The 53,101-nt window shown below is 61.3% G+C and carries 37 protein-coding genes; 31 read left to right on the forward strand and 6 right to left on the reverse strand.

What is annotated here, in order from left to right:
• From ABE456_RS17185 to ABE456_RS17200, 4 genes are all read left to right on the forward strand, one after another.
• A partial coding sequence (locus ABE456_RS17185; RefSeq protein WP_346644978.1) for a thiamine pyrophosphate-dependent enzyme occupies nt 1-253 on the forward strand: 253 nt, incomplete at its 5' end.
• Between the two features lie 10 nt (nt 254-263).
• Nucleotides 264-1,706 carry an NADP-dependent succinate-semialdehyde dehydrogenase gene (gene gabD / locus ABE456_RS17190; protein ID WP_346644979.1) on the forward strand — a complete coding sequence of 481 codons (1,443 nt, stop codon included), beginning with the start codon at nt 264-266 and terminating at the stop codon, nt 1,704-1,706.
• A gap of 57 nt (nt 1,707-1,763) precedes the next feature.
• A complete protein-coding gene (locus ABE456_RS17195) occupies nt 1,764-2,786 on the forward strand; it encodes an aldo/keto reductase (RefSeq protein ID WP_346644980.1) in 1,023 nt (340 codons plus the stop codon).
• 454 nt (nt 2,787-3,240) lie between these two features.
• On the forward strand, nt 3,241-4,569 hold the full coding sequence (locus ABE456_RS17200; protein WP_346644981.1) for an MFS transporter: 1,329 nt from the start codon (nt 3,241-3,243) through the stop codon (nt 4,567-4,569).
• Nucleotides 4,570-5,162: 593 nt separating this feature from the next.
• On the opposite strand, the gene ABE456_RS17205 is transcribed toward ABE456_RS17200, so the two are convergent.
• Together ABE456_RS17205 and fdhA are read right to left on the reverse strand one after the other, a co-directional pair.
• Nucleotides 5,163-6,482, reverse strand: a complete 1,320-nt coding sequence (locus ABE456_RS17205) for an FAD-binding oxidoreductase (RefSeq protein WP_346644982.1) — start codon at nt 6,480-6,482, stop codon at nt 5,163-5,165.
• 207 nt (nt 6,483-6,689) lie between these two features.
• Complete coding sequence (fdhA, locus tag ABE456_RS17210) at nt 6,690-7,892, reverse strand: formaldehyde dehydrogenase, glutathione-independent (protein WP_346644983.1); 1,203 nt, start codon at nt 7,890-7,892, stop codon at nt 6,690-6,692.
• Between the two features lie 1,304 nt (nt 7,893-9,196).
• On the opposite strand from fdhA, the gene ABE456_RS17215 reads away from it, so the two are divergent.
• The 9 genes from ABE456_RS17215 to ABE456_RS17255 all read left to right on the forward strand — a co-directional run bounded on the left by ABE456_RS17215 (nt 9,197) and on the right by ABE456_RS17255 (nt 29,929).
• Nucleotides 9,197-9,616 carry a hypothetical protein gene (locus ABE456_RS17215; protein WP_346644984.1) on the forward strand — a complete coding sequence of 140 codons (420 nt, stop codon included), beginning with the start codon at nt 9,197-9,199 and terminating at the stop codon, nt 9,614-9,616.
• 535 nt (nt 9,617-10,151) lie between these two features.
• Nucleotides 10,152-11,450, forward strand: coding sequence for an OmpP1/FadL family transporter (locus ABE456_RS17220; RefSeq protein ID WP_346644985.1), 1,299 nt, complete (start codon nt 10,152-10,154; stop codon nt 11,448-11,450).
• 68 nt (nt 11,451-11,518) lie between these two features.
• Entirely contained in the window at nt 11,519-12,523 is a 1,005-nt protein-coding gene (locus tag ABE456_RS17225) for an AraC family transcriptional regulator ligand-binding domain-containing protein (RefSeq protein ID WP_346644986.1), read from the forward strand.
• Nucleotides 12,524-12,594: 71 nt separating this feature from the next.
• Entirely contained in the window at nt 12,595-13,356 is a 762-nt protein-coding gene (locus tag ABE456_RS17230) for an efflux RND transporter periplasmic adaptor subunit (protein ID WP_346644987.1), read from the forward strand.
• Entirely contained in the window at nt 13,343-14,689 is a 1,347-nt protein-coding gene (locus ABE456_RS17235) for an HlyD family efflux transporter periplasmic adaptor subunit (protein WP_346644988.1), read from the forward strand. The genes ABE456_RS17230 and ABE456_RS17235 overlap by 14 nt, the downstream gene beginning before the upstream one ends.
• Nucleotides 14,689-16,779 carry an HlyD family efflux transporter periplasmic adaptor subunit gene (locus tag ABE456_RS17240; RefSeq protein ID WP_346644989.1) on the forward strand — a complete coding sequence of 697 codons (2,091 nt, stop codon included), beginning with the start codon at nt 14,689-14,691 and terminating at the stop codon, nt 16,777-16,779. The genes ABE456_RS17235 and ABE456_RS17240 overlap by 1 nt, the downstream gene beginning before the upstream one ends.
• Nucleotides 16,780-16,877: 98 nt before the next feature.
• Nucleotides 16,878-27,416, forward strand: a complete 10,539-nt coding sequence (locus ABE456_RS17245; protein ID WP_346644990.1) for a VCBS domain-containing protein — start codon at nt 16,878-16,880, stop codon at nt 27,414-27,416.
• Nucleotides 27,417-27,451: 35 nt separating this feature from the next.
• The gene (locus ABE456_RS17250; RefSeq protein ID WP_346644991.1) at nt 27,452-28,960 is read left to right on the forward strand and encodes a TolC family protein; all 1,509 of its coding nucleotides are present in this window, start codon (nt 27,452-27,454) and stop codon (nt 28,958-28,960) included.
• Nucleotides 28,961-29,071: 111 nt separating this feature from the next.
• Nucleotides 29,072-29,929 (forward strand): patatin-like phospholipase family protein, encoded by an 858-nt coding sequence (locus tag ABE456_RS17255; RefSeq protein ID WP_346645011.1) that lies wholly within the window; start codon nt 29,072-29,074, stop codon nt 29,927-29,929.
• A 22-nt stretch (nt 29,930-29,951) separates the two neighbouring features.
• Here ABE456_RS17255 and paaX read toward each other — a convergent pair whose 3' ends face one another.
• Nucleotides 29,952-30,875, reverse strand: coding sequence for a phenylacetic acid degradation operon negative regulatory protein PaaX (paaX, locus tag ABE456_RS17260; protein WP_346644992.1), 924 nt, complete (start codon nt 30,873-30,875; stop codon nt 29,952-29,954).
• 77 nt (nt 30,876-30,952) lie between these two features.
• Nucleotides 30,953-31,552: a phenylacetic acid degradation protein PaaY gene (gene paaY / locus ABE456_RS17265; protein WP_346644993.1), complete on the reverse strand. Its 600-nt coding sequence runs from the start codon at nt 31,550-31,552 to the stop codon at nt 30,953-30,955.
• A gap of 355 nt (nt 31,553-31,907) precedes the next feature.
• Between paaY and paaF the strand changes: the two genes are divergently transcribed.
• From paaF to ABE456_RS17345, 16 genes are all read left to right on the forward strand, one after another.
• Nucleotides 31,908-32,681: a 2,3-dehydroadipyl-CoA hydratase PaaF gene (gene paaF / locus ABE456_RS17270; RefSeq protein ID WP_346644994.1), complete on the forward strand. Its 774-nt coding sequence runs from the start codon at nt 31,908-31,910 to the stop codon at nt 32,679-32,681.
• A gap of 34 nt (nt 32,682-32,715) precedes the next feature.
• On the forward strand, nt 32,716-33,507 hold the full coding sequence (gene paaG, locus ABE456_RS17275) for a 2-(1,2-epoxy-1,2-dihydrophenyl)acetyl-CoA isomerase PaaG (RefSeq protein ID WP_346644995.1): 792 nt from the start codon (nt 32,716-32,718) through the stop codon (nt 33,505-33,507).
• 2 nt (nt 33,508-33,509) lie between these two features.
• Nucleotides 33,510-35,027 (forward strand): 3-hydroxyacyl-CoA dehydrogenase PaaH, encoded by a 1,518-nt coding sequence (gene paaH, locus ABE456_RS17280; RefSeq protein ID WP_346644996.1) that lies wholly within the window; start codon nt 33,510-33,512, stop codon nt 35,025-35,027.
• A complete protein-coding gene (gene paaI, locus ABE456_RS17285; protein ID WP_346644997.1) occupies nt 35,020-35,460 on the forward strand; it encodes a hydroxyphenylacetyl-CoA thioesterase PaaI in 441 nt (146 codons plus the stop codon). Before paaH ends, paaI begins: the two co-directional genes overlap by 8 nt.
• Nucleotides 35,453-36,673, forward strand: coding sequence for a 3-oxoadipyl-CoA thiolase (gene pcaF, locus ABE456_RS17290; protein WP_346644998.1), 1,221 nt, complete (start codon nt 35,453-35,455; stop codon nt 36,671-36,673). Before paaI ends, pcaF begins: the two co-directional genes overlap by 8 nt.
• Nucleotides 36,674-36,794: 121 nt before the next feature.
• Nucleotides 36,795-38,114, forward strand: coding sequence for a phenylacetate--CoA ligase PaaK (gene paaK / locus ABE456_RS17295; RefSeq protein WP_346644999.1), 1,320 nt, complete (start codon nt 36,795-36,797; stop codon nt 38,112-38,114).
• Between the two features lie 231 nt (nt 38,115-38,345).
• Nucleotides 38,346-39,335, forward strand: a complete 990-nt coding sequence (gene paaA, locus ABE456_RS17300; protein WP_346645000.1) for a 1,2-phenylacetyl-CoA epoxidase subunit PaaA — start codon at nt 38,346-38,348, stop codon at nt 39,333-39,335.
• A 25-nt stretch (nt 39,336-39,360) separates the two neighbouring features.
• Nucleotides 39,361-39,642 carry a 1,2-phenylacetyl-CoA epoxidase subunit PaaB gene (gene paaB, locus ABE456_RS17305; protein WP_013972614.1) on the forward strand — a complete coding sequence of 94 codons (282 nt, stop codon included), beginning with the start codon at nt 39,361-39,363 and terminating at the stop codon, nt 39,640-39,642.
• 8 nt (nt 39,643-39,650) lie between these two features.
• Entirely contained in the window at nt 39,651-40,409 is a 759-nt protein-coding gene (gene paaC, locus ABE456_RS17310; RefSeq protein ID WP_346645001.1) for a 1,2-phenylacetyl-CoA epoxidase subunit PaaC, read from the forward strand.
• A complete protein-coding gene (paaD, locus tag ABE456_RS17315; protein ID WP_346645002.1) occupies nt 40,396-40,929 on the forward strand; it encodes a 1,2-phenylacetyl-CoA epoxidase subunit PaaD in 534 nt (177 codons plus the stop codon). The genes paaC and paaD overlap by 14 nt, the downstream gene beginning before the upstream one ends.
• Before the next feature lie 15 nt (nt 40,930-40,944).
• Nucleotides 40,945-42,021 carry a 1,2-phenylacetyl-CoA epoxidase subunit PaaE gene (gene paaE, locus ABE456_RS17320; RefSeq protein ID WP_346645003.1) on the forward strand — a complete coding sequence of 359 codons (1,077 nt, stop codon included), beginning with the start codon at nt 40,945-40,947 and terminating at the stop codon, nt 42,019-42,021.
• Nucleotides 42,022-42,128: 107 nt separating this feature from the next.
• Nucleotides 42,129-42,437 carry a DUF485 domain-containing protein gene (locus ABE456_RS17325; protein WP_012272262.1) on the forward strand — a complete coding sequence of 103 codons (309 nt, stop codon included), beginning with the start codon at nt 42,129-42,131 and terminating at the stop codon, nt 42,435-42,437.
• The gene (locus ABE456_RS17330) at nt 42,434-43,996 is read left to right on the forward strand and encodes a cation acetate symporter (protein WP_346645004.1); all 1,563 of its coding nucleotides are present in this window, start codon (nt 42,434-42,436) and stop codon (nt 43,994-43,996) included. The genes ABE456_RS17325 and ABE456_RS17330 overlap by 4 nt, the downstream gene beginning before the upstream one ends.
• A 39-nt stretch (nt 43,997-44,035) precedes the next feature.
• A complete protein-coding gene (locus ABE456_RS17335; RefSeq protein ID WP_346645005.1) occupies nt 44,036-45,268 on the forward strand; it encodes an OprD family porin in 1,233 nt (410 codons plus the stop codon).
• A 38-nt stretch (nt 45,269-45,306) separates the two neighbouring features.
• Nucleotides 45,307-47,361 carry a phenylacetic acid degradation bifunctional protein PaaZ gene (gene paaZ, locus ABE456_RS17340; RefSeq protein WP_346645006.1) on the forward strand — a complete coding sequence of 685 codons (2,055 nt, stop codon included), beginning with the start codon at nt 45,307-45,309 and terminating at the stop codon, nt 47,359-47,361.
• 147 nt (nt 47,362-47,508) lie between these two features.
• On the forward strand, nt 47,509-47,679 hold the full coding sequence (locus tag ABE456_RS17345) for a hypothetical protein (RefSeq protein WP_346645007.1): 171 nt from the start codon (nt 47,509-47,511) through the stop codon (nt 47,677-47,679).
• A 199-nt stretch (nt 47,680-47,878) separates the two neighbouring features.
• Here the strand turns inward: ABE456_RS17345 and ABE456_RS17350 are convergent, their stop codons facing one another.
• Together ABE456_RS17350 and ABE456_RS17355 are read right to left on the reverse strand one after the other, a co-directional pair.
• Nucleotides 47,879-48,148 carry a DUF6555 family protein gene (locus tag ABE456_RS17350; protein WP_346645008.1) on the reverse strand — a complete coding sequence of 90 codons (270 nt, stop codon included), beginning with the start codon at nt 48,146-48,148 and terminating at the stop codon, nt 47,879-47,881.
• A 146-nt stretch (nt 48,149-48,294) separates the two neighbouring features.
• Complete coding sequence (locus tag ABE456_RS17355; protein WP_051100024.1) at nt 48,295-48,504, reverse strand: general stress protein; 210 nt, start codon at nt 48,502-48,504, stop codon at nt 48,295-48,297.
• 280 nt (nt 48,505-48,784) lie between these two features.
• Between ABE456_RS17355 and ABE456_RS17360 the strand changes: the two genes are divergently transcribed.
• Complete coding sequence (locus ABE456_RS17360) at nt 48,785-52,567, forward strand: CheR family methyltransferase (protein WP_346645009.1); 3,783 nt, start codon at nt 48,785-48,787, stop codon at nt 52,565-52,567.
• An 81-nt stretch (nt 52,568-52,648) separates the two neighbouring features.
• Nucleotides 52,649-53,047: an NUDIX hydrolase gene (locus ABE456_RS17365; RefSeq protein WP_346645010.1), complete on the forward strand. Its 399-nt coding sequence runs from the start codon at nt 52,649-52,651 to the stop codon at nt 53,045-53,047.
• Nucleotides 53,048-53,101: the final 54 nt, after the last annotated feature.

Genomic DNA, 53,101 nt, shown 5'->3' on the forward strand with positions numbered 1-53,101 from the left:
CATGATCCGCTGGAAGCAGGCCAACATGGGCTTCACCGATTTCGGCCTGGACTACGGCAACCCGGACTTCGTCAAGTACGCCGAAGCCTACGGTGCCAATGGCCACCGCGTAGAAAGCGCCGAAGGCCTGCTGCCGCTGCTGGAGCACTGCATCAACACCCCAGGCGTGCACGTGATCGACTGCCCGGTCGATTACAGCGAGAACGACCGCATTCTGAACATGGATCTGCGCGAGCGTAGCGCGGCCATCTAAGGAGTTGGACATGCAACTGAAAGACCCACAATTGTTCCGCCAGCAAGCATTCATCAATGGCCAATGGCTTGATGCTGATAGTGGCTTGGTAATCCGAGTGACGAATCCGGCTACCGGTGAACCTATCGGTACCGTGCCGAAGATGGGCACCGCGGAAACCCGCCGCGCCATCGAAGCCGCCGACAAGGCCCTGCCGGCCTGGCGTGCCCTGACCGCCAAGGAGCGTTCGACCAAGCTGCGTCGCTGGTTCGAACTGATGATCGAGAACCAGGACGACCTGGCTCGCCTGATGACCACCGAACAAGGCAAGCCACTGGCCGAAGCCAAGGGCGAAATCGCCTACGCTGCCTCGTTCATCGAGTGGTTCGCCGAAGAAGCCAAGCGCGTCTACGGTGACACTATCCCTGGCCACCAGCCAGACAAGCGCCTGATCGTCATCAAGCAGCCAATCGGCGTTACCGCGGCCATCACCCCGTGGAACTTCCCGGCCGCGATGATCACCCGTAAAGCCGGCCCGGCCCTGGCCGCTGGCTGCACCATGGTGCTCAAGCCTGCCTCGCAGACCCCATACTCCGCCCTGGCCCTGGTAGAGCTGGCCCACCGTGCCGGTATCCCGGCTGGCGTGCTGAGCGTGGTTACCGGCAGCGCTGGTGAAGTTGGCGGCGAACTGACCGGCAACTCCCTGGTACGCAAGCTGTCCTTCACCGGCTCGACCGAAATCGGCCGCCAGCTGATGGAAGAATGCGCCAAGGACATCAAGAAGGTTTCCCTGGAGCTGGGTGGCAACGCCCCGTTCATCGTGTTCGACGACGCCGACCTGGACAAGGCGGTCGAGGGCGCGATCATCTCCAAGTACCGCAACAACGGCCAGACCTGCGTCTGCGCCAACCGTATCTACGTGCAGGACGGCGTCTACGACGCGTTCGCCGAGAAGCTGGCCGCTGCAGTTGCCAAGCTGAAGATCGGTAACGGCCTGGAAGACGGCACCACCACTGGCCCGCTGATCGACGGCAAAGCTGTCGCCAAGGTCCAGGAGCACATTGAAGACGCCGTTTCCAAAGGCGCCAAAGTGCTGGCCGGTGGCAAGATCATCGAAGGCAACTTCTTCGAGCCGACCATCCTGGTCGACGTACCGAAGAGCGCTGCCGTGGCCAAGGAAGAGACCTTCGGCCCACTGGCGCCGCTGTTCCGCTTCAAAGACGAAGCCGAAGTCATCGCCATGTCCAACGACACCGAGTTCGGCCTGGCCTCGTACTTCTACGCCCGCGACATGAGCCGTGTGTTCCGTGTTGCCGAAGCCCTGGAATACGGCATGGTGGGTATCAACACCGGCCTGATCTCCAACGAAGTGGCACCGTTCGGTGGCATCAAGGCTTCGGGCCTGGGCCGCGAAGGTTCCAAGTACGGTATCGAGGATTACCTCGAAATCAAGTATCTGTGCTTGAGCATCTGAAGACGCAGTTTCACTAACGCCCGGCTTCGGCCGGGCCTCTTGAAAGGAACGTCATCCATGCAAGCTTCACAACAACGAAAGTGGTCTCGTTCTGGCATTCAGACCAGCGTGATGGGTTTTGGGGCAGCTCAGTTGGGCAATTTCATGGCCCCCATCAGTGAAGAAGTCGCAGCGGAACTGGTCCAGGCTACATGGGACGCTGGCATCCGATTTTTCGATACCGCGCCGAGCTATGGCCACGGTCTGAGTGAGGCGAGACTGGGGCAGGGCCTGCGTTGGAAACCCCGCGACCAGTTTGTGTTGGCTACCAAAGTAGGGCGATTACTCACCCCTCGTCGACGGGAAGAGATCGACTACGGTTGCTGGATAAAAGGTCTGCCATTCGAGTGGCGATTTGATTATTCGTACGACGGCACCCTGCGCTCTATCGAAGATAGTCTTCAGCGTACGGGCCTTGAGCACATCGACGTTGCGCTCATTCATGAAGTCGATGCCTACACTCATGGCACCCAGCAGCCTGAGGTATTTGATTACGCGATGAAGGGGGCGGGTAGGGCGCTGCTTGAGCTTCGTGATCAAGGCGTTGTGAAGTCAATTGGGGTCGGCGTCAACGAGAGTGATGTGGCCCATGAGGCTATCCGCCGCGTCGACTTTGACTGTCTTCTGTTGGCCGGGCGGTACACGCTTATTGAGCAAGACGCCTTGAACGAATTTCTTCCTCAGTGTGAGGCACAGGGTGTCTCACTCATCGTGGGTGGAGGCTACAACAGCGGGATTCTGGCCACGGGGGCAGTTCGTGGTGCGCGTTACAACTATGCGCCCGCTGAGGCTGACGTGCTCGAGCACGTCCGTCGCATTGAGGCTGTGTGCCGTGACTTCGATGTCGCACTTAAATCGGCAGCGTTGCAGTTTATCGCTGCGCACCCGGCGGTGGCGAACATCATTCCTGGCGTACGCAGCGTCCAGCAGCTCAACGAAAACATCCTGACCTTCGAGCGCCACATTCCTGACGAATTTTGGCATGAGCTGAAACGCAGATCGCTCATCCGAGCGGATGCGCCCACGCCAGCTTCACGCTGACCACAGTTTTGATCCGCATGGGTCCAGCGAGCATTTGCCTCACCGGTTCGGTGCTCGCTTTTTTCTTCTAGGGCAGGGCAAAAATATCGTAATTCGGACACAGAAAAATAGCCGAGATTTCGCATTCTTTGAGGTAATCCTTCTATTTCTTAAACTCATGCCAGCTTAATCTGAGCATGTTTTAGGATTGTGCTCGGCAAGCGCAGCGACCGCTCGTTTAATCACGAAAGTACGATGTACTAAGGGTCGTCAGAAAGCCGATGGGCATGGATTGCTGAATTCATACGCATAAATGGAGTGCGGTCTAAGAGTGCCCGCGTCATTTGTTCGGATAGCCAGGTCATACAAAAACAATACGATAACTCGCCAGGTTTCGGGATTGCGTGCCAGTGTGCAGAAATGCCAGATTCAGGTGGGTTGTTTAGCATCGAGCAGCAAAAGAGACAGAAGAATAATGTCAAATAAACAAAAAATTTCGTTAGAAGATGCCCCTCTCAACAGTTTCCACAAGAAACTGGCGGTCTACTCCTCAGGCGCGCCATTCTTGGATGGTTACATTCTTAGTATTATTGGTGTCGTCCTGGTTCAGTTAAGCCAATCACTTCAGCTAAGTGTCTTTGAAGAAGGCATGGTTGCAGCAGCGTCACTGATCGGCATGTTCTTCGGTGGGTTCGTAGGTGGTCTTTTCACCGACAAGCTGGGCCGGAAAACGCTCTACGTGTTAGTGCTGGTTGCTTTGGCTGCGTTCTCCTTGGGTCAGTTTTGGGTGAACTCCGCTGCAGCCCTGATTGTGCTGCGCCTGATGCTCGGTGTGGCTATTGGTGCGGACCACCCACTGGCGACTTCTTTGCTCGCTGAGTTCTTGCCGAAAAAGCAACGCGGCTCAATTTTGGCCAGTTTGGTGATGATGTGGTTTGTCGGTGCGGCAGTTGCTTACGTCGCGGGCGAGTTCATCCTTCGCACCATGGGGCCGGAGGCTTGGCGTTGGGCTTTGGCCAGTGCAGTCGTACCGGCGGTTCTATTCCTGATTATGCGTGCCGGTACGCCCGAGTCCGCGCGTTGGCTGCTGAGTAAAGGCCGAGTCGCTGAGGCAGATCAGGTGATCAAGAGAGTTTATGGCAACAAGTTCTCTGTTGCAGATTTGCCAGAACCCGTCAGTGAGCGTCGCGTATCGGTCTCGTCACTGTTCCACTCGCACTATGGCAAGCGCATCTTCTTCGTAAGTATCTTCTGGACGTGTTCGATTATCCCGCAATTCGCAATCTATGCATTTGCACCTAAAATCCTCTCTGCCATGGGCCTCACTGGAGACTTGGCAGCTTGGGGGGCGGTAGCTATCACCATTATCTTCGTCTTTGGCTGTCTGCTTGGGGTGAAGCTGATCAACCCGATGGGTCGTCGCAATATGCTCATCCACAGCTTCCTCTGGTCTGGCCTGGCACTGCTGCTACTCGGCCTTTACCCGGATGGTGCTGGCTTGGTAACGCTCGCCCTGTTTGGTAGCTACGCGTTGTTCATCGGTGGCGCGCAGGTGCTCCAGTACGTCTATCCCAATGAACTGTTCCCTACTGAGGTTCGTGGTTCCGCAGTTGGGTTGGCAACATCGCTGTCGCGTATTGGTGCGGCGATCGGAACTTACCTGGTGCCAATGTCTCTATCCTCGATCGGTATCGCTAACACTATGATTGCTGCTTTCGGGATCTCGATGGTCGGTCTGTTCTTTACCTGGCTGATGGCTCCGGAAACACGCTCCCTTGACCTTGCTCAGGCAAGTGCAGCCTAACGCCTAAATTATCTGCTCTTGTTGTATCACTTTGGGCGCGTCTTCAAATTGAAGACGCGCCCTTTTTTATGAGTAGCCAGAAGCAGTAGCCCACCTTGCTGTAGACCTGGTTCTCCCAGCGGTGACTACCGCCCCCGCCCAAACTCTGGGTGAAATCACTCCCTCCGATGTAAGGGTCATTACGCCCGTGCAGCCACTCAAGAGCAACCCAGATCGGCCCCAGGATTTTTCGGGGTCAACTGCTGGCGAGCCGCCATTGCCTGGAAGCCGAGCGGGCCAGGTTGTGCTTTTAGATGCAGCGCTGTAGCCAAGCGCTGGCCATCGCGATCAGTGTCGTTGTTGTGCAAGGTCGAGGAGAGTAGCGACAAGCCAACTTCGCCTGCCATTCGCCGGTGCTGTAATGGTGAGAGAGACGTCCGACGAGGATGCTCAGTGGCCCTGGTATCGCACCAGGCGATACCAGAGCCACTGTGTTGCAGGGCGGGCGTTAAGACCTGCCCCCGGTCGGGGGCAGGAGAGGGCAAGCGTTGCTCATCCTCTCAAGGCAGAGATGGCGGCCTTGTCGACAGCGGGGCGGATGAGGGCTACGAACCTTAGCTTTCTTTACCAGCGCGCATCTGGCCCCAGCGGAGGTTCGCATTCACACCGATGCTGAGGAAGGGCTCGGGCGGGTTTCGGTTGGGGCCGTCGGAATTGAGCAGGAAGTCGATCAGTTCGTCGCGTTCACCTGCTAGCCAGTCAGCGAGCAGTGTGCCTGTAGCTGTTCCGCGGGTTATGCCAAGGCCGTTGCAGCACAGCGCTGCGTGAATGTTCGGCGCCAAGCTTCCGAAGTGCGAGAGGTGGTTGCGCGACAAGCACATCGAACCACCCCAGGTGTACTCGAAGGGCATGCCCGAGAGCATGGGAAAACGCCGTTCGAATGAAGCACGGTGCTGTCGACCGGCACGATCAAGGTAGCGCTGGTGTGCGCGACCGTCAGCGTTGAAACTAAAACTGTTCCGAACCAGCAAGCGCTGATCCGGCGTCCGGCGAAGGGTACTCCCGAATGGGTCTGCAGGGATGATACCCCAGGTTCTCTTGCCCCCAAGACGCGCCTGCTCCTCGTCGGTCAAGGGGCGGGTCATGCTCGCATAGGTGAAGATCGGCAGAAGTCGACCAGTTAGAAAACCGAAGTGGCTTGCGAAGGCATTGTTGGTCAGCAGCAGCTGATCCGCGATGATTTCACCGTTCTTATGCTTCAGCGTCGTGCGCTGTCCTTGCTCAAGATGAGTGATTACCGTGCTTTCATATAGAGCCACGTTATCAGGCAGACTTTCAGCAAGCCCTTTGGCGAGCGCTGCTGGCTGAAGCAGCAATGTACCTGGCGTGAACAGCGCTTTGCGGTAGAAATCTGTGCCTAAGTGGTCGGCGACATCACGAGCATCAATCATCTCATAGGGTTGGCCGAGCTTATCCAGACCGCTGCGGTAGGCGTCCAGGACGGCCAGCCCCTTGGGCTCGATGGCAGCCTGATATTTGCCATCTGGTCGGATCTGGCAATCGATGCCGTGCTTCTCAATCAACATCTTGAGGATCGCTTGGGCACGGAGGTTTAGCTTCAGGTTCATGCGTGCCGTAGGGAGGTCGCCGATGTAATCAGGAGCGCCGATGTCGTGAGGTAAGTCGATTGCGAAGCCTGAATTTCGACCGGAAGCGCCGAACCCGACTTGCTGAGCCTCAATCAGAACAACCAGATCATCGGGGTAGCGGAGCGCCAATTGCCTCGCTGCGGCAAGCCCTGTGAAGCCCGCCCCCAGAACAACCCAACGTGCTTCAGTACGGCCGCTATGGGCTGGTTTTGCGGTGCGAGGAGGGCTCAGGTGGAACCACCCACAACCGTTGTCATCTGCGGGTGTCGAGGTATTTCTGTACATGTGGCTCTTCTTGGGGTGTTGTTTTTAGCAACTATCGCACCCGCGGCAATAGTGAAATATAACGTTACGGACGACAAATATGACCGCTAAGTGCTTGGCCTGATTTCGTATACTTTGTGCCTATCGTCAATTCATGTTTACTAATAAGTACTACGGCGTACCACCCTTCACCCTAAAGGTCGAAGCGGGTGGTGCGCCGAAGATTAGTTACGCTGCGCTGAAGGTTTTGTGTGGGTCGATGACGAATTTCTTCGGAACACCGGCATCAAATTCGCCGTAACCATCTGGAGCCTGGTCCAGACTGATGACTTGGACTCCAACGATTTCGGCAATGTTGATACGGTCCCACATGATGGCTTGCATCAATGCGCGGTTGTATTTCATGACTGGGGTCTGACCGGTGTGGAAACTGTGCGATTTTGCCCAGCCCAAGCCAAAGCGGATGCTCAGCGCGCCGATCTTCGCCGCGGCGTCGTGTGCGCCTGGATCTTCGGTCACGTAGAGGCCTGGAATACCGATCTTTCCGGCCACTCGGGTCACCTGCATCAGTGAGTTGAGCACTGTAGCCGGGGCCTCGTGTTTGGCGCCCTCATGGCCGTGGCCACGGGCTTCGAAACCAACGGCATCGACGGCGCAGTCCACTTCCGGCTCACCCAGGATGTCGATAATCTGCTCATGCAGTGGGGTATCTTTGGACAGATCGACGACTTCAAAGCCTTGGGCCTTGGCATGCGCCAAGCGGGCCGGGTTAAGGTCTCCAACGATCACGCAGGCGGCGCCCAGCAGTCGCGCAGAGGCGGCCGCGGCCAGGCCGACAGGGCCGGCACCTGCTACATAAACGGTGCTGCCCGGACCAACGCCAGCGGTCACTGCACCGTGGTATCCGGTCGGGAGGATATCGGAGAGGCAGGTCAGGTCACGGATCTTCTCCATGGCCTTGTCACGGTTAGGCAGCTTCAGCAAGTTAAAGTCGGCGTACGGCACAAGCACATACTCAGCCTGGCCGCCAGTCCAGTCGCCCATGTCGACGTAGCCATAGGCGCCGCCAGCACGTGCCGGGTTAACGGTGAGGCAAACACCTGTATGCATCTCTTTACAAGAGCGGCAGCGACCGCAGGCGACGTTGAATGGCACCGAAACCAGGTCGCCAATTTGCAGGTGCTCAACGTCACGACCTTTCTCGATTACTTCGCCAGTGATTTCGTGGCCCAGGACCAAACCAACTTGAGCGGTGGTGCGGCCACGGACCATGTGCTGGTCGGAGCCACAGATATTGGTGGAAACCACCTTCAAGATGACGCCGTGCTCGATCTTCTTGCCGCGCGGATCCTGCATTTTCGGATAGTCGATGTGCTGAACCTCGACTTTACCTGCGCCCAGATACACGACGCCTCTGTTGTTTGCACTCATGCCTTGTTTCTCCTTGGTCAAAGGTCTAGCCATTTGAATTCAGTCCTTCAGGAAGCTGTCTTCAAACGGGTAATGAGTCAGCGGCGGCGACGCCGTTTTGGCGCATTAGAGAATCGGTTTGGCCATCAATGTTCGTAGGGGGCGAACAAGAGATCATATCAGTCATTTAACATAATATGCATTATGCGTGAGTCTATATATGGTCACCAATCCGTGAGTGAGGCACTTTGCGACCAGGATAAGGTCTGCGGTCTGCACAATTGAAGCGTTCAGTTAAACCCAGGACGAAATCCAGTTGAGCTTGGGACTGCCAAGATCTCCAGTCACCCAGGCCGAAGTCCTTGGAAGCAATGCGTAGGTCATCTCCGGCGCTAAGCCCTAGACCGCTGTGCACCATTTTGCTATCTGATTCAAGAGTCACGTCCGGTCACCACTGCGTTGCGTCTCTGTCATGCGCCGGCTTGGACGATGTTGACCCGTAGCAGTCACACGGGAAGCGTCAGCAATGGATTGCTCGACGAGCACGACTTACTGGGAATCTCGCATTGAAAAGATCAAAGGCGCCGTTCCTATGCATAGTTCTGGGTGGTGCATGAATCCTGGGCTTAGCCTGCATGCTTTGACGTCTCAAGCGGTTTCAGGAGCATCTGCGATGTTAGATAACGTGGAAAGCGTGCTTCTGGCCAGCCGCGCGGTCTTCAGCGTGGGCGATTTTATGTGCGTCAGGCTCATTCGCCGGATCAGTCCGACACGCTTTCACTTGGGCTGCGTCTAACAGAGAAATCTAGGTTTAAATACATGTTCCTGCGCCTTTTAAACCACTTTTTACTGTTTACTACTGTGGTTGGCAGGTGAAAAATTGGTTTACGGTGTGCGGGTTTACCTTTATTTTGGACAAAGCGGCAAGGCATGCTAACGTGGTTCAGGAGATTGGCCTCACGCTTCGCGCCAGATCTTAAACGCTGCACTACGCTCCCGTGGGGTTGGTTTTATTTTCTTCTTGCGTTCATTGTGTAACTCAAGTCATTAAGCCATCCCCCTGCTCCAGCCACTATTGAGCTCGATAATAGGCTAACTACACTAAATGACTATTTAGTGTAGTTATTACTGAGCAACTCGCGAAAGTTGGCGAGAAGTTCGCCGTTATGCCCTTTTCCATATCCGAAGATTTCCAGGCCCGGATGTCAATAAGCGTTGTGTGCAGACCTACCTGACACGCTGTCGTCAACACCTCAGCTTGACGCCCCTGCCCTCGCCCAATGATTGGCGGTATCCTGAAGCCACTCTCACTCGGGACACAGATCATGCGCAGGTCGATTCTGTTGCTCGCAATCACTGCAGTTGCCAGTTGTCAGGCGCCCATGCCAACCGCCAATCCACAAATGGCCTGGGTGGACCTCTCGGTGCCATTCCCCAATGACAGAGTATTGATGGCCGAACGCCTGGATAAAGAGCGTTTGCGCGACGGGCGCTTTTTCCAGGTCAGTCCAGGTAGCCATGTGTTGCTCGTCCGTTTCGACTATGAAGTGGGCGGTGGCGGTGGCATGAGTTTGATGGGCGGCACCACGGTTCGCGAGTGCTACCTGACCATTCCATACGCGAATTTTGAAGCGGGCGAGCGTTACTTGCTGGAGGCTCGCTCGATGGCGCTGACACCGGAGGCACGCTTGTACGATGCCAAGCGCGAGGTGGTGGCAGAGGTCAGCGAATACTATTGCCTGTAATCATCGCTGCCGGCGCGTCAGCGTAGCCGCTGGGATGCTCCTTGAGGGTGCAGCTCAGCTGGCCAATATTAATCATTTCAATATCAGCGAGTTAGGCGCATACCCAAAGGTCTGGTAATAAAGCTATACCCTTTCAGCAGAAATCTGCGCTATTGCCGAAAGAGAAATGTCGTCTAAGGTTCATAGCTAGTTGGGGGTAAATGCGAAACATAATATTTCATGCCGTGTCACGAAATGAGATGGCCTCCTATTCACGTCGCTCTGGAATCGCGTCTAGCCTGGGGTCACAGTGGTTTTCTGTAGCTGGAAGTTGCCGGTTATCGGTACAGCGCGTCAATCAAAAGGAGCTTGTCATGAGATTGATCGCTAAGCCTTTGCACCGCAGCGCTCCCTGCAATCCGTCTGGTCTATGGAAGCTAAGTGTTTCTTTCCTTCCGGCGACAGCTGTGACTTAAGGCGGGACATCCGCAGTGTCTATGCCCTGCCCCTTTTTTGACATACGCAACTTACCTCGTCATGCAATGAGAACAGCGATATGAATGCAAATCAGCGCTGTACCCATCGGTGGTCACTCCCGGTAACGGCTTGCTCGTTACTGCTAGCCAGCTCTCACGTTGTAGCGGGCGGTATTCTTATCTACGAAGCCGGCCAGGAAGGTAACGGCCTAGCCAATGCTGGCTCTGCGGCATTAGCCAAAGATCCCAGCGTACTCATGAGTAACCCAGCGGGCCTGACCCAGTTGAAAGGCACGCAGATCAGCGCGAACGCCCAAGTCATTCTTGGGGATCTCAAATTTTCTCGGGACGCCAATAACCAGTTTGACGGCAATGAAGGGGGCAACGCCCTGCAGTACCTGCCCGGTGCCAGCCTGTTCATCAGCCATCAGATAGACGACCGCTCGGCGATCGGCTTTGGCATGTACGGTAACTTCGGGCTGGCCCTGGACTATGACGACGACTGGGCCGGCCGCTACTTCACTCAAGAGGCGGCGATTATCGGCGTTTCTTTCCAGCCAACGCTGGCCTACAAGTTCACGGATGACCTGTCGATCGGGATTGGCCCGCGCATCATGCTGGGCTACTACCGCACCGAGATGGCGATCAATAACAACTTGCTTGGCGTGCTCGATCGCCCGGATGGCCAGTTGGAGTACAAGGACACGGACGTTGGAACCGGCGTTAACCTCGGCCTCCTCTACCAGCTTTCCCCACGCACCGCTGTCGGCCTTGCCTACACCAGCAAGGTCAAACTGGAGTTCGACGACAGCCCGCATCTTCGCAATGTCACCAACCCCATCATCAATGCTGGGCTCAATCGCCTGGATGTCGACTCGCTGGAACTGGACCTGAATGTGCCGCAAACGGTCACTGCGAGCATCGCCCACGACCTGGACGAACAGTGGACGCTCCTCGGCAGCCTGGGTTGGCAGGACTGGAGTGAATTCGGTGATGTCGGGGTTGACGTCGATGCCAATGGTGCAGGTGTCAGTCGTACGGTAAATCGCAAGTACAAGGACACCTGGCATGCGTCGGTGGGTGCGATGTATCAAGCCACACGGCAACTTCGCTGGAATGTCGGGGTGGGTTATGACAGCGCCGCAGTCGATGACAAAGACCGGACTGTCGACAACCCCATGGGAGAAACCTGGCGCCTGGCCACAGGCGTGAATTACCAGATCGATGATGGCCTGGATGTCCATCTGGCCTACACCTTGATTTGGCTGGGTGACATGGACGTCGATCAGACCAAGTCACGTTCGGGCAGTACGCTGTCCGGCACCTACAAAAACAGCGCCTTGCATATCGTTGGCGGTGGTGCGACCTGGCGGTTCTGAATGATTACCGAGTTTGGCAGTGAGTCTCTTCAGTCTTTCACTCGTAAAAGAAAGGGGCCAAAGATTCTATGGACGGTATCCGTGGCATAACGCAAACCATGATCAAGGGCAGCCAGGCTCCGCAGCCTGGCGCGCTGGATGACCGCCTTGCTCTATCTCCTGGAGGGCACGAACCGGGCAAGGACTCGTCCTATAGAGAGTTGGTGACCATCCTGTCGCTTTGCTCTCAAAAATTAGCGTTTCCCAGTTATGGATTAGAGCAGAGCCTTCACCCCAGTGCATTGTTCAAGGGGGTATTGCGCCGCCTGGCAACCTCTGCGCCAACTGTTGGGCAGGCGCTCGTTGCGATAATGCGTTACCTGTACAACTATTCTCCAACCGTTCACTACCGCCTGGAAAACAGAACGGGGCAATCAGTACTGCTGCTCTATAGCATCATGCACGAGGAAAAAGACAACCCCATGATTGTCGAGAGAGCGATCTTGGCGGCCACCCTGCTCATTGCAGAAGTCCGCGGATCCAGTTTTCGACCCAAAGCCGTGACATTGAGACATCCACCGCTGTGCAATTCAGCGGGGTATCAAAATTATTTCAACTGCCCCGTTTTCTTTGAACAGGAGCAAGACAGCCTGATTTTTTCGCCAGACGTTCTAATGGAGGCCAGTGTTGGCCAGGATGCCGAGCTTCATTGCATGCTGCGCTTTTTCCTTGAGGCCCAGAATGATCACTCAGACGACTTGCACTCGCAAGTCAAACGCAAGATTCAGATGCTCTTGCCCGCTAGTCGCGCCACGCTAGAGCTAGTGGCGGAATCATTGAGTCTGCACCCAAGAACACTGCAGCGGCACCTTGCTCAGGGTGGCGTGGATTTCGAAGAATTTCTTGATGACATTCGCCGCAACCAGGCCGAGCACATGCTACGCAAAACCAGTTTAAGTATTGGCCAAATATCAAGCGAGTTAGGGTACAGGCGCCCTACTTCTTTCTGCAGAGCGCATCAGCGATGGTTCGACATGACGCCCCTTGAGCATCGCAAGGCGTTTGGCGAGTCATTCGTATTAGACACTCAATAACCGGCAAACGCTTGGAGGTGTTCTTCCGAGCCGTTCATCGACCTGACGAAAGTCATCAGAAGGAACCGATAATGCCCATGCCCGTCGTCGTAAAATGCGTTCTACCCCTGTTGTTGGGGCTATCCTGCGCCGCCGCCCTCGCCGAGCAGAATGCAACAACTGAAGACCCACAGCTGATCCGGGTGCTGCTGGCGGCCGACCTGGAAACTACCCTGTCCAGTCAGATGAGCGGCACATTGGGTGAGCTCAAAACCGGCTTCGGTGAGCATGTGGCCAAGGGCGCCACACTGGCTCGCTTCAACTGCAACGAGGCCCAGGCCCGCGGTAAGGTGGCGAGCGCTGAACTGGCAATGGCACGGCAGAACCTGGCGGCGAAGCAACAACTCCGTAAGCTGGAGGCTGTGGGCGATATCGAAGTTGCAGCCGCTAACACTGAGGTCCAGAAAGCCGATGGGGCCCGCGCAATGGGTGAGGCCCAGATGAGCTACTGCCAGGTGCTGGCGCCGTTTTCGGGCCACGTGGCCAAGGTTTACGTCAAACCTTACCAGACTGTCAGTGCCGGTACGCCGTTGTTCGATCTGGTCAGCGATGGCGCCTTGAAGGTGCGTCTCAATGCGCCATCCGACCAGTTGGCAACGCTGAAAACTGGCCAGTCCTTGCAAGTGACCGTGCACGAAACAGGCAAGCATTACCCAGCGAAGGTCAGCGTCATCAACGCACGGGTCGATGCTGTAGCGCAGACGGTCGAACTGGAGGCGCGTTTCGACCAGCAATTCCCCGAGTTGATGGCCGGTATGAGCGGCACTGCACGGTTCGACCATGACAGTGAATAGACCGCTTCCGGACCCGCAGCTGCTGCTGCGACTCGACGCCCTGCGCGACAAGGCCATGGCCGCCGAGACGCTCGGCGCGCTAGCGTTCAGCATGGCCAACGACCTTTACCCGCTGTTGCCGTTTCATCAGGCCCTGGTGTTCGAGCAAAGCAAACTCGGCTTCGAGTTGCTATGCGTGTCGGGCTTGGCGAAACCCAGCGAGGACTCGCCCTACCTGGTCTGGCTCAGGCGAGCCAGCCGATGGCTGGCAGAATGCTTGACCGAACCACGCGCCACTTGGCTTACCTTGGACAATACCGCCCCGCCCGAAGATGTACTCGAAGGCTGGGCCGAATGGTGGCCTACCGGCCTATGGTGCATCCCCCTGTACGCTCCAGGCGGAAATCGCCTCGGCGTGCTGGTATTGCTGCTTGAACAGCCCCCCGCGCCGCTGCTGTTCCAACAACTGGATGGCCTTGTCCGCACCTGGAGCTACTGCTGGGCCGCGCTGACCCGGCATCGCCATCGTGGCCGTTGGCGCCCCAGCCGTCGGCAGGTGCTGCTGGTGTTGCTGGTGGGCGCGGGGCTGCTGCTGGTGCCGGTGAGGCAGACTGCACTGGCGCCTGCGCAGATCGTTTCGCGCCAGGCACAGATCGTCAGCTCGCCAATCGACGGGGTGATCGCCCAGGTGCTGGTGCGCCCTAACCAGCCTGTTGCGGCCGGTACACCGTTGTTCTCCCTAGATGAGACCACCCTGCGCAGCCGCGCCGAGGTGCTCGGTAAAGAGGTTGCGGTGGCCGATGCCGAGTTGCAGGCTGCCAGCCAGCGGGCATTCGACAACCCGCAAAGCAAAAGTGAACTCACCTTGTTGCAGGGCCGAGCCCAGCAACGCCGTGCAGAACTGGCCGCCGTCCAGGCGCAACTGCGCCGCACCCAGGTACTGGCACCGGCGGCTGGAGTCGCGGTGTTCAGCGACCCCAACGACTGGCTCGGCAAACCTGTATCGACCGGGGAACGTATCATGCAGGTGGCCGACCCGGCGCAACCGGCAATGCTGATCCAGCTTGCCGTTGCCGATGCCATAGCGCTTGAGCCCGGTGCCGAGGTGACGCTGTTCCTCACCGCTTACCCGCTCAACCCGCTAAAGGGGCAAGTGCTGGAAACCAGCTACCAGGCCAAGCCCGGTGATGACGGTGTCGTCGCCTATCGCCTGCTGGCGAGTATCGAGCAGCACTCCGAGCATGCCCGGCTCGGCCTGCACGGCACCGCCAAGCTCTACGGTGGCCGGGTCATGCTCGGCTACTACCTGCTGCGTCGGCCGCTGGCAACGTTGCGTGCCTGGAGTGGCTGGTAATGCTCGACCTTACCGACCTGCCACTGCCGCCATTACGCGAAGACTTGCGCTTGTGCGAGGCCGCCGACAACCATGAAGGAGAGCCAGCATGGATGATCCACGACGCAGTGCTGAATCGGTTTTACCGCATTGGCTGGCTGGAGTTCGAATGCCTGCTGCGTTGGGGCCAGACGCCACGCCAGATCAGCGAGCAGATCTCGCGCGACTGTGCACTGAAACCGGATATTGAGCAGGTGCTGGCATTGCGAGCTTTTCTCGAGCAACACCACCTGTTGCGCCCAGGCCCGGAGCAGATAGCCAGGTTGCAGACTGCCAGCGAGGCGCGCACCTGGTCGAGTTGGCGTTGGTGGCTTCACCATTACCTGTTCTTCCGTGTTCCACTGCTACGCCCACAAGCGGCACTGCAGCGTCTGGCCGCTGCGCTGAACTGGCTGTTCCACCCTCTCACAGGGTTGCTGGTGGTCGGCATGACTGTACTTGGCATCATTCTGGTGATGCAGCAATGGGACACGTTCACGCACGCGGTCGTAGAGTCTTTTTCCACCGAAGGCCTGTTCAGCTTCGCCCTGGCCTTGGTCGCGGCGAAAACCCTGCATGAACTCGGCCATGCACTGGTGGCTACCCGCCTCGGCCTGCGGGTCGGGCACATGGGGGTCGCTTTCCTGGTGCTGTGGCCGATGCTGTACACCGATACCGGCGAAAGCTGGAAACTCAAACGGGCCCACCAGCGCCTTGCCATCGCTTCGGCTGGTATCGTCACCGAACTGTCCCTGGCAGGCCTCGCCACCCTGGGCTGGGCACTGTGCGACGACGGCGCCCTGCGCAACGCCTTGCTCTATCTGGCGACCACCAGCTGGGTGTTGTCTCTGGCGCTCAACGCAAGCCCGTTCATGCGCTTTGACGGCTATTTCATACTCAGTGACCTGCTTGATTTTCCTAACCTGCACGAGCGCGCATCAGCAGTTGCACGGGTAGCCCTGCGCCGTAGCTTGCTGGGGCTGGATGAAGCGTGGCCCGAACCTTTCCCCGCCGGGCAACGGCGCCTGTTGGTGGCCTTCGCCTTCGCCACCTGGCTGTACCGATTGGTGCTTTTTCTCGGTATTGCCGTGGCGGTATACCTGTTCTTCTTCAAGTTGTTGGGTATCGTGCTGTTCATGGTTGAACTGGCGTGGTTCATCGCCCTGCCGGTGAAGCGTGAGCTGAACCACTGGTGGCAACAACGGGCGCGGGTCCCGGGGCAGCGCAAGCGCCTGTTCTTACTGTTGTTGGCAAGCAGCGTGCTAGCCCTGGCACTGCCTTGGCACAGTCAGGTTGACGCTGTTGGCGTGGCCCGTGCCGAGCACCAGTTGCGCGTATACACGCCCTACCCTGCGCGCCTGAAAAGCGTGCACCAGCAGGGGCAGGTCACGGCCGGCGACGTGCTGGCAGTGCTCGATGAGCCGGACCTGGATTCGCGCATGCGCAGCAGCGAGGCCAGTGCCCGCAGCTATCAGGCGCGCCTGTCGGGGCTGCTGGCCGACCCAGCTGGCCTGACCGAAGGCGCCGCAACCCTGCAACGCTTGAATGTGCAGACCGAGGAGGCCCGAGCTGCACGTAGCGAAATCGCACGGCTCAACCTGCAGGCACCGTTCGCCGGCGTCTGGATGGACCTGGCTCCCGACTGGCGGCCAGGCCAATGGATCAACCGTCAGGAGCCGCTGGGCATACTGATCGACCCCAAGCGTTGGCAGGTCGATGCCTACGTTGCCCAGGACCAGGTGCACCACCTCGCCGTGGGCAATGCCGTGAAGTTTTACCCTGAAGGCCAGCCCACCGCACTGCGCGGCACAGTGCTGGCGATTGCCAGTACTCGCACCGGGCATCTGGCCCATCGCATGCTCTCCGCTCATTTTGGCGGGCCGGTGCCGACCACCAGCGAGCCGCTGGCTCCCGACAAGGCACTGTTCCAGGTACTGATCGCACTGGATGAACCGTTGGCTAACGTGCGCGAGACCCGCGGCAAGCTGAAGATCGAGGGGGAAAAGCGCAGTGTGCTTGGCGAGCTGGGCAAATGGCTGATAGGGGTTGCTTTACGCGAAAGCGGGTTCTAGGCGCGACCACCCGGCGCTTCGTCAGTTAATACGAAATAAACGCGTCTACGATTGCTTTGTTTCCCAACCAGTGTCGATATTCTGAGTAGGGTAAAGAAATGGACATCAACCGCAGAGCAGGTTTCACCGCAGTATTGCGTCCATGGTCGCAGGCTGTCGCCCTTGAGCAGCGGATCCTTTTTGATGGTGCTGCCGCAGCTGCAGTGGACCAGCAGCATCACAGTGACCCTGGCTCGGCAGAGGCGAAAGACAGCAACCACCCGGCGCCTACCGCGAGCGAAGCTCAGACTGCTGCGCCCACCCCTACCCCACGCAACCTGGTGGTTATTGATGCACGTGTGGAAAACCGAGACCAGCTCGCGGCAGATCTACCGAGCGGTAGCACCGCGCTGGTGATCGACCCGGGCCAGGATGCCATCGCCGCCATCAGCAGTGCCTTGGCACAACTGGGCAAGGTCGATTCGATTCAGGTGTTTTCCCACGGCGCTTCCGGCCAGTTCACCTTGGGTAACCAGGTGTTTACCAGCCAGACGGTCGGGCAGCTGGGCGAGCGCCTGAGTGCCTGGCAAAGTGAACTCAACGTTGGCGCGGATATCCAGCTGTATGGCTGCGATGTTGGCGCTGGCAGCGCCGGCCAGGCACTGGTCAACGAGCTTGCCCGCTGGACTGGTGCTGACGTCGGTGCATCCAGCAATGCCACTGGCAGCCCCTTGGCCGGTGGTGACTGGCAACTTGAAGTCAGTCACGGGGAGCTAGACAAGGGCATCGCCCTGGCTGCAACCACCCTGGACAGTTTCCAGGGCCTGCTGGCCGATGCCAGCCCTACGGCTAGCCTGGGTTCCGGTGCTGCCGATGTGCAGTTGGGTGAACAGTTCACCTTTACCGTGAGCTTCAACAACCCCTCGGCCCAGGAAGGCTACGCCCCTTTCATCGATGTGTTCATGCCAGCAACCGGCCGCGACGGTGATGATGGCGTTACTTTCGTTTCCGCTACCTATCTAGGCCAGGTAGTAAACAGTTTCGTGATCACCTTCGATGCCAACGGCAACGCGACGCACCCACTGGCCAAGGACGCCAGCGGTAACCCGCTGGTGGTCAACGCGGCCAGCGTCGGCATGAAGCCCGGCGACCAGATGGTGGTCCTGCAACTGCCTTATGCCAGTGTCACCAACGGCCAACCGAGCATCGACCTGCAGATCACCGGGCAACTGAGCAACCTTGCCGACACCCATTACTCCGACGGTGCCCCAAACCTCACCATCAATACCCGCGCGGGCTTCGAGTACGGCAACGATTCGCTGAACAACCCGGTTCAGGACCCTAGCCTGGTGGAAAGCACGCTGCACAGTTTCATCGTCACCCCAACCCTGCTCAAGGTTACCCAGACGGTGAACATGCCGGAGGGTGAAACCGTCACCGGGCCGAACTTCACCCGCACCCAGACGATCACCGTGACGCCAGCGCCAGGCCAGACGCTAAGCAATGTCACCGTGACCCAGACCGTGCCGGACCAGGTGCATGTCAGCGCTATCACCCCAGGGCCAGGGGGGACACTGACCTCGGTCACCCTGCACGACGGTACCGTGCTGACCAGCCCTGCCCTCATCGCCCTGGCACTGGCCAACCCCAATGCCTTCGTGGCCAGTTACGATATCCATTACGATACCCTGAGCGCCGCCAGCGAAACCCAGGTCTCCTTCTATGTACCGGAAATCGATGCCAACGGCCGGCCAGTGATCGACCCGGCTACTGGCAACCCGGTATCGATCAATTTCGGCACTGCCAGCGTGACCGGCGACTGGAACCCGCTGGACCCTCGTGACCGCCCAGCCGACCCTGACGGCTACCCTTTCAATGAAACCGCCAGCGGTCAGGGCGTGACCTTCGTTGCAAAGTCAATCACGCTGCTCAAGCAAGTCGACCTGCAGAATGATGTCGGTACACCCGGCCTTACCCCCGGTGACACCTTGCGCTACACCATGGATGTGGCCATTTCCGACTTCTTCGCGTTCGGCGAAAACATCCTTGAGCAAGGCCAGTTCACCCTCACCGACCTGCTCAGCGATGGCCAGACATTCGAGCCAGGCAATCCGCCAACGCTGTTAATTCAGCAGCATGGTGCCAGCCAGAGCATTACGCTGCTCTACACCCAGGCGTTAAATGCCGACGGCAGTACCACGCTGGTGTTCGACATTGCCGAGTCGATCCGCCAGGCCATCGCTGGCCCCGGTGTTGCGGCACTGTTCGGCGACCTCTATGACAACGACGTGCAGGAAGGTGCCACGCGGCTGAGCATCGTCTATTTCGCACTGGTCGACACCACCTACACCAGTGACCACCCGCCCCACGACCAGCTCAACGAAGGCGACAGCGTCGGCAACAACGCCACGGTGGATGCGACCGTGCTGCGCGACCCGGTGAACATCGGCGGTACTCAGACGGATGGTTCCAGCACCTCGAGTACCATTCAGAGCTCGGCCGTCGACATCGAGCTTACCCAGGTCAATGGTGGTAACCCCCCGAGCAACGGCGAACTGCGCCCAGGCGACGTAGTGACGTTCACCATTACCTACGATTTGCTGGTAGCCGATTACGAAAACTTCAAGCTCACGGCCTATCTGCCGCTGCCATTGCTCAATGCCGCCGGCATCAACTGGAGCTTTGGTACAAATCCCGGCCAGTGGGCGTTCGGTATCGGTAACACGATCCTCGACGTGCCTGACAGTGTTACCACCGGTGCGGGCAACTCGATCATCTTCGACTTTGGCAACTTCGTCTCTGGCGGCCTCAGCGGTGGCACGGTCCAGGTGCGTTTCACCATGGTCGTTGGCGACCAACCGTTCGCCGACCAGCGCGAACTGGATGTGTTGGCGCAATCGAGCCAGACCACCACGGTGGACAAGAATGTACTGACATCATCTGACGTGGCGGTGATCGAATCGGTCGCAGAGCCGGTGCTGGATATAAAACACGGCGTGGTGTCCAGCAGTAACGGCACGGTCACCGGCACCACCGGTACCTGGGCACAGCCAGGCACCACTGGCGTACCGTTCAGTGGCAGCATCACCAGCCTTGCGGCGGTAGATGGCAATGTCAGCGGCATTGATGGCGCCGATACCCTGCGCCTGGCAACAGCCCTGAAAAACAGCGGTGGTGGCGGAGCCTTCGATGTCAGCACCAGCATCAGCCTGCCTACCGGGCTGGCATTTGTTGGCGGGAGCCTGAGCGCTGCCAACCTGCAGGTGCACCGTGGTGACGGCACCTTGCTGGTAGCGGGGATCGACTACAGCGTCAGCGGTAACGTCATCACCTTCCTCGACGCCAACGGCCAGGCGACACTGCTCGCCGGCCGCGCCGGCACCAGCAATGACACCTCGGGTGCCAACGTGGTGGTCATCACCTACGACGTCACCGTGGCCAATGCCATTCTCGCCTCCAGTACCCTGCAGAGCAGCGCGGCACTGACCAACTACGCCAGCGTCGAGGGTGGCCAGGACTTCACTCCGACCGATCTGGTGGAGGTCGCCAACCAGCAGGTGGCTGCACCGACCATCAGCAAGACCTACAAGGACGGCAGCCTCACCGACGACGACTCAAGCGCAACGCACACCACCGGCAGCAACCTGGTGATTGGCGAGAGCATTACCTATGACATCGTAGTCACGCTGCCCGAAGGGGCTACCGGCAGCCTGCGCATCAATGACCTAATCCCCCCCGGCCTGCGCCTGGACCCGCGGTTCAACGGCAATTCAGGCTACCAGATCATTACTACCGCGGCGGGCAGCGCGGTTTTGACAGCTGACTTCAATGGTGTGCTCAGCGTAAACCCCGTTACCCTGGATGGCAGTGACGGTGCCGACCTGATGCTGGTGTTCGGCAGCGCCGGGGCCACCGCCGATAACCTGACCGGCAACAACAGTTTCGTCATTCGTCTGGTGCTGGTCGCCAGCAACGTGATCAGCAACCAGCAAGGCACCACGCTCAGCAATGGCGCGCAGTTGCTGTATAGCGATCCCGATGGCGATACCCCTAACGGCACCGTTGCCATTGATCGGAGCATCAACAGCGCACAACAGCCGGGCGTTACCGTCGTCGAACCCACCCTCAGCGTCAGCCAACAGGTCATTTCAACCCCGGTCTTTGGCGGTTTCGACGAAGGCGATACGGTTGTCTTCACCATTACCGTGGCCAACAACTCGGGGACTGACGCGTTCGACATCAGCTTGCTGGATGTGCTGCCGAGCGAGATCGACAACCTGACGATCAGTGGCACTATCCAGTACAACGGCGGGGCCACCAACAATGGCGGCGTCGACTTTGTCATTCTCAATGGCCAGTTGGTGACAGCAAATGGCGCCAACATAGACATCGCCAACGGCGGCAGCATCGTCATCACCCTGAGCGGCGTGGTCAATGCCAATGCCGCTGGCCAGGCAGTGATCCCCAACAATGTCGACGTGCGTTGGAGCAGCCTGGACGGGAGCAGCATTACCACAGACACCGTCAACGGCGAGCGCAGTGGCGACGACGGTATTCTCAATGGCGGGGCACTGAACGACTACCGGGTGTTGAGCGCCTTGCTGATTCCCGTCACCAACGGCATAGATGTATCTCGCGTTGGCGGCGTCAGCGACACACCCGCAGCCATTAACGGCAGCGGCGCAACCGACACCAGCGGCCTGGTGGAAACCGTGGTGGTTGGCGAAATTGTCCGTTATCGGGTAGCCGTGTTGGTGCCAACAGGCGACAACCCCAATTACCAGATACGCATCGAACTGGCCGCAGGCCTGGAGTTCATCCCCGCCGACCTCAACAACATCCTGATTGCCATGGTATCGAGCCAGCTGGGCGGCCTCACCACCGATGCCACCGACCTGCTCAGCGGTGGCACGTTGTACATGACCGGTAACCAGAACAGTGATGTGGCATTGCCGATCCATACCGACCTGGGCGGCGTAGCCCCCTCCGGCAACTTTGACGGGGACAATGGCCGGCTGCTGATCACCACCAACGCCGATGGCAGCCAGACCATCACCTTCAACCTCGGCAACCTGACCAATATCGAGACCAACGACAACGATATCGAAGGCGTGATCCTCGAGTTCAACGTGCGCGTCAGCAATGTGGCCGGCAACCAGGCCAATGCGCAGTTGGGCATGACCGTGTTCGAACACGTGGGTGACAATGGCGGGGTTGACCGGGGCAAGAGCGACACCGTGTTCGAGCGCGTGGTGGAGCCTGGCTTCAGCAACATGGACAAGTCGGTCATCGATGTCGCCCCGGGGGCTGGTGCAACCACCACCGCCACGGTGTCGGTCAGCTTCACTCAGAATGGCGAGGTAGCGGCGTTCAATACCCACCTCGCAGACCAGTTCCCCAATGGCAGCAACTATCAGGTGCAGAGCATCCTGCTCAATGGCGTGGCGCTGGACCTGGGCAACCTGCCGGCTGGTGTCAGTTTTACCGATGGCACCGCGATTGCAGTGGACTTTGCCCGGCTTGCGCCGAACGACGCGGTCCAGGTGATCTATACCGTCACCCTGCCTAACGTGACCATCGCCGACAATGCCGCCAGCTCTGCGGTGCTGACCTGGACCAGTCTGCCCACCGACTTCGAAACCAACGGTTGGGGCGGCTCGCTCCCCTCAACGGCCGGTGGCGCAACCGGCGAGCGTACTGGCCAGGACGGTGCGGCGGGGCTGAATAACTACATCCTCAGCGATGGCGCCGGCATGGGCGTGGTTCAGGGCACGTTATGGGACGACACCCGCAGTGCCACAGACAACGTCAACCCCGACGGCCCTGGCCTGGACGGCATCGGCGTAAGCCTTACCTGGGCCGGTGATGACGGCCAGTTCGGCACCGCTGACGACCGTACCTTCTCCACCGTTACCGCCAATGGTGGCCAATACCAGTTCGCTCTGCTGCCCTCCGGCAGCTACCTCATCGCGGTGGCGCAGGACCATCAGGCCAGCGCCAACAACAGCTTCCACGTGCGTATCGACAGCGACACCGGCACCGCGAGCGCAGGCTTGGGCACCATCAGCCTCAGCCTCGGTGAAGGTGATACCGGTACGGCCGACGCCGGTTATGTGCATGTCAACGAGGCGCCGGTCAACACCGTGTCCGACCAGCATGGGCTGGAGGACACGGTCCTGCATATCGGCGGGCTGGCCATCAGCGACGTGGACGTCAATAGCGGCAATGCCGATGGCGTCCTGACCATCACCCTGACGGTGGTACACGGTGTCATCTGGCAGGCTGCCACCCCGCCTGCAGCCACCGCCACGCCGCCCGGCAGTGCCGGCCGCAGTCTGGTACTTACGGGCACGCTGGCCGAACTCAACATCTTGTTGAGCCAGCTGTATTACAAAGGCGACCAGGACTTCAACACCTTCCGCGACGCGGAAACCCTGACGATGGTCACCAATGACCAGGGCAATTTCGGCGACGCCCCCGTCAATGGCGATGGTATCCCCGGGCAGAGCCCGGCAGATGCGCTGAGTGACACCGACGTGATGAATATCATCATCGACCCGGTCAACGACGCCCCGGTTGCCAACCCAGACCTGGCCATTGCCGTGGAAGCCGGTGGTTTCAACAATGGCGACCCAGGTGTGAACCCAACTGGCAATGTGCTCAGCAACGACACTGATGTCGATATCCAGACCAACAATGACAGCCTCACCGTCACCCGCATCGCCAATAACACCACGCCGGCCGGCTTGGCGGTGGGCGTAAATGGCGTCACTGTGCTGCAGGGTTTGTATGGCACTTTGCTTATCCGCGCCAATGGCGGTTTCCAGTACATCGTCGATAACGCCAACCCGGCCGTGCAGGCGCTGCGTACCGCTGGTAATTTCATCAGTGATTTCTTCGCTTACGACATCGTCGACAGCGGCGGCCTGAGCAGCCGCGCGGTGTTGCAGGTCAATGTCCATGGCGCCAACGACACCCCGCTGGCCAGCGGCGATATCGCCACCGCCATCGAAGCTGGCGGGACTAACAACGGCACCCCCGGGCAGGATGCGGTCGGCAACGTGCTGGACAACGACAGCGACGTGGATGCCGTGGCCCTGGGCGAAACAAAGCAGGTAAACGCGGTACGCTTCGACGGCCCAGGTGGTGGGCTGATCATTCCGGTGTCCAGCGGCCAATCAACCAGCGTGGCGGCTAATTTTGGCAGTTTGACGATCAATGCCGATGGCAGCTACCGCTACGTGGTCGACAACAGCAACGCCACCGTCCAGGCCCTTTCGCCTGGCCAGACACTGGTCGAGCAGTTCACCTACCAGATGGTCGACGCGGGCGGTTTGAGTTCCGTGACTGTCCTGGTGATCACCATCCAGGGCGCAAACGATGCCCCGCTGGCGACGGATGACCACGCCACTGCAAGCGCGGGCGCCAGCGACGGCACGCCGGCGCCGGTGAATGCCACGGGTAACGTGATAACCGGCGCTGGTGGCGTGGGCGCTGACACCGACGTCGACGACCTCGACCAGCCAGCCGCCACCCAGCTGAAGGTGGATGGCGTGCGCAGCGGCCTGGAGAGTGCCGGCGGCACGTTAAGCCCGGTGAGCAATGCCGCCCCTGCTACGATCAGCGGCACCGTGGCGCGTCTGGCCGACAACAGCCTGATCAGCGGCAACTTCGGCCAGTTGGTCCTCAACGAGGACGGTACCTACACCTTCACGGTCAATAGCGCCGACCCGGCGATTCGCGCACTGGCTGCAGGGCAGGCGCTGGACGTGGTCTTCACTTATCAGATCCACGACAGCGGCGGGTTGACCGACCAGGCGCAACTGGTGATTACCGTCACCGGGGTCAATGACCCGCCCGTGGTCAACCCGGTCAGCATCGATGCCATCGAGGCCGGAGGGCTGAACAACGCCAACCCCGGCCTGGACCCGAGTGGCAGTATCCGCGCGGCGTACAGCGACCCGGAAGGCGATACCCTGACGGTGAGCGGGATCATCAGCCCGACCGGCGCCAGCGGTACCCCAGGCCAGGCGCTGGCAGGCAACTATGGCAGTTTGGTACTGGATGCGCTGGGCAACTATCGCTATGTGGTGGACAACAGCAACGCTGCCGTACAGGCGCTGCGCACCGACGCTGACCGGCTTGTCGAGGTGTTCCAGTACAGCGTCAGCGATGGCAACGGCAAGGTTGTTACCGCCACCTTTACCGTGGTCATCCATGGTCGTAACGACACCCCGGTAGCGCTCGACGACAACGCAATTGCCATCGAGGCCGGTGGCATCGACAACGGCACGCCCGGGCAGGCCGGCAACGGCAACGCGTTGCTCAACGACAGTGACGTAGATGCCGGTGACGGCAAGTTGGTTGACGGCATTTTCCTGGGCACCCTCGTCGCTGGCGGCACCTTTATCCAGGTCAATGCGGGCCCGACCCTCGTGGCCGGGGCCTACGGCACGCTGAGCATCGATGCCAACGGCAACTATATCTACACCGTCAACGACAGCCTGGCCGCCGTGCAAGCGCTCAAGGCCGGCGAACAGTTGCGCGAAACGTTCAGCTACCGCATGCACGACACTGATGGTGCCAGCTCACAGGCACAGATCAACATCACCATCCTGGGCCGCTACGACGCGCCGGTGGCGCATGACGATTTCGCTTTCGCGGTCGCTGAGGACGACGACGGCCAAGGCGGGCGCAACCCCAGCGGCAATGTGCTGAACAACGACACCGACGTTGATGCCAACGACAGCAAGGTGGTCACCGCCGTGGGCGTGGGTGCGCAAAGCAGCAACCCCACGCTCGACCCGTTGACCGCAAGCGCGACGGTCACTACCAACTACGGCACCCTGACGCTCAACGCCGACGGTAGTTACCGTTTCGTGGTCAACTCCAGCGACCCGGACATCATTGCGCTGGGCCCGTTGGGCTTCGTCATCCAGCGCTACACCTACCAGGTCACCGACGGCGGCGGGTTGAGCGACACCGCTACCCTGACCATCTTCATCCGCGGCGAAAACCAGCCCCCCATCGCCGGCCCCGACCAGGCACAGGCCACCGAGGCTGGCGGCGCCGACAACAGTATTCCGGGCAGCAACCCCAGCGGCAACGTGATGGTCAATGACAGTGACCCTGACACCATCAACATCCTGTTCCCGGAAACCCTCGAAGTATTGGCGTTCTGGACCGGTGACGGCCCCTTGCCCAGCAACGCCAGCCTGGTCGGGCAGACCCTGCGCGGCCAGTACGGCGACCTGACGCTCAATGGCGACGGCACCTGGAACTATGTACTGGACAATAGCCTGCAAGCTGTTCAGCAATTGCGTGTCAGCGGCCAGACCCTGGTGGACAACTTCACCTACCTGCTGGCCGATTTATGGGGGGGCACTGCCAATGGCCTGCTGACCATCACCATCGACGGTCGCAACGACTACCCGGTGGCCAATGACGACACAGCCACCGCAGTGGAAGCCGGTGGCGTGAACAATGGCACTGCCGGCGTCGATCCGCGCGGCAATGTGCTGGGCAACGATACCGATGTAGACGGTGAGCAGTACGGCGAAACCAGGACGGTGCTGCAGTACACCGGCGAAAATGGCCAGATGGCTGTGGCCGGGCAAGTGCTGCAAGGCCTGTACGGCACCTTGCTGATCAATGCTGACGGTAGCTATCAATATGTGGTCGACAACAGTAATGCGACGGTACAGGCCATGCGCAGCGCCGGAGAATCGCTGCGGGAAGTGTTCACCTATCGCATGCGCGATACCGCCGGCATCACCGCAGATGCGCGCCTGACCGTAACCATCCAGGGGGCCAACGACAACCCGGTGGCCCGAGACGACAGCAACAGCGCCAGCGACCAGGTGCCTGCACCTCATACCAGCGGTAACGTACTGCCTAATGACAGCGATGTGGATGCTGGCGACGGGCTGACCGTGACTGGCATCCGCAGCGGCCAGGAAGCTGGCACCGGTACCTCAGGCCTGATCGGCCAGCCCATCGCCGGCCAGTACGGTACCCTGTTGCTCAACGCCGACGGCAGCTACACCTACACCATCGACCTGAGCAACCCCGACGTCCTCGCAGCAGCAGGCCTTGGGCAAGTGCTCAGGGACTACTTTACCTACACCATCAGCGACCTGGCAGGTGCTACCGACCAGGCCCAGCTGGTGATCACGCTGGATATCTCCAGCCCGTACATCCCGCCTGGCCCCTATTTCGACCGCGACAGCCGTGCCGGCCAGGCCGGGTTGCCGCTACCGGACGTCAGCCCGGCCATCTTCGTCGGGCCGGTGGTCGAGCGGGTTAACCAGATGCTTGCATTGTCCGCCTGGGGCGCCGATGGCAGCGATATGCGCCTGTTCGCCACGCCAGAAATCGAAAGCCAGTCGCTCGGCAACCAGCTGGGCCAGGTCAATGGCCAATTCGTTGCCCGGGCAGTGGGCGAAAGCCGGCGCGCCAGCGCCGAAGACCAGCATTGGGTCGATGGCCGCCACGGGGTCATCAGCCTGACTGCCGATGGCCTGCTGCCAGACCCTTCGGTGTGGGCCCCTGCGCACACCGACATGGTCGGGCAGCCGGATAAAAAACCACAGGCCGCGCACGGGTTCCGTGCGCAATTGCGGGAGGCCGCCATGCGTCGCGGTAGCAACGCCCAATGAAGCCGATGCATTCACGGATGGACCAAGGACAGCCTATGTCAGTATCGACCTTTAAGACCCTGGGCAGCTTCGCTGCCGTCAGCCTCCTGCTCAGCGCCTGCTCGGCCTTCGAGCCAAAACCCTATAGCGAAGATGAAATGCGCCAGCGGGTGATCGAAGATCAGGCGCGCATGTACAAGGAGCAGGAGCCCGTCAACGGCACAATCACGTTTTATGAAGCCTCGGCACGTGCACTCAAATACAACCTCGATTACCGCCTGAAACTGCTGGAAAGCGCGCTGGCATCTGACCTGCGCGATGTTTCCAGCCATGAGATGCTGCCGCGTCTGGTGGCCTCGGCCGGCTATGCCGGGCGTAACAACGATTCTGGCGGCACCTCCATCGGCATCGAGGACCGCCAGGTCAGCTTGCGCCCTTCGACGTCCGAGGAGCGTTACCGCACGCTGTACAGCCTCGGGCTGTCATGGAGCTTGCTGGACTTCGGGGTTGCCTATTTCCGCACGCAGCAGAAGAACGACCAGATCCTGATGGCCGAGGAGCGCCGTGAAAAAGTTGCGCAGAACGTGCTGCAGGACGTGCGCAACGCCTACTGGCGCGCACTTGGCGCCCAGCGCCTGTTGCCCGAGGTGGACGGCTTGTTGATGCGCACCCATCGCGCCCTCACCGCAGCACGTGAAGCCGAGGGTAGAGGCCTGCTGCCACGCCAGGACATCCTCGCCTACCAGCGCGCCCTGCTCGACTCGGTCTACATGCTCACCGTACGCCGCCAGGACCTGGAGTTCGCCCGCGCCGAGCTGGCTGCACTGATGTCGCTACCGCCCAATACCCGCATGGTCCTGGCCGATACCACCGAGCCGCCGTTGCCATTGCTCAACAGCAATGTCGAAAAACTGGAGCGGCTGTCCCTGGAGCGTCGGCCGGAAATCATGGAAGAGTGGTATCGCAAGCGTGTCAGCATGAACGACCTGAAGATCGCCAAGGCCCAGTTGTGGCCGAACGTGAGTTTCAATTACGGCTACGAATACGACTCCAACAAGTACCTGTACAACAGCGACTGGAACCAGACCGGCATCAATGTATCGATGAACTTGCTGCGTCTGCTGCAATACCCAGACATCACCGCAGCGGAAAAAAGCCAGGAAAAAACCGATGACATGCGCCGTACCGCATTGTCCATGGCCATCCTGACCCAGGTACGTGTCGGCCTGCTGCGTTACCAACTGGCACGCCAGGAGGTTGAGTTTGCCGACGAGAGCCTGCGCGTCGACCAGAGCCTGCTCGACTACGCGCAGTCCTCGCGCAGTGCGGCGTTAGGCAGCGAACTGGAACTGATCCGTGCCGAAGGCCGCCTGCTGCTATCGCGATATCAGCGGGAGGCTGCCTACTCCGACGCTCAGGCAGCGTGGGGGCGGCTGTACAACTCGATCGGTTTCCAGGTCATGCCCAAGGAAATCGAGCAACATGACGTGAAGACACTTGCACGGGAGATCCAGAACACTGTGGAACAACAGACGCGGGACAACCTTGTGGCGGCAGAGCGCTAATTGGCCCTCTGCCTGAGTGCAGATATGAAACCGTGATACGGCGTGTGCACCCAGCAGCGCCGCCCTGGCAGCTACACTCAGTCGACACATGCCTGCACAGAGACCGCCGCCATGGCTACACAAACCGCAATCGTGTTCGCCGGCGGCGGTAGTTTGGGTGCGGTGCAGGTAGGCATGCTGAAGGCCTTGGTCGAGGCCAATGTCAAATTCGATAGGGTGATTGGCGCTTCGGTGGGTGCAATCAATGGCGCCTACTTTGCAGCAAGGCCCAATGCGCAAGGCGTCGAGACACTCGCCAGGTTCTGGCTGGGGCTCAGTAGAGCCGACATCTTCCCCTGGTCCTGGCTCGATACCTGTAGAGGCCTGATCAAACGGCGCGGGTTTCTGCTGCAGCCGGCTGCCCTGCGCCGATTGCTTGCTCAGGCACTGCCTATTCATCGCATTGAGGATGCAGAACTGCCCCTGCACATCGTCACCACCGACTTGCTCAGTGGTGCAGAGAAAGTGCTGTCTGATGGCGAGCTTGAGCAGGCGTTACTCGCCAGCGCTGCGATCCCGCTGGTGTTCCCTAGCGTGCAGATTGGCGGCCAGTTCCTGGTGGATGGCGGCGTTTCAAGCAACACGCCTATTTCGACTGCCGTAGCATTGGGCGCCAACAACGTTGTGGTAATTCCCACCGGGCTCAGTTGCGCCTTGACGCAGCCGCCCAAGGGGCTGGTTGCCCTGGCCCTGCACACCGTCAACCTGATGAGCATGCGCCAGTTGGTGAGCGACATCGAACACTTCCGCGCGCTCACCAGCCTTCATATCGTGCCGCCCTTGTGCCCTGTCGATGTCTCGGTGTTCAACTTCAATCAGACCGAGTCACTGCTGCAACGTGCCTATGAGCAGACGCTGCGATGGTTAGAACACGGCGGACTTGAACGAACCAAGGTGCCTGGTGCCCTGACCATTCACTCTCATGGCTAAGGCAGCTGATCACCAGACTCGGTCAAGCCAGCCCGCCAAAGCGCTTGTAGAAACTCTCGTTCACATCCGGCAAAGGCCCGTCTGCCGTCTCCAGTGCAGCGTTCAGCCACTCCTCCGCCTTGGCAAACACCAGGCGATAGAGGTTACGGCACAACTGGCGTGCGGCCCTTCCCTCCCAATCCCCTGGCAGTAGCTCGTCAGGCAATTGCGGGTCGCGCAGCAGCAAGCGGCGGTACTCGTGAATCAGCAGCGTGCGTGCCAGGAAGCAATCTTGCGCATCGAGCTGTTGCTGCTCTTTCAGGCCTTGCCACAGAGGCCGGAACAGCTGGATGAACTCGCTGTACTGCTGCCCCAGCTCATCGATGCGCCAGCTTTCCCTTACCTGGGCGCGCATGGCCTTGGACGCAAGTACTTCCTGGGTGTGGGTTTCGAAGACGATGCTGTCGTCGCTGGCCTCAAGGTCGCGCAAGGTGGCAGCCAGATCGGCGCGGTCTGCCCGTGGGCAGCCCAGCAGGTTCGGCGCCATGACACCAAACCCCTGCCATTCCAGTTCTTCACGCAAGGCCTTGCGCTTGCCGGCCTCGAGTTGCGACAGCAACACCAGCGTCCAGGCCCCGTCCCAGGCTGGTTGGCTAGGGCTGTAGACCCGTTTGAAGGCTTTCTCGAACCGCCGGCGGCCAGTGCCGGTCAGGCTGTAGTAACTGCGCCGGCCAACCTTTTCAGCGGTAAGCCAGCCTTCCTTGGTCAGGCGGAAGATCGACGTGCGGATCAGCCGCTCATTGATGCCGATCGGCTCCAGCAGGTTGATCAGGCTACCCAGCCAGACGGTGCCGCCGTGGGGCTCGATGGCATCGCCGTACAAGGTGATGATCAGGGAGCTGGCGCGGATTGGCGTCTGTTCCTGAAAGCGAGTGATCAGAGTGTTCAGTGGGGCAAGATTGCTCATGGGCGAACTGTGCGCAGGTAAAGCAGCGACTATACCTGCGCGGCGGGCCGCCTGGCCATTGCGTGACGTTGCCAGGCTCATGCCGGTGCCTGGCCTTTGGGCCTGACACCGGTGTCTTCCATGCGTGGCCGCCCTGGTTCGGCTTCGGCCAGCGGTGGGCATTCGACCATGGTGTTCATGCAACGCTGCGCCAGGTGCTGATACTCCGCCGTGCCGCGCTGCTTCCAGGCCAGCTCCTGTTCGCTCAACGGCCGTTTGACCTGGGCTGGCGAGCCCATTACCAGGCTTTGCTCTGCACATTCGAAGCCGGCCTTGACGAACGCAGTAGCTGCGACGATGCAGCGTGGTGCCACACTGGCGCCATCCATTACCACCGCGTTCATGCCAATCAGGGCGTCCTCGCCTACTCGGCAGCCGTGCAACACAGCACCATGGCCAACATGCCCGTTGCGCTCCACTACCGTGTCGCCCCCCGGGAATCCGTGCATCACGCAGGTGTCCTGCAGGTTGGCGCCCTCTTCCAGCACAATGCGGCCGAAATCCCCCCTCAGCGATGCCAGTGGGCCAATGTAGCAACCAGGGCCGACGATCACGTCGCCGATCAGCACTGCGCTTGGGTGCACGTAAGCGGTGGGGTGAACCACGGGCGTCAGGCCGTCCAGTCGATAGCAAGGCATGGCGAAGCTCCTGAAATGATTTGAAATGCCACTCGATCTTGTATCACAAGGTAATTGGTCGTCAATCGTCTCTGCCGTGTATCACTTTTGCCGAACCTGTCTTGCGACGCCAAAAGCAGGCTAATGTCCACTAAATAATTGTGCTGAATCCTTTGATCAGATCGAAAAGCTCAGTCATCAGTATCGCCTAAAATTCACAAAGGGATACATTATGATATTTTTGATGTTGATTTCGTGTATCGCATAATGCATATACTGGACTCACCTGGTCGTGACCCAGCCTCACGCCCCTGCAAACAATTCCAAGAAATGCCGGCCCCACGATGTGCCGTGCCTGCAGCCAGAGGAACCCGACATGCCGCGATATCTCGATGTGCAGGCGCCGGAAAACGGCGTCCAGCTCATTACCTTGCAACGGCCCGAGGCACTGAACGCCCTGTGCACCGAGTTACTGGCAGAACTGGCCGCTGCGTTGGGCGCAGCCGCACAAGACGACCAGACCGGTGCCGTGGTGATCACCGGTAGCCGCAAGGCATTCGCCGCAGGCGCCGACATCCGCGAAATGGCCGAGCGCGACCTGGTCGGCATCCTCAATGACCCACGCGTGGCCCATTGGCAAAGCATCGCCGCATTCGCCAAGCCGCTGATTGCCGCAGTCAACGGCTACGCCCTGGGCGGTGGTTGCGAACTGGTGATGTGCGCCGACATCGTCATTGCCGGCAGCGACGCTCGTTTCGGCCAGCCGGAAATCAATCTCGGCATCATCCCGGGTGCCGGTGGCACCCAGCGCCTGTTGCGCGCCGTGGGCAAGCCGCTGGCCATGCAGATGGTGCTGACCGGCGAGGCCATCAGCGCCCGCCACGCACAACAGGCCGGCCTGGTCAGTGAAATCACCCAGCCCGAATTCACCGTAGAGCGGGCCATGCAGGTCGCTCGCAACATCGCCGCCAAGGCGCCTCTGGCGGTGCGCCTGGCCAAGGAAGCACTGCTCAAGGCCGGTGATACCGACCTCGCCAGCGGCCTGCGCTTCGAGCGCCATGCATTCACTTTGTTGGCCGGCACTGCCGACCGCGACGAAGGCATTCGAGCCTTTCAGGAAAAACGCCAGGCCCGCTTCCAAGGCCGCTGATCATCATTCCCCCGACTGACGGAGCGAGTCTGTCATGACTTTCCAGCACATCCTGTTTTCCATCGAGGACGGCGTCGCCCTCCTCTCGTTGAACCGCCCCGAGCAACTGAACAGCTTCAACACCGCCATGCACCTGGAAGTGCGCGAAGCGCTCAAGCAAGTGCGCCACAGCAGCGAAGCGCGGGTGCTGCTGCTGACCGGCGAAGGCCGTGGCTTCTGTGCCGGCCAAGACCTGTCTGACCGCAACGTCGCACCAGGTGCCGAAATGCCAGACCTGGGCGAGTCGATCGACACGTTCTACAACCCACTGGTACGCACCCTGCGCGACTTGCCGCTGCCGGTAGTCTGCGCGGTCAACGGCGTGGCTGCCGGTGCCGGCGCCAATATCCCGCTGGCCTGCGACCTGGTGCTGGCTGCGCGCTCGGCCAGCTTCATCCAGGCCTTCTGCAAGATCGGCCTGGTGCCGGACTCTGGCGGTACCTGGCTGTTGCCGCGCCTGGTCGGCATGGCGCGCGCCAAGGCCCTGGCGATGCTGGGTGAGCGCCTTGGCGCCGAACAGGCCCAGCAATGGGGGCTGATCCACCGCGTGGTGGACGATGCAGCCCTGCGTGACGAAGCCCTCGCCCTCGCCCGCCAGCTTGCCACCCAGCCTACCTACGGCCTGGCCCTGATCAAGCGCAGCCTCAATGCCAGCTTCGACAACGGTTTCGATGAGCAGCTCGAGCTGGAGCGCGACCTGCAGCGCCTGGCCGGGCGCAGCGAAGACTACCGTGAAGGCGTAAGCGCCTTCATGAACAAGCGCACGCCAGCATTCAAGGGGCGCTGAACATGGGTGCACTCGCAAGCAATGTGCAGGTGGCGGTCATCGGTGCCGGTGCCATGGGTGCCGGCATCGCCCAGGTCGCGGCCCAGGCCGGGCACCCGGTAAAGCTCTACGACAACCGCCCGGGTGCTGCCGCCCAAGCGGTGGCCGGCATCGACCGGCAACTGGCTCGCCTGGTGGAAAAAGGCAAGTTGCAGGCCGCTGCGCACGAAGCGATCAGCGCCCGCCTGTACCCTGTGGACACCCTCGACGCATTGGCCGATGCCGGCCTGGTGATCGAAGCCATCGTCGAAAACCTGCAGGTAAAGCAGGCGCTGTTCAGTCAGCTCGAGGCCCTGTGTGCCGCCGACTGCATCCTCGCCAGCAACACCTCTTCCCTCTCCATCACCAGCCTCGCCGCCGGCCTTGAACGCCCGCAGCAAGTGGTTGGCATGCACTTCTTCAACCCGGCACCACTGATGGCCCTGGTCGAAGTGGTCTCGGGCCTGGCGACCGACCCCGGTGTGGCCGCAAGCGTCTACGACACCGCCCAGGCCTGGGGCAAGCAGCCGGTGCACACGCGCTCCACGCCGGGCTTTATCGTCAACCGTGTGGCGCGGCCGTTCTATGCCGAAAGCCTGCGCCTGTTACAGGAAGGTGCAGCCGATTGCGCCAGCCTCGATGCGCTGCTGCGCGATGCCGGTGGCTTCCGCATGGGCGCATTCGAACTCACCGACCTGATCGGCCACGACGTCAATTACGCCGTTACTTGCTCGGTATTCGATGCTTTTTATGGCGACTTCCGCTTCCAGCCTTCGCTGGTGCAAAAAGAGCTGGTAGACGCCGGCCGCCTCGGCCGCAAGACCGGCCAAGGCTTCTATAGCTATGCCGAAGGCGCCGAGCGCCCGCAGCCTGCCGAGCTGCACAGCGCCGCCTGCGCGCAAGCCTGCGTCGTCGAGGGCCACCTGGGCGTGCTGCAGCCGCTGGTCGAGCGCCTGCGTCAGAGCGGCATTGGCGTAACCCAGCGTGCCGGTAGCGGCCTGATCCAGGTCGGTGACGCCACCCTGGCGCTGTCCGATGGCCGCCTCGCCAGCCAGCGCGCCCGTGAAGACGGCCTGCGCAACCTGGTGTTGCTCGATCTCGCCTTGGACTACGGCACCGCCACCCGCCTTGCCATCAGCTGGTCGGCCGATACCACCGACGGCGCCCGCGACCAGGCCGTGGCCTTGCTGCAACGCGCCGGCCTGAAAGTGACCGCTGTTGCCGACCTGCCCGGCCTGGTGGTGCTGCGCACTGTGGCAATGCTCGCCAACGAGGCCGCCGATGCCGTGTTGCAGGGCGTAGGCAGCGCTGCCGACATCGACCTGGCCATGCGCGCCGGCGTCAATTACCCCTGCGGCCCGCTTGCCTGGGCCGCGAACATTGGCATCCGCCACACCCTGTGCGTGCTCGACAACCTGCAGCGCAGCTATGGCGAGAGCCGTTACCGCCCCTCGTTGCTGTTGCGCCGCTGCGAAGCCAAAGGAGGCACCCTGCATGACTGAAGTGGAACTGGCACAAGCCTGTGCCGACGCCATGTACGCCCGCGACCAGGCCACCCAGGGCCTGGGCATCAGCCTGCTGGATGCCGGCCCGGGCCAGGCATGCCTGCGCATGCCGGTACGTGCCGACATGATCCAGGGGCATGGCACCTGCCATGGCGGTTTCCTGTTTGCCCTGGCCGATTCGGCGTTTGCCTTCGCCTGCAACAGCTACGACCAGGCCACCGTGGCGCTGGGCTGCAGCATCGACTACCTGGCGCCGGCACTGCGCGATGACGTGCTTACCGCCCGCGCCAGCGAAGTCAGCCGCAAAGGCCGCACCGGCCTGTATGACGTACGCATCGAGAACCAGCGCGGTGAGCTGGTGGCGATGTTCCATGGCAAATCCTACAAAGTGCGCGGCACCGTGCTGGCGCAGGAGACGCAAGATGTCTGAACACACCCTCACCGATGCCTTGATCATCGACGCCGTGCGCACGCCCATTGGTCGCTATGCCGGTGCCTTGAGCAGCGTACGCGCCGATGACCTCGCGGCGGTTCCGCTCAAGGCGCTGATCCAGCGTCACCCCGAACTGGACTGGAAAGCCGTGGACGACGTTATCCTCGGCTGTGCCAACCAGGCCGGTGAAGACAACCGCAACGTGGCGCACATGGCCAGCTTGCTGGCCGGGCTGCCCCTTGAGGTGCCGGGCACTACTATCAACCGCTTGTGCGGGTCTGGCCTGGATGCCATCGGCAATGCCGCCCGCGCCCTGCGCTGTGGCGAAGCCGGGCTGATGCTGGCCGGTGGTGTGGAGTCGATGTCGCGTGCGCCGTTCGTGATGGGCAAGTCGGAGCAGGCATTCGGTCGCGCGGCCGAGCTGTTCGACACCACCATCGGCTGGCGTTTCGTCAACCCGCTGATGAAGGCCGCCTACGGCACCGATTCGATGCCGGAAACCGCCGAGAACGTGGCCGAACAGTTCGGCATCTCCCGCGCCGACCAGGACGCTTTCGCCCTGCGCAGCCAGCACAAGGCGGCAGCAGCCCAGGCCCGCGGCCGCCTGGCACAGGAAATCGTACCGGTCGAGATCCCACAGCGCAAAGGCCCGGCCAAAGTGGTCGAGCACGACGAGCACCCACGCGGCGACACCACCCTGGAGCAACTGGCCCGTCTCGGCACCCCGTTCCGTGAAGGCGGCAGCGTTACTGCCGGCAATGCCTCCGGGGTCAACGATGGTGCCTGCGCCCTGCTGCTCGCCAGCAGTGCTGCCGCCCGCCGCCACGGCCTGAAGGCTCGCGGCCGCATCGTCGCGATGGCCGTGGCCGGGGTAGAACCACGGCTGATGGGCATCGGCCCGGTGCCGGCAACCCGTAAGGTGCTGGAACTGGCCGGCTTGTCGCTGGCCGACATGGACGTCATCGAGCTCAACGAGGCTTTCGCCGCGCAAGGCCTGGCGGTACTGCGCGAGCTGGGCCTGGCCGATGATGACGCACGGGTCAACCGCAATGGCGGCGCCATCGCCCTCGGCCACCCGCTGGGCATGAGCGGTGCGCGCCTGGTCACCACCGCCTTGCACGAACTGGAAGAAACCGCCGGACGCTACGCCCTGTGCACCATGTGCATCGGCGTTGGCCAAGGCATTGCCATGGTTATCGAGCGCCTCTGAGCGGTTCTGACCATCGGCCTGTTACCGAACCGAACGCAGCCGTATATGCTGCGCTCATGACACTCACCGCGTGGCCCGCAACCGGTGCCGCGCGGCGTACAAGAACAATTCGAGTGAAGCCATGAACATGTACCATGATGCCGATCGTGCCCTGCTGGACCCGATGGAAACCGCCAGTGTCGACGCCCTGCGCCAGCACCAGCTGGACCGCCTGCGCTGGAGCCTGAAGCACGCTTACGACAATGTGCCGCTGTACCGCCAGCGCTTTGCCGAATGCGGCGCCCACCCCGATGACCTCAAGTGCCTGGAAGACCTGGCCAAGTTCCCCTTCACCGGCAAGAACGACCTGCGCGACAACTACCCCTACGGCATGTTCGCCGTGCCGCAGGAAGAGGTGGTGCGCCTGCACGCGTCCAGCGGCACCACTGGCAAGCCGACGGTGGTCGGCTACACCCAGAACGACATCGACACCTGGGCCAATGTGGTCGCCCGCTCGATCCGCGCCGCGGGTGGGCGCAAAGGCGACAAGGTGCATGTTTCCTACGGCTACGGCCTGTTTACCGGCGGGCTTGGCGCGCATTACGGTGCCGAGCGCCTGGGCTGTACGGTGATCCCCATGTCTGGCGGCCAAACCGAGAAGCAGGTGCAGCTGATTCGCGACTTCCAGCCCGACATCATCATGGTCACCCCGTCCTACATGCTCAACCTGGCCGATGAAATCGAGCGCCAAGGCATCGACCCGCATGACCTCAAGCTGCGCCTGGGCATTTTCGGCGCCGAGCCATGGACCGACGAGTTGCGCCGTTCGATCGAGCAACGCCTGGGCATCGATGCCCTCGACATTTATGGCCTGTCGGAAATCATGGGGCCTGGGGTGGCGATGGAGTGCATCGAGACCAAGGATGGCCCGACCATCTGGGAAGACCACTTCTACCCCGAGATCATCGACCCGGTCACCGGTGCGGTGCTGCCAGACGGCCAGTTGGGCGAGCTGGTGTTCACCTCGCTGAGCAAGGAAGCCCTGCCGATGGTGCGCTACCGCACCCGCGACCTCACCCGCCTGCTGCCCGGCACTGCCAGGCCAATGCGGCGGATCGGCAAGATTACCGGCCGCAGCGACGACATGCTGATCATTCGCGGGGTCAACGTGTTCCCGACCCAGATCGAGGAGCAGGTGTTGAAAATAAAACAACTTTCCGAGCTGTATGAGATTCATCTGTATCGCAATGGCAACCTGGACAGTGTCGAGGTGCATGTGGAATTGCGTGCGGAGTGCCAGCACCTCGATGAAGGCCAGCGCAAGCTGGTGGTCGGCGAGCTGAGCAAACAAATCAAGACCTACATCGGCATCAGCACCCAGGTGCGCCTGCAGCCGTGCGGTACGCTCAAGCGCTCCGAGGGCAAGGCTTGCCACGTGTTCGACAAACGGTTGGCCAGCTGATTCATTCGGCTGCCTTTTCGGCCCCGGCATTGTCCGGGGCTTTTTTTTGCCTTTGAGAATGCCGGGGGCGCTGTGCGCCCCTTTCGCGACGCAAGGCCGCTCCCACATGGGAATGCGACCTCCTTGGCCAGCAAAGCGATACACAAATCTTATTCGATACACATAAAACTGTTTGACGTTATGTTTTGTATCGCTTACAAATGACTCATGCCTTAGCAGGAGTCGCAGCACATGTACGCACAGCTAGTGGAAACCGGAGTCAAACGCGTCAAGTCGCTGGAAGAGATGTCGCCCGAAGAGCGCAACTTCCAGGAAAAGATCGACGCCGAAATCAAGATCGAAGCCAAGAACTGGATGCCTGACGCCTACCGCCAGACCCTGATCCGGCAGATCTCCCAGCACGCTCATTCGGAAATCGTCGGCATGCTGCCCGAAGGCAACTGGGTCACCCGTGCCCCCAGCCTCAAGCGCAAGCTCCAGCTGATGGCCAAGATCCAGGACGAAGCCGGGCACGGCCTGTACCTGTACAGCGCCATGGAAACTCTGGGTGCCGACCGTGACGAAGAAATCGCCAAGCTGCACAGCGGCAAGGCCAAGTACTCGAGCATCTTCAACTACCCCACCCTCAGCTGGGCCGACATGGGCGCAGTGGGCTGGCTGGTAGATGGCGCCGCCATCGTCAATCAGGTAGTGCTGCAGCGCACCTCCTACGGCCCTTACTCGCGCGCCATGATCCGCATCTGCAAGGAAGAGAGCTTTCACCAGCGCCAGGGCTACGAAATTCTCCTGACCATGATGCGCCACGGCACCCAGGCGCAACGCGACATGGTCCAGGACGCGATCAACCGCCTGTGGTGGCCGTCGCTGATGATGTTCGGCCCTAGCGACGAACACTCGCCCAACAGCGCCCAGTCCATGGCCTGGAAGATCAAGCGCCAGACCAACGACGAACTGCGCCAACGCTTCATCGACCAGACCGTGCCGCAGCTCGAACTGCTCGGTTGCACTGCCCCCGACCCTGAACTGAAGTGGAACGCCGAACGCGGCCACTACGACTTCGGCGAGATCCAGTGGGACGAGTTCTACGAAGTGCTCAAGGGCAATGGCCCGTGCAACCAGGAACGTGTCGCCACCCGGCGCAAGGCCATCGAGGACGGCGCCTGGGTACGCGAGGCCGCCGTGGCCTACGCGCGCAAGCAACAGAACAAGAACGCCGCCTGAGCGGCGATTGATGCGGAGATCGAATATGTCTGTCTGGACCCTCTACGAAGTGTTCGTGCGCAGCAAGCACGGCCTTAACCACAAGCATGTTGGCAGCGTGCACGCCGCCGATGCCGCGATGGCCATCGAAAACGCCCGCGAGCTGTACACCCGCCGCAGCGAAGGCGTAAGCCTGTGGGTGGTGCCTTCGGCACTGATCACCGCCTCCTCCCCGGACGAGAAAGACCCACTGTTCGCCCCTGCGGACGACAAGGTCTACCGCCATGCCAGCTTTTACGAGCTGCCCGACGAAGTCGGACACATGTGAGGTTGGCCATGCACAACGAAGCCCTTATCCCCTACCTGCTGCTGCTTGGCGACAGTGCCCTGGTGCAGGGCCAGCGCCTCTGCGAATGGTGTGGCCACGCGCCGGCCATCGAAGAAGAACTGGCCCTGATGAACGTCGGCCTCGACCTGGTCGGCCAGGCGCGCAACTGGCTGGAGTACGCCGCCGAGCTGCTCGATGACGGCCGTGATGCCGATGCCCTGGCCTTCCGCCGCGATGAGCGCGCCTACTGCAACCTGCTGCTGGTCGAGCAACCCAACGGTGATTTTGCCGTGACCATGACCAAGCAGTTCCTCTACGACGCCTGGCACTTCGCCGTGCTGCAAGGGTTGGTCGAGTCCAGTGATGCGCGTATTGCCGGCATTGCCGCCAAGGCCCTGAAAGAAGTCACCTACCACCTGCGCCGTTCCAGCGAATGGGTACAGCGCCTGGGCGGTGGTACCGAAGAAAGCCGCCAGCGCATGCTCGCCGCCATCCCGGCGCTGTGGCGCTTCACCGTCGAGCTGACGGCTGCCAGCGATAACGAAGTGCGCTTGGCCGAAGCCGGTATTGGCGCGGACCCGGCAACTGTTGGCGCCGCCTGGCTCAAGCAGGTAAGCGCGACCTTCGCGTCGGTTGAACTGCCACTGCCGAAGGCCGCCAGCCATTTCTACCTGGATGGCCGCAAAGGCCTGCACACCGAGCACCTGGGCCTGCTGTTGGCCGAGATGCAGTTCCTGCCAAGGGCCTACCCCGATGCGACCTGGTGAGCTGATTGCTGGCGACCGCGGTGCGCGGGCGCAGCAAGGCGACGACCTGGCCCGGGCCTGGGCGGTGCTGGGCGAGGTCATGGACCCGGAAGTGCCAGTGGTCAGCGTGGTTGACCTGGGGATCGTGCGCGACCTCGACTGGCGCGCCGGCCACCTGCACCTGGTGGTCACCCCGACCTACTCCGGCTGCCCGGCAACCGAGGTGATCGAAGGTGACATTCGCCAGGCACTGGAACAGGCCGGTTTCTGCGCGCCAGATCTTGAGCGCCGGCTGACCCCGGCCTGGAGCACCGACTGGATCAGCGAACTGGGCCGCGAGCGCCTGCGCGCCTACGGCATTGCCCCGCCACAGGGCAGCGCCAGCAAGCGTAGCCTGCTTGGCGAAGCCCCCTTGGTGTGCTGCCCACAATGCGGCAGCGCCCATACCGAATTGCTCAGCCAGTTCGGTTCCACGGCCTGCAAGGCGCTGTATCGCTGCCGCGAGTGCCTGGAGCCGTTTGACTATTTCAAATGCATTTGAGCCGTGGAGAACGCCATGAGCCAGTTTCACAGCCTGACCATCAAGCAAGTGCGCAACGAGACCCGTGATGCGGTGTCGATTGCCTTCGATGTGCCCGAGCACCTGCAGCAGCAGTTCCGTTTCACCCAGGGCCAGTACCTGGTCATGCGTACCCAGCTGGACAACGAAGAAGTCCGCCGCTCCTACTCCATCTGCAGCGCCGTGCAGGACGGCGAACTGCGCGTGGCGGTCAAGCGCGTGCCGGGTGGGCGTTTCTCGGCGTTTGCCAACGAAGTGCTCAAGGCCGGCCAGCAACTGGAAGTGATGCCGCCATCCGGCAGCTTCTTCGTGCCGCTGGACCCGGCTCGCCAGGGCAATTACCTGGGGGTGGCTGCCGGCAGTGGCATCACGCCGATCCTATCGATCATCGCCACTACCCTGGCCAGCGAGCCGCACAGCCGCTTCACCTTGCTGTACGGCAACCGTTCCAGCTCCGGCGCGCTGTTCCGCGACAAACTGGAAGACCTGAAAAACCGCTACCTCGACCGCCTGAACCTGATTTTCGTGTTCAGCCGCGAGCAACAGGATGTCGACCTGTACAACGGCCGCATCGATTCCGACAAGTGCGGCCAGCTGTTCTCGCGCTGGATGGACGTTGCAAACCTGGACGCGGCGTTCATCTGCGGCCCCCAGGCAATGACCGAGACTGTGCGTGACAGCCTGCAAGCCAACGGCATGGCCAAGGAACGCATCCACTTCGAACTGTTCGCCGCCGCTGGCAACGAAGCCCGCCGCGAAGCCCGTGAAGCGGCGCGCCAGGTGGACTCGGCGGTCAGCCACATCACCGTGATCAGTGACGGCCGCGCCCTCACCTTCGACCTGCCGCGCAACAGCCAGAACGTGCTGGACGCCGGCAATGCCATTGGCGCCGAGCTGCCCTATTCGTGCAAGGCCGGCGTGTGCTCCACCTGCAAGTGCCGGGTGATCGAGGGCGAAGTGGAAATGGACAGCAACCATGCCCTGGAAGACTACGAAGTGGCAGCCGGGTATGTGCTGTCGTGCCAGAGCTACCCGGTAAGCGACAAGGTGGTTCTCGACTTCGACCAGCTCTAAGACCGCGTCGCCTGATTCGCGGGCATGCCCGCGAAGAGGCCATTAGCGACACCGCAACACCCGAGTGACCTCAACAAAACAATTACAACACCCAGAGATCGCAACCCATGACACCCGAACGCATAGAAAGCATCGCCAACCACCCCGACTTCCAGCACCTGGTGCGGCGCAAGCGCCGCCTCAACGGCAGCCTGACCTTGGCCATGCTGGTGATCTACTACGGCTTCGTCCTGCTGGTGGCGTTCTCCCCCAGCACCCTCGGCCAGTCCCTCAGCGGCGGCGTGACCACCGTCGGCATGCTGGTGGGCGTGCTGATGGTGCTGTTGTCCTTCGCCCTGACCGGCATCTATGTGCACCGCGCCAACAACGTGCTCGACCCGCTCAACGACAAGGTCAAGCAGGAGTGCGCACAATGAACTGGACCGCCATCTCGATGTTCATGGTGTTCGTCTGCTTCACCCTGCTGGTTACCCGCTGGGCTGCGCTGCGCACCCGCTCGGCCAGCGACTTCTACACCGCCGGTGGTGGCCTGACCGGCATGCAGAACGGCCTGGCGATTGCTGGCGACATGATCAGCGCCGCATCATTCCTGGGCATTTCGGCAATGATGTTCATGAATGGCTACGACGGCTTGCTGTATGCCCTGGGCGTACTGGCCGGCTGGCCGATCATCCTGTTCCTGATCGCCGAACGCCTGCGCAACCTGGGCAAATACACCTTCGCCGACGTGGTCAGCTATCGCTTGGCGCAAACGCCGGTACGCCTGACCTCCGCTTTCGGCACCTTGGTGGTTGCCTTGATGTACCTGGTGGCGCAGATGGTCGGTGCCGGCAAGCTGATCGAACTGCTGTTCGGCATCAGCTACCTGTACGCGGTAATGCTGGTTGGCGTACTGATGGTCGCCTATGTCACCTTCGGCGGCATGCTGGCCACCACCTGGGTGCAGATCATCAAGGCAGTGATGCTCCTGTCGGGCACCAGCTTCATGGCCTTCATGGTGCTCAAGCACTTCGGCTTCAGCACCGAGGCAATGTTTGCTGGCGCCGTGGCCGTGCATGCCAAGGGCCAGGCAATCATGGCCCCGGGTGGCTTGCTGTCCAACCCCATCGATGCCATTTCCCTCGGCCTGGGCATGATGTTCGGTACCGCTGGCCTGCCGCATATCCTGATGCGCTTCTTTACCGTCAGCGATGCCAAGGAAGCGCGCAAGAGCGTGTTCTACGCCACCGGTTTCATTGGTTACTTCTACCTGTTGCTGATCATTGTCGGCTTTGGCGCCATCGTCATGGTCGGTACCGAGCCGTCCTACCGTGACGCCACCGGCGCAATCATTGGCGGCGGCAACATGGTCGCCGTGCACCTGGCCCAGGCGGTGGGCGGTAACCTGTTCCTTGGCTTCATCTCTGCCGTGGCCTTCGCCACCATCCTGGCCGTGGTCGCCGGCCTGGCGCTGTCTGGCGCATCGGCTGTATCCCACGACCTGTATGCCTGCGTGATGCGCAAAGGCAAGGCCACCGAGCAAGAGGAAATGCGCGTGTCGCGTATCGCCACGCTGGTCATCGGCCTGCTGGCGGTGATCCTTGGCCTGATGTTCGAGTCGCAGAACATCGCCTTCCTTTCCGGCCTGGTGCTGGCGGTCGCGGCTTCGGTCAACTTCCCGGTGCTGCTGCTCTCGATGTTCTGGAAGGGCCTGACCACCCGTGGCGCGGTGTGCGGCAGCATGGCCGGCCTGGTCTCGGCAGTGCTGCTGGTGGTGCTGGGCCCGGCCGTGTGGGTCAACGTGCTGCACCACGAGAAGGCGCTGTTCCCCTACAGCAACCCGGCGCTGTTCTCCATGAGCCTGGCGTTCCTCGGTGCCTGGGTGTTCTCGGTTACCGACAGCTCCGCACGGGCCACTGAAGAGCGTGGCCGCTACCTGGGCCAGTTCATCCGCTCCATGACCGGTATCGGCGCCGCCGGCGCCAGCAAGCACTGACCTCAAGGAAGAACAACCATGTCGGGTAAAACAACAACAATGAACCGCACGCACCTCATGTCAGCCGCCTGGCTGGCCACCCTCGCCCTGCCGTTGCCGGCACTGGCGGACTTTGTCGGCGACAGCCACGCACGGCTGGAACTGCGCAACCACTACATCAACCGCGACTTCCGCCAGAGCAACGCACCGCAGGCCAAGGCCGAGGAATGGGGCCAGGGCTTTACCGCCAAGCTCGAGTCGGGCTTCACCGACGGCCCGGTCGGCTTTGGCGTCGATGCCATGGGCCAGCTGGGTATCAAGCTCGACTCCAGCCGCGACCGCCGCAACACCGGCCTGCTGCCCTTTGGCCCGAACAGCCATGAACCGGTCGACGACTACAGCGAGCTGGGCCTGACCGGCAAGGTGCGGGTGTCCAAGAGCACCCTGCGCCTGGGTACCTTGCAACCGATCCTGCCAGTGGTGGTGTACAACGACACCCGCCTGTTGGCGTCCACCTTCCAGGGTGGCCTGCTCACCAGCCAGGACCTCGCAGGCCTCACCTTCAACGGCGGCCGCCTGACCAAGGCCAACCTGCGCGACTCCTCGGGCCGTGACGACATGGGTTTCGGCGCCGCGCGCAGTGACCACCTGGACTTCGCTGGCGGCAGCTATGCCATTACCCCGCAAACCAGTGTCAGCTACTACTACGCCAAGCTTGAGGACATCTACCGCCAGCAGTTCGTCGGTTTGATCGATACCCGCCCGTTTGCCGAGGGTGTGAGCCTGCGCAGCGACCTGCGCTACTTCGACAGCCGCAACGACGGTGCCGAGCGTGCCGGCAATATCGACAACCGCAACTTCAACGCCATGTTCACCCTCGGCGTGCGGGCGCACAAGTTCACTGCCGCCTGGCAGCAGATGTCGGGCGACAGCGCTTTCCCGTTCGTCAACGGCGGCGACCCGTTCACCGTCAACCTGGTCACCTACAACACCTTCACCCGTGCCGGGCTGGACTCGTGGCAAGTGCGCTACGACTACGACTTCGTCGCCATGGGTGTCCCTGGCCTGAGTTTCATGACCCGCTACACCGACGGCCGCCACGCCGAAACTGCCACGGTCAGCAATGGCCGTGAGCGCGAACGCGACACCGACATTACCTATGTCATCCAGAGCGGCCCGTTCAAGGACGTCAGCCTGCGCTGGCGCAACGTCACCTTCCGCTCCGGCAATGGCCTGACCAACGCCGTGGACGAAAACCGCCTGATCATCGGCTACACCCTGGCGCTGTGGTAACAGCGCCCCCCCTACATTTGAACAGCATGGAGAACAGCATGTCTGCCGCCCCTACTCTGCAAAGCTTCATCGCCGGCCGTTGGCTTGGCCAGCACGGCGCCCAGGCCCTGCGCAGCGCCCTCGACGGCCACGTGCTGGCCTACAGCCATGAAGAACGCCCGGACTTCGCCGAAGCCGTGGACTTCGCACGTGCCCGCGGCCTGGCCGCACTGATGGCCATGGACTTCCAGCAACGCGCCCAACGCCTCAAGGCGCTGGCGTTGTACCTGGCCGAGCACAAGGAACAGCTCTACGCCCTCTCCCACCACAGCGGCGCCACCCGTGCCGACAGCTGGATCGACATCGAAGGCGGCAACGCCACGCTGTTCGCCTATGCCGGCATTGGCAGCCGCGAGCTGCCATCGGGCAACCTGGTGCACGAAGGCCCGGCCATCCCGCTGGGCAAGCAAGGCCATTTCGCCGGCAGCCATATCCTGGTGCCGCGCGCTGGCGTGGCGGTGCACATCAACGCCTTCAACTTCCCGATCTGGGGCATGCTGGAAAAGTTCGCCCCGACCTTCCTGGCCGGCATGCCGTGCATCGTCAAGCCGGCGACGTCCACCAGCTACCTGACCGAGGCCGTGGTGCGCCTGATGAACGCATCCGGCCTGTTGCCTGAAGGCAGCCTGCAACTGGTGATCGGCAGCACCGGCGACCTGCTCGACCGCCTGCAAGGCCAGGACGTGGTGACCTTCACCGGTTCTGCCGACACCGCCGCCAAATTGCGTGTCACGCCGAACCTGATCCGTAACTCGGTACCCTTCACTGCCGAAGCCGACTCGCTGAACTGCGCCATCCTCGGCCCCGACGTAACCCCGGACAGCGAAGAGTTCGACCTGTACATCAAGGAGGTGGTGCGTGAAATGACCACCAAGGCCGGGCAGAAATGCACCGCCATCCGCCGCGCCATCGTACCGGCCAAGCACATCGACGCGGTTGCCACGCGCCTGCGCGAGCGGCTGAGCAAGGTGGTGGTGGGTGACCCGTCGGTGGAAGGCGTGCGCATGGGGGCCCTGGCCTCCCATGACCAGCAGCACGACGTGGCCGAGCGGGTGCGCAGCCTGCTGCAGAGCTGCGACCAGCTGTTCGGCGCCAGCGATGGCTTTGCCCCGCGTGGCGAGGGCGTGGCCGAGGGCGCGTTCTTCGCCCCGACCCTGCTGCAGGCCCGCGACCCGCATGCCGAAGGCGGTGCGCACGATATCGAAGCGTTCGGCCCGGTCAGTACGCTGATGGCCTACGATGACCTCGACGAAGCCCTGGCCCTGGCGGCCCGTGGCAAGGGCAGCCTGGTGGCAACCCTGGTTACCGCCGACCGCAGCGTGGCCGCCAAGGCCATTCCGGTGGCCGCCGCCTGGCATGGCCGCTTGCTGGTACTCGACAGCGAGGCCGCCAAAGAGTCCACCGGCCACGGCTCGCCATTGCCGCAACTCAAACACGGTGGCCCGGGCCGCGCCGGTGGTGGTGAAGAGCTGGGTGGCCTGCGTGCGGTCAAGCACTACCTGCAACGTGCCGCAGTGCAGGGTTCGCCGAGCATGCTCACGGCCGTCACCGGCGAATACGTGCGCGGCAGTGAAGTGATCGAGACCGAGGTGCACCCGTTCCGCCGCTACTTCGAGCAGCTGCGTATCGGCGAATCGCTGCTCACCCACCGCCGCACGGTGACCGAGGCCGACCTGGTCAACTTCGGCTGCCTGTCGGGCGACCACTTCTACATGCACTTCGACGAAATCGCCGCCAAGGAATCGCAGTTCGGCAAGCGTATCGCCCATGGCTACTTCGTGCTGTCGGCGGCTGCCGGGCTGTTCGTGTCGCCGGGGGCCGGGCCGGTGCTGGCCAACTATGGCCTGGATACCCTGCGCTTCATCAACCCGGTGGGCATTGGCGATACCATCCAGGCGCGGTTGACCTGCAAGCGCAAGATCGACCAGGGCAAGACCAGCCCGTTGGGCCAGCCGCAGGGTGTGGTGGCTTGGGATGTGGAGGTGACCAACCAGCTGGGTGAGCTGGTGGCCAGTTATGACATTCTGACCTTGGTGCTGAAGCAGCCAGAATGATGCGTTGAAGCTGCTGGCCTCTTTGCGGCTAATCCCGCCAAGAGGCTGGCAACGGGGACCGTTGGTCAGCGATAGTCGGTATCCGAGGGATCTCTGAAGCGCGCCTTACTCTCTTAACCCATGAGGATCAAAGAAGAGGATCGGGCAATGAACGACTTACTGCGAATGGGCGGCGGCAGTGCACAGGATGATTGGCCGGAACTGGAACCGGAGCGGCGCAATGACCGGTCGGATGACCCTGATACCGACCCCAGCGTGACTGATGATGAAGAAAACCGCCCCGGCGTACCGGCCAGCGACCCCGAATCCGGCGCCTGATTTGCAAGCTGTTCAAGACTTGCTCTGCCAGCATTTGCCTTAGGGCCGCTTTGCGGACCACCGCCGGCAAGCCAGCTCCCACACCGACCGCACCAAATTCAAGACCTGCGCGCGAATTCAAGGCATGCGCCGTACCTGTGGGAGCTGGCTTGCCGGCGATGGGCTGCACAGTAGCCCCAACAGCATGCGTTATCAGGTGTTACACCGTCGTCGCCGGGTCGCCCACAGACTGGTTCGGCTTGCTCCCCGAAATCCGCCAGCTCACGGCGGTAATCCCATAGCGCTCGGCCATCGGCCGGCTGACCTTCCTGATCTTCTCGCGCCCGAACTTGGGAATGATGCCAATGCCCGCATCGCAACTTGCCCAATGCCACGCCTCGGCATTGTCCAGGCGCTCCAGACGAATGATGAAACTGCGCGGCTGGCCATGCAGTTGGTAATCGATGATGTACAGCTGTGGGCTGGGCATTGCGGAGGCCCTCCTCTTTTCCATGGATGACATCCTGATTGATCGGGGCATGGCCTGAAGATTCAAAATATTGTTGAACTAATGGTATCAGTGGCCTTGGCAGTAGTAGGCGGGCACCCGGCACCTGCGGCACCGGGCGCTTGGCGTCACTGCTGACGGCCGCCGCCGTGGCTGTTCTGCCCACCCTTGCGGCCGGCTTCCGATGCCCGTTGGCGGTCGTTGGCAAAGTTGCCACCGGATGCCTGGCCGCCCTTGTGGCCCGCGCGGGAAGCCCGTTCCCGGTCATTGGCGAAGTTGCCCGGGTTGGTTTCCTTGGTGCCGCCACGCTGGCTGGTCCGCTGTTGGTCCTGCGCCATGTCGGTTCTCCTTGCGATGGATTGGCTGGTCGCATGGATCTGTGCCATGCCTTAGCTCCGAGCCGCCGATCGCAAGCTCTGCTCAATGGTTTTACCGGCAGCTGACCAGTGGCACCAAACTCACGCTGGCAAAATGTTTGCGTGATAGAGGCAGGCAGGTAGCACTTTGAGCCACTGGCAGCGGTCACAACTGTAGGGTGGCGGCTTATAATCCCGCCACTACACACGCCCGGCGCTGCAGTCACGGGCCGAACATTACGGTCTGCACAAGGCTCCGTCGATGAAGTCGTCCTCCAAGCAACCCGCCTCGCCTCAAAACCCGGCGCTCAGCCCCAGCCACCTGGACTTCCCGGTGGTTGGCATCGGTGCCTCGGCAGGAGGCCTGGAAGCCATCTGCACGCTGTTTCGGCAAATGCCCAGCGATTGCGGCATGGCTTTTGTCGTTGTGTTGCACCTGTCGCCCGACCATCAGAGCATGGCCGACCGCATCATTCAGGAAACCACGCAGATGCCGGTGCGCCAGGTCACCGAGCCGGTGCCCATCGAGCGCAACCATGTCTACGTGATTTCGCCGGCCAATCGCCTGTCCACCAACGACGGCTACCTGCGTGTGGCACCGGCCAACCGGCGCCGTGGCGACCATGTGGCCATCGACCTGTTCTTCCGTGACCTGGCCGATGTGCACAAGGACCACGCCTTCTGCGTGGTGCTGTCCGGCACTGGCGCCGACGGCGCTGTGGGCCTGTCGCGGATCAAGGAGCAAGGTGGTGTCACCTTGGTGCAGACCCCGGACGACGCCCAGTACGACAGCATGCCCCGTGCGGCCATCGAAACTGGCATGGTCGACCTGGTGCTGCCAGCGGCGGAAATACCACAAAAGCTATTGGAACTGTGGCGCAATGCGCGCCAGGTCCAGTTGCCGGTAATCAACGACGACACCCTGCCGCCTGCCCTGGGTACCCGTGCTGGCGACGCCCAGGCCTACGAGCCGCTACTCGAAGAAATCCTCCTGCAACTGCGCAGCAACACCGGCCATGACTTCCAGCACTACAAGCGTGCCACCGTGCTGCGGCGCATCGAGCGCCGCCTGCATGTGACCGGGCAAGCGGACCTGGCTGGCTACCTGCATTACCTGGAACAGCACCCGCCAGAATCCCGGGCCTTGCTGGCCGACATGCTGATTGGAGTGACTAATTTCTTCCGCGACCGCGAAGCCTTCGAGGCCTTGGAGCGTCATGTGCTACCGCAGCTGGCCAGCGAGCGAGAGGTGTCTGACGGTACCGACGAGATCCGCATATGGTCGGCGGGCTGCTCCACTGGCGAAGAGGCCTACAGCCTGGCCATGCTGGTCTGTGAGCAATTGGCGCTGGAGCAGCGCGCGCGCAAGGTACAGGTGTTTGCCACCGACCTTGATGAACGCGCCATCGGCATCGCCCGCAGCGGTAGCTACCCCGAAGCGATCATCACCGATGTGCCGCCCAGTCGGTTGCGCCAGTTCTTCGTCAAGGAAGACCAGCATTACCGGGTGCGCAAGGAAATCCGTGAGAAGGTGCTGTTTGCCCGCCACAACCTGCTGTCCGACCCACCGTTTTCGCAGATCGACCTGATTGTATGCCGCAACCTGCTGATCTACCTGGACCGCGAGGTGCAGCGCGACATCCTGCAGATGTTTCACTTCGCCCTGCGCCCTGGTGGCTACCTGTTCCTTGGCTCGTCCGAGTCGGCCGATGTAGCCGCTGAACTGTTTGCTGCGGTGGACAAGCGCAACCGTATTTTCCGTGCCCGCAACGTCAGCAATGCGGGTCGCCGCTCTGGGCGCCAGTTGCTCGGCACCACCGCCGCCAGTACACCGTTGGAACCCTTGAGCAAGGCCAAGCCCGGGCGCAAGCCATCGTATGCCGAGCTGCACCATCGCGCCCTGGCGCGGCGCATGCCGCCCAGCCTTATTGTCGATACCGATGGCAACATCCTGCACATGAGCGACGGGGCAGGCCGCTTCCTGCAACTGACCGGTGGCGAGCCGAGCCGCAACTTGCTCAACCTGGTGCTGCCGAGCATGCGCCTGGCCCTGCGCAGCACTTTGTTCCAGGCGCGCCAGGGCAGCGAGGCGGTCACCTCACGCCCCGTCGACCTGCTGGACAGCGAACACAGGTTGCAGGTGGAAATTACCGTGCAGCCGTACAGGGACGAACTTAATGGAAGCGATTGCCTGCTGGTGGTGTTCGAAGAGCGCATGCCCGACCCATCCTTGCCGTTGCCTGGGGTTATCCGTCAGACCGACAGCATGGTCATGCACAACCTGGAGCGCGAGTTGCAACGTACACGTCTGCAACTTCAGGAAACCATCGAGCAATCGGAGGTCTCCAGCGAGGAGCTGACCGCCTCCAACGAAGAAATGCAGGCCATCAACGAAGAACTGCGCTCGGCCAGCGAAGAGCTGGAAACCAGCAAGGAAGAGCTGCAGTCGATCAACGAGGAACTGTTGACCGTCAACTACGAGCTGAAGAACAAGGTCGAGGAAACCGACAAGGTCAACGACTACCTCAGCAACCTCATTGCCTGCACCGAGATCGCCACGGTGTTTGTCGACCGCAACCTGCATATCCGCTGGTTCACCCCGCGCGCCACCGACCTGTTCAACATATTGCCGGTCGACACCGGCCGCTCCCTGCTCGATATCACCCACCGCCTGGATTACCCGGCGCTGGCCGACGATGCCCGCGCCGTGGCCCAGGGCGAGACCGTTATCGAGCGCGAAATCGGCGGCCAGGACGATCACTGGTACCTGGCGCGCCTGTTACCCTACCGCTCCAGCGAACAGAAAATCGACGGCACGGTACTGACCTTCATCGACATCAGTATCAGCCACGCCGCCGAAGAGCGCGTGCGCCTGGGCGAGGAGCGCCTGAGCAAGCAGCTGGCCGAGTCGCAGAACAGCAGCCACATGAAGGACGAGTTCTTCGCTGTCATGTCCCATGAACTCAAGCACCCGTTGAACCTGATCCAGCTTAATGCCGAAATCCTTCGTCGCTTGCCATCGATCAAGAACATCAGCACCGCCAGCAAGGCCGTCGGCACCATCTGCGAGGCTGTCTCCAGCCAGGCGCGGATCATAGATGACCTGCTGGATGTGGCGCGCATCCGCACCGGCAAGCTGAAACTGAAAACCGAGCCGGTTGACCTTGGCGCCATCCTGCAGGGTATTCATGCCGTGGTGCTGAGCGAACAACACCCCTGCCTGGTGCGCCTGGAGCTGCCCGCCGACGGGCTGCCGCTGATGATCGAGGGCGACGTCACGCGGCTGGAACAGATCATCTGGAACCTGTTGAACAACGCCTTGAAGTTCAGCCCCGCAGGCAGTGAGATACGCTTGGTGCTTAGCCACGACGAAGACCAGGCACGCCTGCTGGTGATTGACCACGGCGTGGGGCTGAACCACGACAGCCTGGAGCATATCTTCGACCTGTTCAGCCAGGCTGCACCGCAATTGGCCAGCCATAGCCGCGAGGGCCTGGGTATTGGCTTGTCGCTGGTGCGGCAACTGGTCGAAGCCCAGGGCGGCACGGTGCAGGCCCGTTCGGCCGGGCTGGGCATGGGCTGCACCTTTACCGTCTGCCTGCCATTGTGCGATGTGCGCGGCCCGCAGCCCGCACAAGGTGCCGACCAGCCTGGCGAAGGCCGCTTGAACGGCATCCGCGTGCTATTGGTGGACGACTCCGTGGACGTGCTGGAGGTCATGCAAGAGCTGCTGGAAATGGAGAGCGCCAGCGTCTGCGCTTTCAGTGATCCACGCAAGGCGCTGGAAGCCGCCATAAGCGAAGAGTTCGACATCATCTTGTCAGATATCGGCATGCCGGTCATGGACGGCCATGCTTTGATCAAGGCGTTACGAGCCCATGTGCACCTGCGCCACACCCCGGCCATCGCCCTCACCGGCTATGGCGCCAGCGCCGATCAGTACAAGTCTCGCCAGTCGGGCTTCGACCGGCACCTGAACAAGCCGGTGGGGTATGACGAGTTGATCGAAGCTATCGAAGCCTTGAGTGGTACCGTGCCGTACTGACCGTTCGTCAGCTTCAACGCAACGTTTATTGCCGCCTGGGGCCGAAACTTCATGGAATAAGGGATTCGTCCAGGAACCCAAATGAAGCCAGTCAAGCATCGCGCCACGGTCATTTGCCGGCATGGCAAGCAAACCCATAAATGGTTATGGGTGCGGAAGCCCAATGCCGCCTGGACCCTGCCCGGCGGCAAGATCGAGCCCGGCGAGACACCTGTGCAGGCGGCCGAGCGCGAATTGCTGGAAGAAACCGGGTTGCAGGCCGATTCGTTGACCTTGTTGATGCGCCATGAAGCGGCAGAGCGCATGCACTATGTGTTCGAGGCAGAGTTTGCCGATGCGCCGCACCCCAAGGCCCTGCATGAAATTGCCGATTGCCGGTTTGCCCACCTGGACCAGGTGGCGGTGCTCAAGGACGAGATCAAGCTGCTGATCCGCTCGTTGCTGGCCTGTGACAGGGCCACCGCAGCCTCAGTACGGTAGATCTGTTTTACATGTGACTGACCCTTAGCGGGGTTGAGCACCAAAAAACGACCA

Source organism: Pseudomonas sp. TWI929, from assembly GCF_039673335.1.
In the GTDB taxonomy this organism is placed as follows: Bacteria; Pseudomonadota; Gammaproteobacteria; order Pseudomonadales; family Pseudomonadaceae; genus Aquipseudomonas.

Excerpts from the sequence above, each read along its gene's own strand:
- paaH (WP_346644996.1), top strand. The coding sequence starts at position 33,510 with ATGGGTGCACTCGCAAGCAATGTGCAGGTGGCGGTCATCGGTGCCGGT.
- ABE456_RS17235 (WP_346644988.1), top strand. The coding sequence starts at position 13,343 with ATGACAGTGAATAGACCGCTTCCGGACCCGCAGCTGCTGCTGCGACTC.
- paaE (WP_346645003.1), top strand. The coding sequence starts at position 40,945 with ATGAGCCAGTTTCACAGCCTGACCATCAAGCAAGTGCGCAACGAGACC.
- paaI (WP_346644997.1), top strand. The coding sequence starts at position 35,020 with ATGACTGAAGTGGAACTGGCACAAGCCTGTGCCGACGCCATGTACGCC.
- ABE456_RS17330 (WP_346645004.1), top strand. The coding sequence starts at position 42,434 with ATGAACTGGACCGCCATCTCGATGTTCATGGTGTTCGTCTGCTTCACC.
- ABE456_RS17335 (WP_346645005.1), top strand. The coding sequence starts at position 44,036 with ATGAACCGCACGCACCTCATGTCAGCCGCCTGGCTGGCCACCCTCGCC.
- paaF (WP_346644994.1), top strand. The coding sequence starts at position 31,908 with ATGCCGCGATATCTCGATGTGCAGGCGCCGGAAAACGGCGTCCAGCTC.
- paaG (WP_346644995.1), top strand. The coding sequence starts at position 32,716 with ATGACTTTCCAGCACATCCTGTTTTCCATCGAGGACGGCGTCGCCCTC.
- paaA (WP_346645000.1), top strand. The coding sequence starts at position 38,346 with ATGTACGCACAGCTAGTGGAAACCGGAGTCAAACGCGTCAAGTCGCTG.
- fdhA (WP_346644983.1), bottom strand. The coding sequence starts at position 7,892 with ATGAGTGCAAACAACAGAGGCGTCGTGTATCTGGGCGCAGGTAAAGTC.
- paaK (WP_346644999.1), top strand. The coding sequence starts at position 36,795 with ATGAACATGTACCATGATGCCGATCGTGCCCTGCTGGACCCGATGGAA.
- paaX (WP_346644992.1), bottom strand. The coding sequence starts at position 30,875 with ATGAGCAATCTTGCCCCACTGAACACTCTGATCACTCGCTTTCAGGAA.
- ABE456_RS17325 (WP_012272262.1), top strand. The coding sequence starts at position 42,129 with ATGACACCCGAACGCATAGAAAGCATCGCCAACCACCCCGACTTCCAG.
- paaZ (WP_346645006.1), top strand. The coding sequence starts at position 45,307 with ATGTCTGCCGCCCCTACTCTGCAAAGCTTCATCGCCGGCCGTTGGCTT.
- ABE456_RS17225 (WP_346644986.1), top strand. The coding sequence starts at position 11,519 with ATGGACGGTATCCGTGGCATAACGCAAACCATGATCAAGGGCAGCCAG.
- ABE456_RS17200 (WP_346644981.1), top strand. The coding sequence starts at position 3,241 with ATGTCAAATAAACAAAAAATTTCGTTAGAAGATGCCCCTCTCAACAGT.
- ABE456_RS17205 (WP_346644982.1), bottom strand. The coding sequence starts at position 6,482 with ATGTACAGAAATACCTCGACACCCGCAGATGACAACGGTTGTGGGTGG.
- pcaF (WP_346644998.1), top strand. The coding sequence starts at position 35,453 with ATGTCTGAACACACCCTCACCGATGCCTTGATCATCGACGCCGTGCGC.
- paaY (WP_346644993.1), bottom strand. The coding sequence starts at position 31,552 with ATGCCTTGCTATCGACTGGACGGCCTGACGCCCGTGGTTCACCCCACC.
- ABE456_RS17250 (WP_346644991.1), top strand. The coding sequence starts at position 27,452 with ATGTCAGTATCGACCTTTAAGACCCTGGGCAGCTTCGCTGCCGTCAGC.
- paaD (WP_346645002.1), top strand. The coding sequence starts at position 40,396 with ATGCGACCTGGTGAGCTGATTGCTGGCGACCGCGGTGCGCGGGCGCAG.
- ABE456_RS17355 (WP_051100024.1), bottom strand. The coding sequence starts at position 48,504 with ATGGCGCAGGACCAACAGCGGACCAGCCAGCGTGGCGGCACCAAGGAA.
- gabD (WP_346644979.1), top strand. The coding sequence starts at position 264 with ATGCAACTGAAAGACCCACAATTGTTCCGCCAGCAAGCATTCATCAAT.
- paaC (WP_346645001.1), top strand. The coding sequence starts at position 39,651 with ATGCACAACGAAGCCCTTATCCCCTACCTGCTGCTGCTTGGCGACAGT.
- ABE456_RS17255 (WP_346645011.1), top strand. The coding sequence starts at position 29,072 with ATGGCTACACAAACCGCAATCGTGTTCGCCGGCGGCGGTAGTTTGGGT.
- ABE456_RS17345 (WP_346645007.1), top strand. The coding sequence starts at position 47,509 with ATGAACGACTTACTGCGAATGGGCGGCGGCAGTGCACAGGATGATTGG.
- ABE456_RS17240 (WP_346644989.1), top strand. The coding sequence starts at position 14,689 with ATGCTCGACCTTACCGACCTGCCACTGCCGCCATTACGCGAAGACTTG.
- ABE456_RS17360 (WP_346645009.1), top strand. The coding sequence starts at position 48,785 with ATGAAGTCGTCCTCCAAGCAACCCGCCTCGCCTCAAAACCCGGCGCTC.
- ABE456_RS17350 (WP_346645008.1), bottom strand. The coding sequence starts at position 48,148 with ATGCCCAGCCCACAGCTGTACATCATCGATTACCAACTGCATGGCCAG.
- ABE456_RS17220 (WP_346644985.1), top strand. The coding sequence starts at position 10,152 with ATGAATGCAAATCAGCGCTGTACCCATCGGTGGTCACTCCCGGTAACG.
- ABE456_RS17245 (WP_346644990.1), top strand. The coding sequence starts at position 16,878 with ATGGACATCAACCGCAGAGCAGGTTTCACCGCAGTATTGCGTCCATGG.
- ABE456_RS17195 (WP_346644980.1), top strand. The coding sequence starts at position 1,764 with ATGCAAGCTTCACAACAACGAAAGTGGTCTCGTTCTGGCATTCAGACC.
- ABE456_RS17230 (WP_346644987.1), top strand. The coding sequence starts at position 12,595 with ATGCCCATGCCCGTCGTCGTAAAATGCGTTCTACCCCTGTTGTTGGGG.
- ABE456_RS17215 (WP_346644984.1), top strand. The coding sequence starts at position 9,197 with ATGCGCAGGTCGATTCTGTTGCTCGCAATCACTGCAGTTGCCAGTTGT.
- paaB (WP_013972614.1), top strand. The coding sequence starts at position 39,361 with ATGTCTGTCTGGACCCTCTACGAAGTGTTCGTGCGCAGCAAGCACGGC.
- ABE456_RS17365 (WP_346645010.1), top strand. The coding sequence starts at position 52,649 with ATGAAGCCAGTCAAGCATCGCGCCACGGTCATTTGCCGGCATGGCAAG.